The sequence below is a fragment of the Streptomyces sp. NPDC001868 genome, from assembly GCF_040297125.1.
GTDB lineage: Bacteria > Actinomycetota > Actinomycetes > Streptomycetales > Streptomycetaceae > Streptomyces.
This window is the reverse complement of record NZ_JBEOYO010000046.1, coordinates 16,177-69,874: the sequence shown is the minus strand read 5'-3', so window position 1 is coordinate 69,874 and position 53,698 is coordinate 16,177. Positions and strand designations below refer to the sequence as shown.

The following is a 53,698-nucleotide window of genomic DNA, read 5'->3' as shown; positions in this document are numbered from 1 at the left end:
GGTGCCCCACACCCACGAGCCACCCCCCCCCGCGGCCAGGGCGGCGGGGGGGCGGGCGCCCCTCCGGCCCCCGCCCCCCCGGGCCGGTGAACGCAATGTGTCCGCGCTGACACCCCGACGACGCCGTGGCCCACGGGGAGTGCGTGTTGCAGCGCCATCCGCACGGGTACAGGCGGGCGGGGGCGTCGTGGTGCGTGCCGGTGGGCACGTCGCAGTCCTGCGGTTCGCGCGTCAACTGGGCGTCCCACGGTCCATGAGGCCGCAGGTCGGAGAGCACCGAGCGGCTCGCCGCGTACCTGCGGACGGGTGCCTCTCGAACTCGTCAACACTGGCTCCGCCCCGAACAAGGTGCCTCTCGTGCTCATCGACATTCGACATCGCCACTCGGTTCTGGCACAGATCTTGGGGAGCGGTCGCGGAGTGTCACCGAGGCAACAGCATGAGGTGGGTCGGCCCGCAGGGCGGTTTGCCGGGACGGTCCAAATTTCCAGGCGCTCTCGCGAGCCGTGCTGGCATCGTATGAACCATGGCAGCGATAGACGACACATCCGAACTTGATAGCCCTGTCCGCAGCGCCTATCCGCCCTTGGTGGAGGCAGCGTGGCTGTATCAGGCGGATCAGGTGTGTCCGGAAGACCTGCCTATGACCGCTGCCCAGGCACTCGCAATGGGAATGGACACGCCGGCCCTGTGCGAGCTCGCCGGCCTGCCGCGTGATGCGGACCCCCGGGACATCCGCGACACATTCGAGCAGGCTCTCGAAGAATTGGGGATCATTCTGCCCGATCACCACCTGGCCCGGCGATACACGCTGCGCAGGCTGGCCACGCGATTCACCGCCGGGGAGGTGGATCTCCCTGAGTTGGCATCGGACGAGTGGTCGGAGATGGAGGTCGAGACCGCTGAGGAGCAAGCATTCGTGGCGCTACTCCCGCCATGCGCGTGCTGCATCGAGTACACGCTGGGGCTCGACGATGCGGCATGGGGAGCGCAACTGCGGATCGCGGCTTGTGCCTTGGCCTCGCTTCCCACTGTCGGCCCGCGCTTCTGACGAGTGGGGTCAGAAGGCGTTTCTGGCGCAACATCTGGGTCGCGATCGCGGAGGGTCACTGAAGCAGGATCATCTTGCGGAGGAGTTCGAATCCGGCTCGGCCGTAGAGCTGCCGTTTGATCTTCTTGATGCGGTTGACGGCGCCCTCGATGCTGCTGGAGCTCCAGTCGAGAGTGAGGCCGGCTGTCACGGCGTCGAGGTCACGGAGTAAGTGGAGTGCGAAGCCGGTGAGGCCGGGGAGCTGGCTGGCGTCGACTGCGTCGATCCAGGTGGGGAGTGTGGAGCCGAGGCGGTCGGTGAGCATTTCGCCAAAATCGCGGACGTGTCCGGCTGCCGTGTCCAGTTCGGGGCAGCGGGCCAGGACCTCCTTCAGGCTGGCCCGGTCTTCCTCGGTCAGGGTCGCGGGGTGACGGGTGAGCCAGCCGGTCACCTGCCGCACCGACGGCGCCGGCGGCGACGCAGCAGGCGGAGCCCCGCGCAAGGTGGCGATGTGCGCGCGGACCATGGCGTAGGTGACGGGAGCGTGCTCGGCGACCAGCTCGCCGTGCAGTCGGGTGACGCTGGTGCATCCCTCGGCGAATCGCCGCTCCAGGTAGGGCTTGTAGGGGTCCAGCCTGCTGGGCCGGGGCCGGTTCTCGCGGATGGTGTCCTGCCAGCGTGCGGCGTTCGCGTACCGGAGCACGGTGTTGAGACCCCAGCCCAGGTGCCGGGCGATCGCCCGGCGCGAGTGGCCCTGGGCAAGCAGCTCGTGGACCAGAGTATGTGCTGCCTTCTTGCGCTCGGCCCGCCGACCGACGGGCTTCGAGTCGTCCTGCGGTCGACCCGAAGCCCCTCCGGTGGCCTCCGGCAACACGCCGCTGGGCGAAGGGTTGCGCAGGCAGTCGCGATGGGCGGCGACGCAGGACTCCACGGCTCGGCCGAGGCCCTGCCACAGATGGAACCGGTCAGCGACCTGCAGAGCTCCCGGAGCACCGCGCCGGGCACCCTCGGCATAGGCGCCCGCCCGGTCCCGGCAGATGATCTCCACTCCGGGGTGACGGACCAGCCAGGCGGCCAGCGGCCCGGCTTCACGTGTGGGGAGCACATCGACCACGCGATGGTCTTCGACGCACGTCAGGACGGTGGAGTAGGTCTGGCCGCGACGGATCGCGAAGTCGTCCACGCCCAGCACACGCGGCGTGCTGAACTGCGGATCGGGCAGTGTCATGACCCTTCGTAGCAAGGTCATCCGCCCCGCGCCGAAGCCCAGCTGGGCGGCCAGCCGAGCGCCAGCCCGCCCGGCCAGCGCGAGCCCCACTCGCTCCAGGGCGTGGTTGAGCCGCCTGGTGAACCGTGCGTGTGGGGCGGCGAGCCGCGAGAACGGCTCGGCGAACGTCCGGCGCGGGCAGTCCGCCGCTCCGCAGATAAAGCGCCGGACCGTCAGCCGGATCGCAAATCTCTGCTCAGCGAGTGGAAGGTCCTTCAGCCTGCGCTGGTATCGATCGTGGACTCGGTCCGAGAAGCGGCCGCAGTCCGGACATGCAGAGCCGACCGCGCGGCCTCTCGCCACCACCTCTACAGTGCCGAATGCGGCCGTAACCGCCTCGACATCCACATCGTCGATCCCCTCGAACACCAGCGAGTCCCAGAACGGTGCATCGGTGTGCATGACCAGCACCATCACCGCGCACATCGGTCGGGAGCACGCCACCAGTGGCGTAGGGTGGTCCTACCGACGCGGGGTGGAGCAGCTCGGTAGCTCGCTGGGCTCATAACCCAGAGGTCGCAGGTTCAAATCCTGTCCCCGCTACCAACACGACAGCCCTCTCAACTACCAGGTCGAGGGGGCTGTTTGCTGTATGCGACTCGGGCACTGCACGCGAGAGTGACACCGTGCCCACTCGCAGCGGAGTACGCGACACCAGGCAGCCTTCGGGCGCGCAGGCGGTCACCAGCGCCACTTCGGTGTCGGCAACGACCCGCAGGGCCTGCTCGCTCCACACCCGCCCGGATCGGTGCACGTCGCGCCGTACGACCGTCTGCCCTGCCTCGAATCTGCGCACCGGCTTCTCCTCCGTCCCGGCCGGGATGCCCGGCAACGGACAGCAGCTCAGCGCCGACCCGGGCGCAAGGGTAAGCCGCCGCGCGGGAGAGCTTGCCCGGGCCGCCTTCGCTCACCAGCCGAAGCGGCGACGGCGAGCTGTTGGTGCAGGCATGGTCATGGCGTCCGCCTTGTGCACGATGAGGTTGATCGCGCCGTGCGAGCGCTCAACATGCCCGTCGAGCAGCACGGCGAGGGCCTCGATCAGGGTGCGTCCGTAGTGGTCCCAGGCGGGGGGCGAAGACCAGGTAGATCAGACCGGGTTCGTCTTCGAGTGCGCCGAAGGCGACGCCGCGTACAGTGGGCGGGCACTGCAGGTACTTGGCGAGTCCGCCGACTCGGATCCAGGCGATCGGATGGGTGGTGGCGCTGGCCCCCGTGATGGCAAGGTCCGCCGCAGTCTGCTCGGCCGGGGTCATGGCGGGCAGGTCGGCGATCTTGTAGAGGAGCCCGAGCGCGGCCAACTCCCGTGCCCACCTCGCTCCGCCGATGGGAGACGGGTTCCCCTCACCCGCTGCTGCGCCGCCGCCGCGGCGAAGAAGCGGTGACCTACCCGCACTCGCTCGCCAAGCGCGCCCTGGAAGCGACGCTACCGGGTGCCCTTCGCTGCGTACTTCTCGATTGCGGTGATGTTGGACCGTCTTCAACCTCGGCCACGAGGTGCTGCCGACCACTGTCCTGGAGGCCCTGCCCCACTTCGTGGAGCACGTGCACGAGCGCACGGCGCGCTGAGCCGCCCTTCTCCCGGTACTAGCGTTTCTACGCCCGCTCTGGCGTTGACCCGTGCCACCCTCGCGCAGCAAGCTCCCCACACAGCCAGGAGCCGCTCGCGGGGGAGAGCCATGGGTGCGATCGGAACGACAAACGGGGCCGTGGGCGGCAACAACCTCGGCCGTCACAAGATCGACTGGGAACAGGAGGTCTGGGAGCATCTGGACCGCAGCGTGCGCGCCGAGACCGAGCGCTCCCGGCTGTGCACCCGCTTCCTGCCCGTGGTCAGCCACGCGCTGTCGCCGCAGGCCCGCACCGTGCCCGCCGACGCCGTCGAGACGGACGGCGAGGGCGGCACGATGTCGGTGCCCGAGGGCGTGGAGCTGCCGCTGGAGGAAAAGTCGGTCACCTTCGCGCTGACCAAGCAGCAATACGAGTCCGAGGCGCGGATCGGCACCGCCCGCACCCTCGCCGTACGGGCCACCAACCGGCTGGCGCGGCTGATGGACAGCTCGGTCTTCCAGGACGGCCCCAATACGAGCCTGCTGGCGGCCGCGGAGAAGGTGAAGCAGATCATCGACGTGCCGCTGCGCAACGACGACGTGCCCGGCGAGTACGGCGAGCGCTACTTCCGCGGGGTCTCCGAGGCGTACGCGCTGCTGGAGGGCAAGATGCACTACGGCCCGTACGCGCTGGTGTCGCACTTCGAGCCGTACGCGGACGCGCATGCTCCGCTCGACAACACCCTGATCATGCCCGCCGACCGGATCCGGGCCCTGATGGACGGCGGCTTCTACGGCACCGGCACGCTGCCGCCCAAGACCGCGCTGATGGTCTCCACCGGCGGCAACACCCTCGACGTCGCCATCGGCGTCGACGCGGTGACCGCGTTCACGCACGAATCCGAGAGCGGGATGTATCTCTTCCGCGTCTACGAACGGTTCACGGTGCGGGTCAAGGACCCCACCGCCGTCGTCAAGCTGCGCTTCGCCTGAGGCCGGGGCAGCCATGGCGGCCGAGGAGCTGAACGGCTATCCCGAGACGAAGGTCGACCCCGCGCTCTTCACCGAGAAGGCCACCTGCAACACCGAGCTGCCTGGCGGCGAGGTCGTGGAGTGGTTCGACTTCGGCCAGTTCGTGGAGCTGATGGCGGTCGATCCCGCGGGCGTCTCGCACCCGGTGGTGCTGACGAACGACGAGGCGCTGGCCCGCGCCGCCGGCGAGATACGCCCCGGCGATGCCTTGCCGCTGCGGGTCGTCGACGTGGTGGGCGGCATTCCGATCGGCGACCTCGCCGACGAGGACCGGGGCGGCGGCGCGCAGGCTTTGGAGGCGGTCGGCTCGGCGCGGGTGCTGCTGGTCACCAATGTCGACAAGCTGATCCGGGAAGGGCGCCTGGAGCAGGACGGCGGCACGTACCTGATGACGCTCGGCCAGGCCGAGGCGCAGGCGCTGGCGGACGGTGAGCGGGTGGTGCGGACCGCGAAGTTCACCGACTCCCGCGGCACCCGGGACGTCACCGTGCGGCTGACTCCGGAGGTCTTCGACGTGCCGCTGATGGACGTGGACGATCTGCTGGCCGACCGCACCGTGACCCTCGACGACATCGATTACACCCTGGCCCTGGAGCCCGCCGAGGTCACCGCACTGCTCGCCGGGCGGACCGTGGTGGTGCGGGTGACGAACACGGACGGGCAGACCCGGCTCGTACGGCTGAAGCAGCCCGGCGGGGCGGTGGAGGGGGCACCGCGGCACCCGGCGCTGACGGAGGTGACGATCAAGGATCTGGCGGCGTTCCTGGCGGATCCGGAGGTCCTCGGGGACAACGGAAGGCCGTTCCGGGTGCCGCTGACCAAGGCGACGGTGTGGGAGCTGCGGACGACCGGCAAGACCACGATCACCCTGCCCGACAACTTCTCCTTCACCCTCAGCCTGGTCAAGATCGCGGCGTCGATGAAGGACGATCGGAGCGCGGAAACCGGCCCCGACCTCAACAAGCCGCAGCCGGACGAGCCGAAGGGGAAGCCCAAGGCGCAGCCCGAGACCCCGGCCGATACCACCGCCACGCTCCTCGACCTGGCGCTGTCGTCCGTCTCCGCGTCCTCGTACTTCAGCAGGCTCACGAAGACCGCGCCGGGGCTGAAAAAAGCCGGCGCCTTCCTCAACGCCGAAGTGCCGCTGCCGGCCGAGGAGAAGCCGCCGCGCCGGCCGCCGTTCCGGCTACGGGTGGCGCTGTTCCTGCCCTGGCGGCAGACCTGGACGATGAAGGGCTTCAGCCGCGGCCGGCTGCTGCAGTCGCTCGCGCTGGCGCCGCAGGAGGAGACCACGATCGAGCTGCACAGCTGGGAGCGGCGCCGTAAGACCCTGGACCAGTCGAGCACGACCGACACCGAGCAGACGATCGAGGGCACGGACACCACCAAGGACACCAGCGAGTGCTACCGGGAGCTGCAGGCGCAGAGCGACTTCCAGTACCAGGTGGGCGGGTCGTTCAAGGCGACTTACCGGCCGGCGGCCGGGGAGATCGAGGTGGGCGCGAATGCGTCGGTGTCCGGCAAGAACGCAGTCAACCAGGTCGGCAAGAACACTCAGACGCGGCTGCACGAGGCGGTCATCAAGGCCTCGACGAAGGTGCGGGCGCAGCGCACGACGAAGATCACCGAGTCGGTGGAGTGGGGCTCGGAGCAGCGGGTGACCCGCAAGATCCGCAACCTCAACATGTGCCACACCCTGAACCTCGACTACTACGAGGTCCTCGCCCACTACGACATCTCCACCGCCTTCCTCCCTCAGGACACCCGGCTCTGCGCCATGGTCGAGAACCCGATCAGCGTCATCCGCTTCGAGGAGCCGGCGGTGCTGGTCAACGAGACCGCGCTGCGCGACGGCCTGCTCGACCCGGCGCTAGCGGACGGCTTCGAGGCGATCCGGCTGCTCGGCGCGTACCGGGAGGCGAAGGCGGAGCTGGCCGAGCGGAAGGCGGCGGCCGCGCTCGCCGCGCAGGTCGGCAAGGCGGACGGCCAGCAGGACGGGAAGAAGGACGACGCGCCCGCGCCGAAGCCGACCCGGCAGCAGCAGGATGTGATCGACGCCCTTGAGGCGCTGCGGAAGGCTGCGGCGCTGTTCAAGAACCCGGGCGACCCGGCGACGCTGCTGCGCCGCATCGGCGACGGCAAGTCCATCGACGACACCATGCGGCGGGCCGCCCGGCGCTGGATGTACAGCAGGCTCGTCCAGGTCAAATTCCCCAACTTCGCGGCCGCACTGCGCGATCTCGGCGCTCCCGGCTCCCCGGCGGCGGCCGCGGCCACGACCACGGACGTCCGCCTCGCCATCGCCCGCGAGGTGCTCGGCGCGACCCCGCCGAGCTCCGCCAGCCCCACGCTCGGCGGCCTGAACGACCTGACGGACCGGGAGAAGGAGGAGGCCGGCCTCGCCGCCCAGATCCACCGCCACATGAACCTGCCCGGCGACTGGGCCTGGTGGTCCGGCCGCTGCCGCGAGGAGCAGGTCTACATCCCCGACGACATGGGCATCGCGGCGGCGGCCCAGCGGCTGGCGGACAAGGTGCAGGCGCTGGACGCCGCGCCCATCATCGACAAGGCCCTGGACAAGGGCGACGAGCAGGCCGACAAGGCGAATTCGCGGCAGGACCAGCAGGCGGCCGAGGACGTGCTGGAGATGAAGTTCGGCCTGGAGGAGGTCGGCCGGGCCCGCGAGCGCAGCAAGACCCTGCGCGACCACCTCAACGAGCATCTGCACTACTACCGCTACGTCCTCTTCCAGGCCCTCCCGCCGTCCGAGCAGCTGGAGCGGCTGATGGCGGGCTCCGGCGGGGCGCTGCGGGTGGGCATGTTCGAGCCGCGGGTGGTGAGCATGCACGGCCCGTATCTGGCGGTGCCGCTGCACGCGGACGGCGAGGACCTGGTCAGCACCTTCCGTAAGACGATCGTGGCGAGCCTGCTGTCCATGAAGGTCAAGACCTCACGAGTCATGCTGCCGACTCCCGGCATGACCATCGAGAGCCGGCTGGGTCGGTGCAGCGCGGCGGAGGACTACATCGAGAAGAGCCGCGGTTACGAGCTGCGCCGGCTGGCCGCGACCGCGCGGCAGGCGGAGGCGGAGGCGGCGCGGCTGGAGGCGCGGGTGGCGGCGAAGCAGTACGACGACCCGAGGCCGTGCGGCTGTCCTGAATCGGCGCCGGCGCAGCCGGAGAGTCAGGTCACCGGCTGATGGCCCGGCCGGACGAGAGCGCGCTGCCGGAGGTGGGGGCGGCGGAGCTGCCGAGGGAGCTGGGGCCGCGGGCGTGGGCGCGGGAGACGGCGTTCCCGGTGTCGCGGGCGGCGGCGCCGGATCCGCAAGCCGCGGGGCAGCAGCACCTGTTCACACCGGGACCGCCCGCTCCGCCGCCGCCTTCCGACATCGCGGCCGAGTCGCCACAGTACCCGGGCTCCCGGTCGTTCGTGGACCTGCGGATGCCGGGCGCCCCCGTGCCGTTACGGGTCCCGCTGCACCCGGCCACGGTCGCCGAGTACGTCGAGCTCCGCTACCGCACCGGCGGCTGGCAGCTCGTGGACGAGCTCATGGCCGCCGCCCGGCGGGAAGCGGCGCGCTGGGATGTGCGCGGCCGGCGCACCGGCGGCGCCCGCGGCGAACGGCTCGCGGAGGCCGAGGCGCTGATGAAGATGATCCGCGAGGCGCGCACCGCCCTCGGCCGCAGCCTCGCCCGGCCGCTCGTCGAGGCCGAACTGCTCGGCCGCACGGAGGTGTTCCGCCGCCTAGACGCGTCGGTACGCGGCCTGGCGGCCGACCTCGCGCGGCTGGCCCCGAAGGGCCCGTACGCCCGCTACGGAAAGCAGGAGGCCCTCGACGACCTCACCCCGGCCCGGCTGGCAGAGCAGCTCGCCGACCACCCCTGGCGGCCCGAGCCGGACGCGCCGGAGTTCGTGCAGCTGGCCGACATGGTGGCGGACCTGGGCAAGGCCCGGGGCTGGGCGATCCAGTCCCGCCCTGCGGACTTCAGGGGCCCGGCGGCCAAGGTCGCGGACCGGGCCCTGTCGGTGCTCGAAGAACGTCTCCGGCAGTCCGGAGCCCCGCCGGAGACCGTGCGGCTGGTACGGGCGGTCAAGCAGGCGACGGACATCGTCTTCGGCACCCTGCCGACGCCCGCGGCCCTCCCGGAAGCGGTCCTGAAGACGCTGGCGCTGTCGCGGACCACGGAAATACGTGACTACCAGCTCGTGCTGGCCGTGGAAGCCGCGCTGTGCGCCGTCTTCCCGATCGCCCGCGGCCTCGACCTCCCCGGCCTGTCCGACACCGGCGCCGACGCCGAGCGGCTGGCCGACGCCTGCGCCGCGACCGCGCTGGAGGTGGCGACGGCCGCCGCCGACGTGGAGCGCGAACTGGGCGACCGCCCCACCTCACTGGGCCAACTGACCGCCGCACGCCCCGACATCGCGACCGGCGAGCAGTCCGCCCTGGACTGCTTCTGCTATCCGGTCGCCGTCTTCGCCGCCCTCCGCCAGGCGGAGCACGAGCCCGGCTCCCTCGCCTGGACGGCGGCGAGCGAGGTGATGCGCGCCCGCGGCCTCCCGGCGCTCTATGAGACGCTGTGGAGCGCCATGAACACCTCGGCCGGCCTCGGCTCCACGGTGTTCAAGCGCCTGGGCCTCCCCGCTTCCCTCTCCAGCCTGGTGCTGTCGGGCTGGGACGCGGTGCAGCGGACCCGCTGGTTCAGCTCGCAGACCACGGCGTGGGAGGCCGTACTGGACCCGTCGCTGCGCCTCATCGATGCCCGGCCGGACTTCACCGAGGTGGCCATGAGCTACGGGATGGTGTTCGTGGATCTCGTCTTCGTACTGATGGACGTGGCCGCCATGCTCGCGGCTGCAGCCGCCGCGGCAGCCCTGGCCGCCGCAGCGGCGGCTCCCGTCTGATGGACCACCTCACCCTTCTCACGCTGTTCGCGCAGGTGCGCCGGAACAACGCGGCGTTCCGGGGAATCCGCGCGGCAGGATCGTGGGAGCGGGCGCGGGGCGGCCCCGCCACCCTGCGGCTGCTGCGGATGGCGGTGCAGCACTCGCAGGTGGAGGCGCACCTGCTGGGCAGCCTCGAAGTGATCGCGCACCAGGCCCCGTACCAGCGCGGCGTGCTGCTCTCCCTCGCGGAGGACGCGAAGGCGATGCGCGCCGACCGGCAGCTGGCGGCGGACGACGCCGATGCGATCCTCGCCGACATCAAGGAGACCGAGGCCGAGCTCGCGGCGCTGGAGCGGCGCGCGGCTGCCGGCGCGGAGGGCGACGTGGTACCGGCCGCGGTGCGCCAACAGGCCCTGGAGGTGCTGCAGCCGGAGGTCTCCGCCCTGTTCCGGACCGTGAGCATGCGGCGGTTCGTGAACTGCGTGAAGACGGCCGGCCGGGAGGGCAATCCCACCATGCACGAGGCCCTCGACCGGGTCTTCGCGGGCGGGCCGTTCGGCAACGGGGCGTGGGTGCAGCGGCTGGCGTACTACCTCGCCACTGCCCGTCCCGGGCTCAGCAGGGTGCACCTGGTGCAGCAGCACCTCCAGGAGATGCTCATGGTGTCGAACGGCGCGTACCGGAACCTCATCCACAAGCAGAGCCTGCTGGTGCGCGCGCACGGCATGGAGCCAGTGGAACTGCTCAGCGGTGGCTGGCTGTTCAACGCGACCGGGCCCGCGGGCCGCGTGGAGTTCCGCGACGGCGGAATGCTGGGGGTGCTACGGCGCGGCTCCGGGCTGGAGGTTGCCGGGGAGGCGGCGTGGCCGGTGGCGGCGGAGGGCAAGCAGGCGTACGCGCTGGCCGAGGCCACATCCGAGAAAACGCGGACGGCGGCGCGCGCCTCCCAGCACTACGACCGGCCGGGTTCCGCGGTCGAGCAGCAGGTGGGGGCGCGGGCGCGGCTGGCGAAGGCCGTCGAGGAGGGCCAGTTCTTTGTCACCCCGGGTGGCGAGGTCTTCCGGCTGCGCCCGATGCCGACCGGCATGAGCACGCAGGTGCTCGGGCGGCCGCATCTGCTGCCCGAGGAGTACCAGGAGTACAAGCAGTACCTGGAGTACTTGGCGGACGTCCGCAAGGGCAGCGACGAACTGATCGAGGTGGTAACGCCGTTCGACAGCAGGCAACTGGCAGGCTACGCGAACCCGTTGATCCGCCGCCTGGAGAAGATGTTCTAGCACTCCAGCCGGACTTCTGTATTTCTACTGGTCAACGGTCTGGCGGTGGGGAGTGTAGCGGGGGTGTGGCATGCGTGGGGCGGTCTTGGGCCGGCCGTCCCACTAACGTGTGCCCGCGCCGCATGTAATGACAGCGTCGGGCACGTGCCTGGTGGCGACGCCGCCATCGGGACCAGTTCATCGCGTGGTCGCGGCGTGCAGGACGGCGGCGGGGATGAGCTGCTAGCAGACGACGGATCTCGGCTGATGTGAGGGCCACGAGGTCGGGTGTGTCGGCCCGGGCACCCCTTTTTCACGCTCCGGAACGGCCATCACCACGAGGAACGCGTGGGCGAGCATGGCGAGCGTGATGTGCCGGTACCAGCCCATATAGCGGCTGTAGGGTCCGCGTTTCCGTGTCACTCGCCAATGCAGTGAGCTGGTCACTCTTCGTGTTCTGCGAGCGATGTCACCATGATCGTTCCGGAAGGGCATGTCCTTTCCTGCGGTGTTACAGAATTTCTGTCGCAGCACTGCTCAGCAGCAGTCCCGTCGAGACCGCTGAACTGTTACGGAACAGCGAGCTGAGCCCCGGACTCCGGCCCGGGGCTTTCTTGCACCACCGAGAGCCGGATAATCTGGCCTGTTTAACTGTGTTTCCGCTGGTGAAACCCCTCGCACACATCGGGAGTCAGCGGATGGCGCGAGCCAGTGGTCAGGTCGCCATGAGCCTTGATGAAGTCGAGTGCGAGGTCGCGGGCGCGCGGGCGCGACGGCCTGGTGCGCGGCGAGCGCCTGGCGGTAGCCCTCAGACGACATCTCCCGGGTCTTCACCGGCGCTTCGGGCTCACCCACGGTCGCCGGGGCGGGCTCCGGCGTACGGGGCGCGGGCGCGGCACCGACCGGCAGGACCCGGACGGTGTGTACGGCGTCAGTGCCGACCGCGCTGTTCGCCGCGGCGACGATCCGCGAGCTGATCAGCCGCAGTTGGGTGGCGTAGGCGGGCGAGTAGGGGCGAAGGTCCAGCTATCCGGTCTCCGGGTGGAACGCGACGGAGGCGACGTGGTTCGGCAGCTGCGGGGCGGTTCCTCCGGTGGCCGGGATCTTCCAGGCCCGGTCGGCCATCAGTCCCGTCAGGCGGCGGCGAACCCGGCTGGCTCGCGACCGTCTCACCACACGACAACGGAACGGCGGCGTGGCGCTGGGGCCTCACCACCGCCGTTCTTCCGGGCGGCCTCCCTGGCCTGGTACAGCGCGACCCGGGCGAGGTCGATGCCGGACAGTTCGGCAGGGGGTCCGTCAGTTGGCTCGATGGGGGCGGTCGTCTCGGTCACGTCGGCCTCCTACCTATTGCGATCATCGGCACGCCCCGGAGGGCGACCGCCACCCGCCGCGCGCTCAGTCAGCCCCCTGCTCGTACTCCGTGTTGCGATCCTCGGCCGCCCAGCAGGGCGACCGCCACGCCACAGCAGCGCGGCATCCGGCTGGTAGGCCACGAAGTTGCGATCCTCGGCCGCCCCGGAAGGCGACCGCCACAACATGTACATGGCGCGCCTGGAGTTCACCACGTCGTTGCGATCCTCGGCCGCCCCGGAGGAGGACCGCCACCTCGCACAGGGTGTGGTCGTAGGGGCCGAACCCGCCGTTGCGATCCTCGGCCGCCCCGGAGGGCGACCGCCACGAAGTCGCTGGTTTCCTGCGTTCCGTCCGGGCGGTTGTTGCGATCCTCGGCCGCCCTGGAGGGCGACCGCCACGGTCGCCGAGGTGGCGCACCTGCTCGACGCGCACAAATTGCGATCCTCGGTCGCCCTGAAAGGCGACCGCCACGGGGATGGCCCGGTTGAAGAAGGCGCCGATGAGCGAGTTGCGATCCTCGGGCGCTCCGAAGGACGACCGCTACGACGCCTTTGTCTCAGAATACTGTATCGATTGGTGGGACCTTCAGTCGCTGCCCATTTCACTACACGGCGGGTTCGATTCCTCGTTGGGGGTGGTAGGGACCTGTCCACTCGTATAGGTCACCGGCGATTTCGGCGGCGTGTCCGGTGTTGATCGCTGTCTCCAGTTCTCGTTGTGGGATGGATGCCATGTGGTCCTGGAGTGTGCGGTAGGCGTCGGGGGTCGGTACCCCGCTGCGGAGCTGCTCGATGGCGTCTTGGGCGGCCTGCCGGTCGTTCTGGGTGAGCTGGGCGCGGATGGCGACGACGGCCACGGAGTGCTCGTTGTCGATCATGCGCATTCTGCGGGCGGTTTCCGGGTAGTCCAGCTTTTCTCGCAGCGCCTCGATGGTTTCCCCGGTGGCTCCGTTGGGGTCGGTGGAGGAGCGTCCGGCCTGGAGTCGGTAGCGGTGCTGGTAGTAGGAGCGCAGTGTGTCGAGATCGTCTGGGTCGGCGAGCCCTTTGCCGAAGCGGCGGGATGCGGCGGCGATGCCGCATCGGTTGTAGATCACTTGTGGCTGGAGACCGTCCGTCGGTTCGAAGACGGTCATGATGCTGTCCTCGGTCGGGCGGTGTCCTTCGCGGTTGATGCGTCCGGCGGCCTGCTGTTCGGACTCTGGCAGCGATCTGGCGCGGTATCCGCGCGGGAAGTCGAGGTCGACGCCGGCCTCGATCAGGGATGTCGACACCAGCAGTGTGTTCAGGCCGGCGTCAAGGCGTTGCTTTGCCGCTTGGATGGTCTCTCTGCGGTGGCAGCCGGTCATGCGGGTCGACAGGTGCAGGGTGCTGGGGTCCTCGGCGTGGTCGCCGAGCCAGATCTTGTGTACGTGGCTGGCGTCTCTTGTTCCGTTGACCACCATCAGGGCTTGGTCGTGCGCTGCGGCCTCTGTGGCGATGCTTCTGAGGGTCACGTCTGAGCCGGTGCGCCAGTCGTACCGGACTCGGCGGAGTTGCTGGAAGAGCGGGGCGGGATTGGCGACGATGTCGCGTTGTGGCAGGCCGGTCTGCCAGGGGTTCAGCGTAGCGAGTTCTGGTTGTGTGGCCGAGGACAGGACCAGGGTCACGCCGTAGTGCTCCACGAGTTCCCGCAGTCCTGACAGGATCGGTGTCAGCAGGGTGTCGGGGAGGGCCTGGATCTCGTCCAGGACGATGACGGAGTTGGCAAGCCGGTGCAGTCGGCGGGTGGCTGACGGGCTATTGCCGAACAGGCTCTCGATCAGGCGGACCGTGGTGGTGACGATGAACGGGGCGTCCCAGTTCTCCGCGGCCAGCTTCGCCCATCGGTTGGGGCGGGCACGTTTTTGATCTCTGTGAGCGTCGACTGAAGCGTCCGAGGGCCGTGATGCGCGCCGGTCGGGCGTCTCGAAGTTTACGGCGGAGTGGTGTTCCAGCACCGTCCGCGGCCCGTGTTCTGGATTCAGCAGTCTTCGGTAGACAGCCGCGTTCTGCTCTGTGATCGAGATGAACGGGACCGCGACGATGACGCGTCGCAGCCCGTGCAGTGCGGCGTGGCGGAGTGCGAAGCCTCCGCCGGTGAATGTCTTTCCCGCGCCGGTCGGCAGGTGCAGTCGGTACACCCCCGGCTCATCGGCTGCGGTTTCGAGCGCTTCTTGGTAGACGTCCTCGCGGAGCTTGTCCAGCCACGAGGGCTCCTTTCGGCGTCGGCGTTCGGCGAGGGCCTCCTGGCGGCGGGTCTCGTACCGCTCCCACAATTCGGGCATGCGCACGTCCGGCCGAGGAAGCGGGCCGGGCTGGAAGTGCGCGGCGGTGTCGAGCCGGTCGGCGTCGACCACGGCCGAGTAGGTCATGCGGACCAGCATTTCCACGCTGGTTTTGTTGCGCGGGTCGAGCCAGTCCGGGACGGCTGGGCAGGTTTTGTCCAGGATCTCCGGCATGACTTCGGCGACCCGGCTGATCGCCTCGTCCACCTCTGTGGGGTCCCGCATCAGGCTCTTGAGCCGGACGCTGAGTTCTGACCAGGCGGACAGGCCGGTGTGGTGTCCTTCAATGACGCCGGCGAACGGTGTCAGCACCGGATGCTGCCGGGCTGCTTGAGCGAACAGGAAGGCCCCGGCGGCGTGGTGTGCGGGGCGGCGGACCTTCCGGCCGGTGGTGGCTTCTTCGATCAGGCCGTCCTGCCAGGCGCATGCGCCCTTGCCGGTGTCGTGGTCGCGTCCCAGCCGGTGGGCGAGTTCTCCGCCTCCCCATGGCTCGGCGAAACTCCGGGCCAGCTCGCCGGTGCCCCGGGCGTGGTCTTCGTACCAGTGCCAGATGCCCCGACGGCCCGGTGAGTGGGCTACGAGCCTGCCTTCCGGAACGGGCATCCATCCCGATATCGCATCAACTGCCTTTTTTGCAACCATACTTGACTTACCATCACTTATGTATTGAGATCCGGCTAGATCGCTGCAATTCACTACCGGCCTGCGGACCGCGGGTCGTGGAGCGGGGCAGTGCGACGACGCTAGCCGCCGGCACTGACAACGGGCCGAGCCGGCCAGGGCATGAAGGGGGAGGATGCATGATTTCCGAACAAGGGCGGCAGCGTGGGGAACGAGCCGACCGGCCACTTCCCGTGCAGGTGGAAGCCTGGGGTCCGCTGGCCTGCTTCACCCGCCCGGAACTCAAGGTCGAACGGGTCTCCTACCCGGTAATGACCCCCTCGGCAGCGAAAGGGCTGCTGGAGGCGATCTTGTGGAAGCCGGAGATGACCTACCGGATCAAGCAGATCGAACTGCTCAAGCCGGTGCAGTGGACCAGCTTTCGGCGCAACGAGGTCAACAACTCGATCATCACCAAGAAGACCTTCGAGGACCTGCGCGCCAATAACGGCTACCGCTACGACGTCGCCGAGGACCGCGGGCAGCGCGTCACCGTCGCACTGCGCGACGTCGCCTACCGCATCCACGCCACCATCAATGCCACCGACCGCTGCACCGCGCCGCTGCCGAAGTACCGTGACCAGTTCGACCGCCGCGTCAAGCGCGGGGCGTGCTTCGAACAGCCCCACTTCGGCTGCCGCGAGTTCGCGGCCTTCTTCGGCCCCCGCGGATCAGCACAGGAGGCGGGCGTCGTCACCACCGCCGACCAGGCAGGCATCCCCCCGATCGACGAGATCGGACTGATGCTCCACCACATCGAGTACCTGCCGAAAGACAAGGAGCGCTACCACTGGTTCCGCGCCCGCCTCGAGCGCGGTGTCCTCCACGTGCCGGACCGCCCGCTCGACCCCACACACATCAGCGGGATGCCTGGGGCAGAGGGCCGCGTGTCTGCCGAGGGGACGGCCTGACGTGCTCCTGCACAGCCTCGTCCAGCACGCCGACAGCCGCGAGGATGCCGTCCCCGACTACTACCAGCAGCGTCCGATCATGTGGCAGGTCGACCTCTCCAGCACCGGCGAAGCCGAACTGCTGATCATCGACCTGCGCCCCCCGAAGGGGGAAGAGCCCCGGAGGGTCACCGCCCCCTACACCGGCCGCTCAGGGAAGAACCCGCCGCCGTTCCTGCTCGCCGACAGCGCGCTGTACGTCCTCGGCCACCCCGGCCTGGTGAAGGGACCGGAGGATAAGAAGGTTCTGTCGACGGACCCGAAAGACGTCACCAAGGCCCGGGAGCGGCATGCCGCCTACCGCGCCATGGTGTCCTCCTGGTGCAACGAGCACCCCGGTCTTCCCCAGGCCCGCACCCTGGCCCAGTGGCTGGGCAGCCCCTCTACGCCGGACGACTGGCCCGAGGAGATGGATCAGGGGCACCTCGTGGCCATCAGTGTGGACGGCGAGTGGGTCCACGACCTCCCCCAGGCCCAGCGCTGGTGGGCGGAGAAGGTCAAGAGCACGAAGAGCGGCAAGCCGGGCAAGAGCCAGGACGGCCTGTGCCTGGTCTGCGGGCAGATGGGAGCGCTGCTGTCCACTCTCCCGGTCCCCGTCAAGGGTCTGCCCAACTCCGGGATGAACACTCAGCTGATCTGCCTCAACCAGCCCGCCCACTACCGGGCCGGCATCAAGCAGCTCGGCGCCACCCCCGTCTGCGTCGACTGCGGAACCAAGGCCGCCACCGCCCTGAACGCACTGCTGGCCGATCCCGAGCACCGCATCCGTGCCGGCGATTCCGCCATCGTGTGGTGGACCCGCAACCCCACCACCGAAACCGACATGTGGACCCTGGACAACCCCGAACCCACCGAGGTTGCCCAACTCGTCGACGCCCTTCACCACCCCTACAAGGGAAGCGACGCGCTGGCCGCCCTCGACGACGACGCCTTCTACGCCGTCACCCTGCGGGTGAACACCAACCGGGTCATCGTCGCCGACTGGATCACCCTCCCCGTCCCCGAGCTCAAGCAGCGGCTCGGGACTTGGTTCACCGACCAGCAGACCTGGGACGGCTGGAACAACACCTCCCTCTACTGGCCGGTCTGGCGCCTGGCCCTGGCCGCCGCCCGCTGGGACAAACGCAAGAACACCTACATCGACACCACCATCCCCAAGCACCTGCAGGCCGACCTCGCCAAGGCCGCACTCCACGGCACACCGCCGCCAGCCCACGTCCTGCCGGTCCTCATGCAGCGCATCCGCGCCGACCACCACATCGACCGGCCCCGCATCGCGCTGCTGCGCCTCACCCTGACCCGTACGACCACCCGCCACAAGGAGCTGTGCGTGCCCCAGCTGAACACCACCTCGACCGAACCCGGATACGTGTGCGGGCGGATCATGGCCATGCTCGAAGCGATCCAGCGCAAGGCCATGCCCAAGGTCAACACCACCATCACCGACAAGTACCTGACCACCGCCGTCGTCTCGCCCCGAGCCGTCCTCACCCGGCTCCGCATCGGCGCACGCCCCCACCTGCGCACCATCGCCCGCAAGAGCGAACCCGCGGCCAAGGCCATGGAAAACCGACTGCGGGACGCCTTCGACCTCCTCGACGCCCTCCCCGCCCACCTCAACGCCGAGCAGCAGGCCCTGTTCATCCTCGGCTACGAACACCAACGCGCCCACTCCGCCCGGGCCGCGGCCGAAGCCATCAAGGCCCGCGAAGCCGGCAAGGAACTCGCCGCCGACCAGACTGCGGACGCCCTCCCCGAAGAAGCGGCCGACGACGCGAACGCAACCGACGAAACCCTCTGGTAAACGCCCGACAACCCGCCCCCGCACCAACCCGGAAAGGACACCGAAAACAGCCATGAGCGCCGCGCACTTGGACCCCACCCGCAAGCACGACTACGTCTTCCTCATCGACGTCAAGGACGGCAACCCCAACGGCGACCCCGACGCCGGCGGCATGCCCCGCATCGACCCCATCACCAGCCAGGGCATCATCACCGACGTCGCCCTCAAGCGAAAGATCCGCAACACCATCACCCTCGCCCACCAGGGACAGCCCGGCTTCGAGATGTACGTCGAGGAAGGAGTCGCCCTCAACCCCCAGATCCAGCGCGCCTACCACGAAGGCGGAACCACGGAAGGCGACACCGCCACCGCCCAGCAATGGATGATCCGCAACTTCTACGACGTACGCCTCTTCGGCGCCGTCATGTCCGTCGGCGACCAGAAAAAGCACGCCGGCAAGGCCCGCGGACCCATGCAGCTCACCTTCTCCCGCTCCATCGACCCCATCACCCCGCTCGAAGCCGGCATCACCCGCGTCGCCCCGAACAAACCCGAAGACCTCGCCAACGGCAAGGTCACCGAGATGGGCAACAAGCACTACGTCCCCTACGGGCTGTACCGGGGCCACGGCTTCTACTCCGGCGCCCTCGGCACGAAGGCCGGCGTCACCCCGGACGACCTGGCCGCCTATTGGCACGCCATGACCATGATGTTCGACCACGACCGCGCCGCCTCCCGCGGCGAAATGGCCATCCGCGGCCTGTACATCTTCACCCACGACGACTCCTACGGGCGAGCCCCCGCCCACAAGCTGTTCGACCTCATCCGCATCAAGCCACTGGGCCACAGCGAAGGACGATCCTGGGACGACTACGCCGACCGCATCGACATCGACGAAAACCGCATGCCCGAGGGAGTCACCTTCACCCGCCTCATCGACTGACGCAGCGCAGGAACGCGAAACGCGGCTCCGGGCTACGTACCGCACCCTCTCAAGCTAGAGCTGAGGAGCGCAGCTACCTGCCCTTCCCGGCCACGGTGGCTGGTGGCGGTCGCCCTCTGGGACGATCAAGGATCGCAACGACCAGGGCAACCTCGGCTCGTGTACTGGCAACGCGGCTGGCGGTCGCCCTGCGGGGCGGGCGAGGATCACAACGTCTCTCGGCCCTGTAGGAAGCCGTACCAGAGGTACCAGCGGTCGCCCTCCAAGCGACCGAGAATCGCAACCAGCCGGAGATCATGGGGGATGAGTTCCCGGACGCGCTGGCGGTCACCCTCCGGGGCGACCGAGGATCGCAACGTCGGCACGTGTGTACATGAGAGGTTGGCCCGTATGGTGGCGGTCGTCCTCCGGGGCGACCGAGGATCGCAATGGCACTCAAGCTGAAGACCTGGGAGCAGCGCTGTTCGCTTTTGTCCCGGAGCGGCCACCATGCCCCAGTCTGGTGCGGCTCAAGATCTGTCAGGGTGGTCATACCTAGGAGGCCTCGAGGTCGGCCTTGGGCTGCCGTTGGTCGCAGCGGCTTCGAGCGGATCCTCAACCCGTGTACGAACGAGAGTGAGGCGGTCACTTCCGGGGGCGAGAGCGCTGGCTCCGAGTCCGCGACAACGTGGGCTGGTGACGGTCGCCTTTGGGCAGCCGAGAATCGCAGCCGTGACCGGCAGACCGGGGTCCCGGCGCGGCCAAAGCGGCAGGCGTCCTATGGGACGACCGAGGATCGCAACAACATGCTGAACTTCCTGTGCAACCCGTCTACAGCGTGGCGCGGTTGTCCTTCGGGACAACCGAGGGTCGCAACCCCAACCTCGCCACCATGACCCTCTTCGTGGGCACCGGCAAGCGGTCGTCGTTCTGCGGGCGGCTCAGGATCGCAACATGGTCCACCACACCGGCTGTGACTCGAAGGACCAGCGGTGGTGGTCTCCCTTCAGGGCGACCGAGGATCGCAACTTTGCTCAGAGGACCCGTGGCAGGGGTGTGGCCGTGTGGCGGTCGTCCTCCGGGGCGACCGAGGATCGCAACGGCGGGTTCGGCCCGTACGACCACACCCCGTGCGAGGTGGCGGTCGTCCTCCGGGGCGACCGAGGATCGCAACAGCTCCTCCGTCCGACCCCGGCGGATCGCCGCCTAGCTTGGCGGTCGCCCCTAGGGGTGACCAAGGATCGCAACAGCACCGACTGCGCGTACACCGTGGCGCACGCGCAGTTGGCGGTCGCCCTCCAGGGCAACGGAGGATCTCAATATCTACAACACATATCAGCTGGGTCACTTCGGCCTGGAACGGCCGCTCTCTGGGGCGGCCGAGAATGGAAAACAACTAGGGCTCCCAGACGTGGAGCGGTTTCGGTGGTGTGGCGGTTGGCCTCCGGGGTGGCTGAGGATCGCAACGTTGAGGTGACCCGCTCCAACCACGGCACCATCATCCTGGCGGCCGCCCTCCGGGGCGGCCGAGAATCGCAACAGGTTCTCCGGGGTCCGGAGAGCCATCCTCCGATCCGGTGGCGGCCGCCCTCCAGGAGGGCCGAGAATCGCAACTCCCACTCGGAGTTGAAGCGCATTACCTCGCTGGTGGCGGCCACCCTCCGGGGCGGCGAGGATCGCAACAACCGCGCCGACTCCACCGACCTGGGGGTCGGATGGGGTGGCGGTCGTCTTCCGGGGCGGCCGAGGATCGAAACGTCTGCGCGGACAACGCGGACCACAACGGCCTCCGGGTGGCGGTCGTCCTCCGGGGCGACCGAGGATCGCAACAACAACCGTGAGGCAAGTACAGCTCGCGCAACCCCAGTGGCGGTCGCCCTCCGGGACGGCCGAGGATCGCAACAACACCGGCAACAGCATGCCGGCGGGGCTCCTGCAGTGTGGCGGTCGTCCTCCGGGGCGACCGAGGATCGCAACTACTTCCCGGTCTTGGATGAGGACGCCGACGGCTCCTGTGGCGGTCGTCCTCCGGGGCGACCGAGGATCGCAATAACCAGCGGATGGCAACCTTCGGAGGCCTCCTCCGAGTGGCGGTCGCCCCTTTGGGGCGATCGAGGATCGCAACTTCAACACCACCGATGACTTGGGCGGTCACGCCCCTGCCGACGGTCGTCCTCCGGGACGACCAAGGAGGGCAACACGAGTGAGCGCGACGCTGCCGGCCAGCTGGTGGTATGGCGGTCGCCCTCCGGGGCGGCCGAGGATCGCAACCACTTCGGGCAGATGGCCCTGCAGACCGGCGCGTTGTGGCGGCCGCCCTTCGGGGTGGCCGAGGATCGCAACATCGCGGAGATGACGGACGAGGCGTGGATGCAGCAGCCCGGTGGCGGCCGCCTCCGGGGCCGGCCGAGGATCGCAACATCGCGCGGACCCGCCAGTCGCGGACCCGCTCGCGGGTGGCGGCCGCTCTCCGGGGCGGCCGAGGATCGCAACATCCGCGACCCGCACGGGGTGCGTGACGACACGGGGGGGTGGCGGTCGTCCTCCGGGACGACCGAGGATCGCAACCGTATCGAGGTACGGGACAGGGGCAGGAACTGTAAGTGGCGGTCGTCCTCCGGGACGACCGAGGATCGCAACACCCAGGTCGACCCGGACACCAGCAAGGCCGCCGTCTGGGAGACTGCCTGCACAAGGATGTCCCGATCGCGGTCCAGGGTGCTGATGTCAGCCGGCTCGAGAGTGGCGGCCGCGGCCATGACCGCAGCGTGAGCGGCTGGGGAGATGACCACCACTTCGGCTTGCCGCAGCAGCTTTCCGATCTGCCGTATCTGCCATGCAGCAGCATCCCGCGGCGCCCACGGCGGTGGGCACCCGTCCTTGCCCAGGGTCATCGACAGCGCCGCATCCCACTCCAAGCCGTCGGGTTTCCCCGCCATGTCCGAGAGATCGCTGTGCCGCAGCACGGCGTGCAGCTCGTTGATGACGTTGTTGAGGTTCGAGGCGAGCGTCATCTGCACCCACGGATTGCCGGTCAGACCCCGCTGCGTCTGCTCCCGTAGCTGCTGCGCCACCCGCGCCGCACCAGCTGCAGTCCACTGCCCGGACTTGTCCCTGCTGCGCTCCCGCTTGCCCCGGCTCGCCTTCCCCACCCCGAAGTCTCCCTCGCACCACGGCCGATGCCGAAGCCGTACCCGACCGCCACGGAGGCGACACGACGGGATCCAGCCGACAAAGACCAGGGACACGTGGGGAATGCGGATTGGGACGCCGGACCTGGCTGACGTCCCGAACCGACCCGCGGCCCGCAGACTTGGATCAGTGATCGTCTAGAACGCGGCCTGGCGCCTGACGGTCACTCAGCGGACAATCTTTGCCACGTTGCGTTGTCCGAGGGGGGTCGGAATGGGTGTTCTGTGGCCGTTGGAACCGGCGACGGCAGCCAAGCACCGGTTGTACAAAAGCTACTTCGACGCTTGGTGGCCGATCCTGCTCCAGCCCAGCCCCCAGTCGGGCCGCAGCTGGTCGAAGGTGACGTTTCTCGACGCGTTCGCCGGGCCGGGCCGCTACGAGGCCGGTGAAGAGGGCTCCCCGGTGTTCAACCTGCGTGGGCTACTGAACCACAAATTTGTGCACCGGATGGGCCTGTCCCGAGAGCGGGTACAGCTGATCTTCATCGAGAAGGACCGCGCCACATACGAGCACCTGGTGAACCAGCTGTACGAGAACTTCGGGCCTCTGGACCAGTTGCCCGTGCGTGTGGAGGTGCGGCGCGGCGAGGCGGGCCAGGACAGCGAGCGGCTCCTGACCGAGCTGAAGGCATGGGGCCAGCCGATCCTCGGGGTCTTCGACAGCTGGGGCAACGTCAACACACCTCTGTCCGTGATGGGCCGCATCGCCGCGAACCGCGCCAGCGAAGTCATCGTCACCTTCGGGCCGAACTGGTTCAGCCGGCGCAAGGAACTCAACGAGGACATCGTCGACGGCGTCTTCGGCGGCCGCCAGCACTGGACGCACGTTGCCGCAGCACGCGACAGCGAGGAGATGTGGCGGGCCTGGCTGGACAGCTACCGCAAAGCCCTGCACCGTGTCGGCTTCGACTACCGCCTGCAGTTCGAGGTAGTGCCGAGGACGGGCCAGCCGCTGTACCTGGTCTTCGGCACCAAGCACCCCCGCGGCGTGGAGGTGATGAAGGACGCCATGTGGCGGGTCGACAAGAGCGACGGCATGCGCTTCAGGGATCCCCGCGTCCGTAACGCCGTAGCCGTCGGGCAGGTCTCGCTGTTCGACGAAGGGGAGGTGACCGACCCCGAGCTGCTGGCCCTGGTCCAGCAGCGGCTGCGTCAGGGACCCGTCAGCCTCGAACAGCTCGAGCAGTGGCTCCTGCTGGAAACGTCGCAGTGGCGTGCCCGGGACGCGAAGAAGGCTCTCCAGGCCCTGGACGGAGACGGCCGTGTGGTCATGCCCGCCGGCCGTCTCACCAAGGCCAGTGTGGTCAGCCTGCGGTAACAGTCTCCCGAGCCGGCATCTGATCCCAGGTGCGCCCCTCGAGCTCGCGCCCAAGGGACTTCGGCGTGCGGCCGCCCCACTGCTTGAAGAAGAACGCCACACCGGCGTCCGTGCATACGTCGCGGATGCCGGTCACCCATTCCTGCTGCATCGGCCGGAAACGCGGCCCGGACTCGCCACCAGCGATGACCCAGTCGATGTCCGTGACGTCCAGGCCGTCCAGAGGCCCGAGCAAGGGCTCGCACGACAAGAACCGTACGGCGGCCGGGACGCGGCGCAGGTCGTCCACCCGGGCGAGCTCCTTGCTGCTCTCCACCGACACCCCCATCCACACGTTCGCAGGCCACTCCAGCCTGTCGGCGACCTGACGCAGACGGCGGGCCCGCTTGGTCAGCACCTGATAGGTGTGCTGCGGGGTGTCGGCCATCACCTGGAAGACCTGCCGCACGAAGTCCAACGGCACCCGGGCATGGAACAGGTCGGACATCGAGTTGACGAAGACCGTCCGGGGGCTGCGCCACCGGTACGGGATCTGCAGGGCATCCGGGTGCACCGTCAGACCGAAGCCGGGACCGGACGTCCGCGGATCCCCGTCATTCTGGTACTTGGCCTGCCCCATGGCCTTGAGACGCTTGGCCAGCGTCATGGCATAGCAGTTGTCGCATCCCGGCGAGACCCGGTCACATCCGGTCGTTGGGTTCCAGGTGGCCTCGGTCCACTCAATCGCGCTGCGGTCACTCACCGGACACCCCTCCGTATGCCGCGGCCGCTCATCTTCAAAGCCGCGGTCTGCTGCGTATCCAACGAGGTGTAATCCCGCCGGACACCGACATCCAAGCATCGGCCACGAGCTATGGAGGCCGAACACCCTAAATAGAACACGTGTACGCCTTTCTTGTTGTGGTGGCAACAGGGCCGGGCTAGTTCGAGGGTGGACAGCTGCTCGCTCACGCCGTCTTGGCGACCGGCTGAGGCGCAGCCTCCCGCGGCGGCGTGCCCGCGCGCTCGGCTCGGGCACGCCGCACGGCGGCCGCGTGTGTGGCAGCGGCTTCACGGCGACGCTCAACGCGGGCGATTTCAATCGGGGCTGGCTGACCATCCAAGGACGCCTCTGGCTCCGGGAACGCGCGGCGGCTCAGCTCCCGCATCGCACGGCCCTGCCGCTCGGCTGCCTCCGCGATCGCCGGGTCGACGGTGCTCGCCGGGCGCGCCTCCTGATGCGCGGCGAGCGCGCGCCGGTAGCCCTCGCATGCGGTCTCCCTGGTCTTCACCGGCCCCAGCGACACGGCCGCGGACTGCGGGGCGACGTCCTCCAAGTCGGCCACGGACACCGAGCCGGGCGCGAGAATCCGCAGGGCGCGTACCACGGTGCGGCCGGCCGACTCGTTGGCGGCCGCGACGATCCGGGCCTGCTCCAGGCGCAGCTTCGTCGCCCAGGCCGATGACTCCGGGCAGACGGTGAGCCGGCCGGAGTCGGCGTCGTACCCGACCGCGACGACGTGTCCGGCGAACTCGGGTGCGATGGCTTCCCACCGCGCACGCAGCGTCGCGCCGGCGGCCGGGAGCTCCCAGGCCCGCTCGGTCACCAGCGCGCCGATCGCGGCACCGAGCCCCATCGGCTCGCGCCCGCCGCGCCGGGTCACCCGGGTCGTGCGCGGCTTCGGCTGCGTCGTACGGTCGCCGCCGTTCTTCTGCGCCGCCACCTTGGCAGCGCGCAGTGCGACGCGGGCCAGGTCTACGCCACTGAGCTGCGGGGTCTCGGTCATCAGGCGACCTCCCCGGCCAGCTCCTGGACGCGGTGGATACCGCAGACGCTGCGCGACGGCAGCGGCTCCCGCCCGCACGGCACATCTCCGTCCCGGCCCGAGCAGGTCTCCTGCCCGGCCGGGCCGGTCGGCGCGGGCACGACGGCGGCGCCCAGCACGGCGGCCTCCTCCCGGCAGAGCTTGCACAGGCCGTCCTCGAGGGCGCGTCCGATCACAACGATCCGGGCGCCGCAGTCCCCGCAGGAACCGCGCGGCGAACCCTCCACCTCGCGCTGCGCCGAGACCAGGGCCGGGTTGCGGACCGCGTCGTCCAGCACGCAGTCGACGCAGCGGCCGCCCGGGCCGGGACGGGTGCCGTGCTCGGGACACAGGCCCTGCTCGATGCGCTGGGCACGGCGCCGGGCTGCGGCCTTGTCCTGGACGATCTCGGCACACACCTCGCAGTCCTTGCCGGTCGACCACAGCACGCCGGCCTCGCAGTCCTGGTAGCCGCAACCCCAGCGCGGCAGGGCCACCCCGAGCAGCCACCGGCCCGGGTCGCGGATCTCCGAGAGCATCACCTTGGCGAACCGGGTGGTCAGCCGGTGGTGCAGGCGTTCGGCGTTGGTGCCCTCGCGCAGCTGGCGGCCCACCTCACGGGCGATCTGCCGGAGGACGAAGTCGCTGGTCACCCGCTCCAGCAGCAGGTGCACCGGCTCCAGCACGGCGTAGATGTGCGGGCTCATGGCCAACTGCGGTCCGTTGTACGACGACCGCGCCGACCCCCCGCACCTGCTGCTGCGCTTTTCCGTTTCCGGCTTCGAGGGGGAGGGCTGGCTGTTTCCACCCGCGCGAAGCGTGAGACCACGGCCAGCTTCCGTACGCGCAGCAGCATCAGCCGGGTTTTCCACAGGCCCGTCGCCTTCAACTACCGGTACCTCGCCTACGGCGGATGAGAAGAACGCGCGCTCGTCATCCGGTGAGTCAGTCCTAGGTGATTCCTCATTCACGAGGGATCCCTCACCAACCGGCAAACCCGATCCCTCACCAACCAGGGAACTGACCGACTCCTCAGAACCACTAGTCACAGCCGCATCAGCAGCCCCGGCGGCCGCCGCGCAGCCACCGTCCGCACGGGCCTCGGGAGCGATGGCGTGCGCGATGTACCGGTGACGCCCCTGCGCCCCCGCGCGCCGCTGCACCGTCACCCAGCGCGCCGCCTCCACCGCGTCCACGACTGCCGAAGCCGCCGTCACCGAGATCGGCTGACCCGCCTTCTTGCCCGAGTGGTGGAGCAGGCCGGCTGCCAGCTCCGCCTCCGTCAGCGCGATCCCCCGAGCCTGCGCGTAGGCGATCAACGCGAACGCGCGCAGCTGCCGGGGCGTGAGGTCCTCCGCGGCCGCCACCGGCACCCACACGAACGCCTCCGTACGCGTCATCGCCCGCACCGTCCGCACCGCCGACGTGCCCGTGCCACCCGGCAGCGTCCGACGATCCGAGACCAGCTCCACCACACCGTCCGGGCCCGGACGGCACAGCTGTGTCATCCCACGCTCCACCGACGCCGGCGACATCCCCAGATAAGAGGCAATCGTCGACGACTTCGCCTGACACCCCTCCGGCCGCAGCCCGAGCGCTTTCACCTTCACGTACACGGACAGCGCGACGTCCTGGTAGTGCGGTGACGCGACCAAGCGCATCGGCACCCGCACCCGCTGCCGCCGAACCGGCACGCTCTCGTCCACGGCAGCGGCCCACGCCGCCATGCCGCTCACCGGGCACCCCGCAGGGAGGCCAGAACATGATCCATCCGACGACCCTGACCCAGGTCACCTGTGGACAGAGTCCGCTCGGCCCCGGCAGCCCCCGGCGCTCCCGCCAGGCGACAAAAAATCTTGAAACCGCTCCCGTCAGACGGGATGGCATACCTGCGAGCGTCACGCACGCAGCTGTGGATGAGCCATCCCCAGCGCGCGCTGCCTGAGCAGCAATCACCTTCAGGAATAATGCCGTGAAATGCGCAAATGCCTCCCGCGATTTGCGTCACGCGAGAAGCTCGAGGCGCCCGAACCTGGCCAAAAAGGGCACAGCCAGGCTGGCGCAAGGCAATCTGGTCGTGCAGAATGACGACGTCCTCCTTCTACGGAAGCAGGTATGACGAAGCCCCCTTCGGGGTGCTTCGGGTTCTGGGTGAGAACCAAGATCGAACCGCTCGCAGCCGGCTGGCACCGGGGCGAGCAGCTCCTCCGGGAAGGCCCTGGCAGGCCGAACCCGGAGAGCAGATGGGGCACCGCGCCAAGGTGACTGGCATCACCGTGCGGCCGGGCCCCGGGCGGCTAGGAACCCTGCACAGCAGGCGCCGCCCCTAGACTCACGTCATCTCGACCCCCTCGCGGGGAGAGGTGTGCCCGCACCCTGATCGGTGCGGAAGCATGAGAAAGGCACCCGCCCGCCGGAGCGACGCACGAGTCATCGCTGCTACGGCGGCAGGTGCCTTGTTGTGTGCCTGCCCGAGGGTACGGGTACCCTGAACCATGTCGAGACCAGCCTTGGATTGGTCTGCGGCCGTGCCCCGGAGTGCAGCCTCGCGGGGCTTAACCATGGCTGTTTTGATCTTATCCGCAGACACAGTACTCCCGTCGCGGCGCGTAACAACACCCCGCCCCACGCCGTGTCGGCCTTGCGAAGCTCCCTTTTGACGCACCGCCAGCTCGGTAGCCGTTTGCCCCTGTGCGCCCGCCCCGGAGATCGCACGGGCATGATGAGCAGCATGCATGCACCGTCGACCGACTCCCAGGACTTGGACGTGGAGTCCTTCGCCACGCCGCTGCAGCAGCGCCGCTTTGCAGCGGCCATGCAGCGCCTCGCCGACAGCCGCGCCCCCGGAACTCCGGTGCGCGTGTACGTGAGCGCTGCCCCGAGAACAGTGGAAACGCCCAAGTGGAATGACTGGCTGGCGCAGATCACACAGGAGCTGCCCGAGGGCGTTGAAGTCCTGCACTACCGCAGCGTTTTCACCGACGACCGGCCGTACGACTGGGCCACATTCGCCGAGGAAGTCGACGGCCTCGTAGTAGTGGGCAAGCAAAAACGAGCGGGCAGCAGGGTCTACCGGTTCGGCCCGGTGGCCCGACTCGAACTCCGCTCGCTCATCGCCCGAAAGCCCGTCCTGCTCTACGCCCACAGTCAGGGGCTCATCCCGGTCATCGACTGCCAGAGCCAGGTCCTCACACCGGAGGGAACGCCGCGACTGAAGCTCATCGCGCCGAAAAGATGGAACCGGGACTCCGTCACCCTCCAGGCCGCGCTGAACGCGCTCAGTCCGGCTACTACGGAGGCCGAGCGGCGCATCGAAGCGCCTGATCACTTCGCCCATCCGTTCGCCGCACCTCCTCGGTGAGATCTTCGAGCCGCTGTTGAGACGAACGCGCAGGTCACGCGCGCAGTTTCAATGATCCGAACAGATTCTTCTGACGCTGCCAATAGGAAATCGACAACATCTCCGGGCCTCCCGTCCGGCGGGCAACTGGCCAAGCTGGCCGCCCGCCTGACGGGAAGCAGAGGACCGGAACAGCATTCACGATCAGCGCCGGATACACCAGGAAGAGGCTCTTCCGGTAGGAACATATAAACGCCGCGGTCGGCCATCGCCGCTTCGGTCAGCGCGCGGCGTCCGTGGCACGGGAGCCGATCTCCTCAGGCGGCCGTCACGCGTCGAAGGTCAGCAGGGGTACGTCGTAGAGATCGGGGTTCTTCGGCCGGGTCATCACCGGGGCGGTGACTTCGACTACGAGCATCTCGACAAGGAACTGGACGCGGGCGCTGAGCAGATGGCTTGTGTGGCCGGTGGCCGATCGCGCCTTCTCTCCCAGCGAGGTGTGGATGTGCGGCAGGACCGTGTCCGTCTCAGCGTCATACGCGAGCGTTCCGCACCCCATGGCCTCCACTCCGGTCAGGTGGACCTTGCTCCACACGGGAGCCTCGGGGTTCTTCAACTTCTCGCAGGCGCCGACGATCTCGGCTTCGGCGAAGCCGGCGATGAACATGGGGATGTAGCCGTGCCGTACGTTGTTGTTGCGGCAGAAGTCGGCGAGGGTGGGAAAGAAGTCGTCGCCGTGATCGAAGGTCACGCCGAAGGTCCGGCCGGTGGTGAGTTCGTAGCTGCGCAAGTTGGGGTCCCGGGGCTGTTGGGTCGGTTACGAGAGGGTGCTGAAGGCCTGGATGATCTGGTCCCGGTCGGCGCTGGCCATCAGTAGTAGCTGAAGCAGAATGCGCGCCTTGACCGGGTCCAGCGTGCTGCCGGAGATCAGCCCGCGGGCGAGCAGGTCCGACTCGGAGCCGGGGAAGCCGTAGGTCTGCCGCAGTACGGGGCCGGATCCGGTGCGGGTGGCCAGGATGACCGGCATGCGCTTGGCGAGGTCGGTGAGGGCGTCCACGCAGGCCCTCGGGACGTGGCCGGCTCCGAACGCAGCGACGACCAGGCCGTCGACGTGGTCACCGAGGGCCTGGAGGAGCGTCCCGTCGTCTCCGATCCCGACCGTGAAGACGGTGGTGCGTGCGGCGGGAGCGATGGCGCTCGGGGGAGCAATCGTCGGGGCCGCGTCGGGGCGGGCCAGAATGCGTACGCGGTCTTCCGCGACGTAGCCGATCGGACCGGGGTACGAGGTGAAGGCGGTGGGGCTCGTGGCGTGGGTCTTGCGGACCCAGCGGGCAGCGTGGATCTCTTCCCCGAACACCACCACACAGCCGGTGCCCCGTGCTTCGGCGCTGGCCGCGGTGCGGATCGCGGCGAGCACGTTCGCGGGACCGTCCGCTCCCGCCATGCTCGCGTTGCGCATGGCGCCGGTGACCACGATCGGCATGTCGCCCGTGGTGACGAGGTCCAGCAGGTACGCGGTCTCCTCGATCGTGTCCGTCCCCTGGGTGACGACCACGCCGTCGACCGCGAGTGTCTCCATCGTCGCGGCGAGCTCGAACAGGTCGGAGAAGGACAGCGACGCGCCGGGCAGACGGCGGAAGTCACGTACCTCCACATTGATGCCGGTGTCAGCGAGTCCTGGTACCGCGGCGATCAGGTCGTCGGCCGACAGCGTTGGCGTGGCGCCGCCGTCGGTCTGCGCGGTCATCGCGATCGTGCCGCCGAGCGAGATCACTGCGACGCGCCGGACGTTGTCGGCCATGGCCTCTTTCCCCTTCGTGAACAGGCAGATGATGGTGCGGGATCAGTGATCGGCCGGAAGAGAGGCCACGTACGCGCAAGCGGCGTCGATGCCAGCCGCGGAGACCAGTCGGCTGCGGGACTGGGTCAGCCCGGACGATCCGTACCGGGCGAGCTGGCCGCACCGCTGGATCAACCAGGACCACGGCAGATCGAGGTACTGCGCCAGAGCACGCAGCCGTCCGGCAGCCGTCGGCGCCGCGGTGAGCGAGTCCGCGTCGACGTCGCGCGCCGCGATCGTGAACTCGCGGACGACCGAGGACCGGGCGGTCACGTCGACGTGCCACATGCCGTCGCCCCTCACCCAGTTCGCGATCACCGCTTCCTTGTCGGGCGAGACCACGAAACCCTCAACGCTCTCGTATGCGGGATCGGACGTGAACTGTGCGTGGATCCCGAGCGACTCCATCAACGCCACGGCCAGGAACAGCAGGACCCGCTCGTACCTCGGAGACGAGCGGACCACCTCCTCCGGGATGCAGAACGCCCGGGTGCTCGTGCTGCCGAGCGCCTTCGTGGTTTCCCGCAGGTACGGGTATTTGTGATCGAAGATCAGCCAGGCGCTGGCCTCCTCACCGCGCTGTTCCCTCGTCCAGAACGCGGGCAGCGCTGGTAGATCCGGCAGCGCCCGGAGGATGTGGCGAGCGCAGAAGTCCGAGCCCAGCCACATGTGGGCGACCATGTTCAACCCGGGTGCGGCTTCCCGGCTGACCGCAGAGGAAGACAGCCGCTCGTAGGCCTTGAGATCGCTGCGGGTCTCGGCAAGAGGCTGGTCATCGGCCTGTAGCGCGTCGTCGTAGTTGCTGACGGCCCACAGAATGCCGTAGGTGAGGTCATCCAGTTCGTAGGCCGTGGGCGCGGCGACTTCGTACACGCCGCCGTTCTTCGCGAGCTTGCTGCGGGCCGATCGGCCGTCCAGAGCGTAGAACCGTGAGACTCCCTCGGCGTTGACGGCCCCGACCAGCAGGCTGCGATTGGGCCGCGTCAGGAATTCCTCAGCCCGCCGCTGGTCGGGGATAGACACGATCACTCGGGTTCCCTCGATGCGCGCGGGGTGGACCTGGAGTGAGAGTTGGGAGCCGAGCATGGAACGGCCTCCTGGGATGAGGGCGTGCCAGTCAACTCCGAAGTCAGGGGTCGGGCGGGACAGCTGAAGGCCCGACCAGTTTTCCGTGGCGGTCTTCGCAAACCCGAAGGGATCCTCGGCGGCGCTGATTGCTGAAGCTGCTGGCATCCCCATGCCGGCAACCGCAGCTGCACCGACCCCCACCCCGGCACGCAACAGCGCGCGTCGATCGAGTGCCACGAGCACCACCGTTCCATCGTCGAGACGTGCAGGGACGAAGATCCCCTCACTGTCTGACGGTGCCGTGTGCGAAAGGGCCGTGGCCAGGCTGACCGGTGTATCGGATACATGGGGCGGCGAACCGGATACATGGGCGGGCTCGGATACACCTCGGTCGATCTCCTGCCACAGCTCGATCAGGAACCCACCAGCACCAAGCGTTCGGTCGATGAGCTCCGCCTCACCCCGGTCCTGAGGTGGGCGGGCCCCGTTCTCCCAACGCTGCACCTTGGAGTGCGAAACGAACGTCCTCGCGGCGAATTCCCGCATGGACAGTCCACGCGCCTCACGCAGCTGTCGGATCATGTAACCAAGGCGGTGCTGGGGAGACTGGTCCGGCGTCAGCACCTTCGGCCTCTGCCCCACGTTGAGCCCCCTCGATGTATCCAAGTCCCTGTATCCGCGGGACGGATACAGGGCAACCGTAGAAGTCACCCAAGATCACGCCTACACCTGGAGTACCGGCTTCTCCAGCCGGGATCCCCAACTTCGGCTCTAGGAGGGCGAGATGAACGAGCTTCGGCATGCCCACGACACGGGGCACCGTGTTGCCGACGCGCATGGCCGCAACATCGATCTCACGCCCACCGGCGCGAGGTTGACACATGACTGCACCTGCTCGAGAGCCATGGCAGGAACCCGGCCGCGCGGACACCCCCGCGGCACGGTGGTCATACGCGTCACGGTCATTCTGACCGGCGGATTGGTCGTAACGGTTCTGCTGGTGGTAATCCGCGACATCGTCACCACCGTGGCCAGCACCAGCGTGACAGGCTTGATTCTTAAGGCATTGCTGACGCCGTCTCACCGGCGGGACCGGTGAGTTCCGTGGCCTCTTGCGATCGGCTTCGTGCACGCCGGGCACTGTGGGTTGGCTCCCTGTGCGGGAGTAGCAACCCACAGCGCCCGGGTCACGAAGCGGGTACATCAGGCGTCGAACTCGTAGTCGAGCACGTACGCCGCCGAGTCCATGGTCATCTCGTTGATCTCCACCGCTCGCCCCTCGGAGTCGAATGCCGTACGGGCCAGCTTGATGACGGACCTGTCAGCAGGGATGGCCAGCCGGGCGGCTTCTTCTGCGGAGGGCATGCGTACGCGGATCTCTTCGCGGAAGCGGGCCGGGGCATGACCAAGGTCGGCCAGACGGGCGTAGATACCGCCAGGGCCGGTGTCGGCTTGAGTGATCGGCGAGCCTGCCACAAGCGATTGGGGAAGGTAGGACTCCGCCACCATGACCGGGCGTCCTTCCATTACATAGCGCCGACTGCGGATGCAGACCGTCTCGCCGGGCGCCAGCTCGAAAACGTCGCTGATGTGGTTCGGCGGGGCCGTGTCTTCCTGAACCGTGATTTGGTCGACGTCCGGAGCGCGGCGGTCGTCTGCCGACCAAATCGTCTTCCCGCTGCCCCACTGCCCGCGGGCCAGCCGGGGAATGCCCCGGCGCCTGATCGGGCGGAACGACTCAACGAACCAACCGGATCCCTTGCGGGACCCGACAAGGCCCTCGCTGCGCAGCACTCCGAGCGCCTGGCGCATCGTCAGGGGTGCTACGCCGAAGTTGGCAGCCAGGGTGTTCTCGCCTGGGAGACGGTCGCCGGGCTGGTAGTCGCCGCGTTCGAGCGCACCCCTCAGTTCTGCGGCGATCCGCAGGTACTTGGGCTGGCTGGTCTGGCCCTCGCGGCTCATCTGTCTCCCAGTGGGTCGGCTCTCTATAGAGCTGATCGTACGGGCGGACGGCAGAGGCAGGCCAAGGCCGGCCCTGACAATTTAGCGCATCTCTCTAATGAATCGTTGACCTCTATAAAGAGATTTGCTCTACTGGAGGCAAGCGAGGTCACGACAAGCGATCTGCCGATCACCCCGTGCTGCCCTACTCGACTCACCGCTCTGAACCAACCAGGTCAGACCCCTTGCGAGAGGACCACCCCATGAACATCACCCGCCGTCCCGCCGCCAGCCTCGCCAGCGAGTCCTTCGACGCCGAAACACTGGCGCTCCTGGCCGAACTTGAGGTGGAGCTCCCCGAGTTCGGCGACGTCGACCTGGACATGGCGTTCGGTATGCCGCTGGAGATGTACGCGGCTGGTCATCTCCCCCATGAGCAGCTGGACGGACTGGACATCAAGGCAGCCATCGAGGCGATCGAAGCCCGCGAGAACCGCATGCTCGCCGCCCGCGACATCGCCGCCGACCCGGTCGCCACCGAGCCGGTGCGCGAGCGCCTGGTCGACGTGCTCATTCCCTACGCCGCGCAGCTGCGCATCATGCCGCCGGCCGCCGCCACGGCCCTGCCGGTCGCGGCCTGACCTCTCCGCTCCCGCCGGGTCTTCGGACCCGGCTCCCCCACCCGGAACCGCCCGCGGGCGGCGCCGGATGAGGGAGCCGGACCCACGGTCCCAATCCCGATCAACTTCATATGTCTGGTTGTCCGTGCTTACACGCCGGCCTTGGTGACGAGTTCGACGCGGTCCCTTGGAGCCTCAGCCAGGTGAGCCACCCGCAGCTATTGCGCTGCCCGCCGGTCAGGAAAAACGGGCCCCGCCCGCTCCTGGCTGAAGGAGAACGCAATCGCGCTACCCAGGGAGTCAACTCGATGCGTCACAACGGCCGCGCCCCCATCAAGGCCAGCAGCCTTCGCCCCGAGCACCTTAACCTTCGGGAGGGCGAGACCCGCATGGTCGTCTGCCTCGAATGCAAGACCTGGCACCGCCTGACCCGGTCGATGATCCACCCCCACCGTGACGGTGTGGAGCAGCCGAAGCCCGAGGGCCGCCGCTACCGCGACGCCTCTGCCAAGGCCAAGCCGTCCAACGGCCGCCGCTGCCCCGGCAGCGCGCAGCGCATCGAGATCGACATCACCCCCGAGCAGTGGACCGAGCGGCTGCTCGCCGCTGAGAGCACGGCGTCCAGCCGGCGCACCACCAACCCGGTCCGCAAGCCCCGCCCCCAGGCCCCGCCTGCGACCACCCAGATGAACTCCGCTGCTCGAGGCCCGCGCGAGCAGCTTGCCGAGCACCTCCAGGACGACTGCTCGCAGTGCCGCCTCGGGCACTGCGCCACGGTGATCGAGCTGCGCAAGCTGATCAGCCGCCTCGCGCAGACCAAGGTCCCCGCTCTGTACGGGCAGCTGCGCACGGCCCTGCAGCAGCACCGCGCCACCTGCTCGCCGTGCAAGGCGGGCACGCCCTGCGAGGCGGGCAGCCGACTCACCGCACGGATCTCCGGGATCGCACAGGACCAGATGCGTAGCACCCGTCCCGACCTGTACCGCACCACCCGCCAGGTCCCGACAGTCCACCTCACCCGCAATGGCTTCGTCGTTCGGACCGCGACCGCCGCCTCGGACGGCCGCGACGCCGAACAGGGTTGAGGCCCGCACGAACGACCACGGCCCTGGCCATCCCGCACGCGGGGAGGCCGGGGCCGTGGCTGCTCGTACTGGCAGTCAAAACGAGCGGCCCCGGGATAGCGCCCCAGGGCCGTTCAGCAGGTCAATCCGTGAGAGGAAAAACCTTTGAGTCCCATCATGACATCTCCCGCGCCTCCCGGTGCACGAGGAGACAGCAGCCCGGACATGGACGACATGCTGCGCCGGGCCCGCATGCACGACCAGCGCCGTCCGCAGCGGCCGGCGCTTCCGGCCTGCGTTCCCGGCCTGTACGTCCAGCACCGCGACCGTGGCTTCGTCGCCCACATCACGGCCTCCGAGGCAGCCTTCAGCACGGTGCGCGGTCTGACCGCCTCGGTGCCGGTGGCGTACGGAGCCAGCCAGGCGACCGCCGACACCGCTGAGTGGCTCGTCTCCGAGCTGCTCGGCAACGCCGTACGGGCCTGCGGTGATCACGTGCCGCTGGTCGTAGAGGTGTACGTCACCGGGCGCAGCGTCCAGGTGAACGTGCACGACCCCGCCGCCGATCTGCTGCCTCACCGCAGCGCGGTGGCGATGGGCAGCGACAGCGCGGAGTCCGGGCGCGGCCTGGGCCTGCTGGACATGCTCGCGCCCGGCTGGGACATCGCGCCCTCGCCGGTCGGCAAGCAGATCCGCTGCCACATCACCAAGTAGCTCAGCCCGACGCCAACACACGAGCCAGCCCCGGGGATTCCGCCCGGGGCTGGCTCGCACACAGACCTGCTGGGAGGCACAAATGAAGATGCGAGTGTCAGTCGCCCTCGTACGCAGCCACGCCTACGCGCCCGTCTCCACCGACGCACCGATCCGGCCCCGCCCGGCCTGCGTCGAAGAGGACCCCGAGCTGTTCTTCCCCATCGGCGACACCGGCCCGGCGCTGCTCCAGATCGAGGAAGCCAAGGCCGTCTGCCGCCGCTGCCCCCTCATCGAGAGCTGCCTCCAGGGCGCGCTGGAGCGGGGCGAGGCCGCGGGCGTGTGGGGCGGGCTGTCCGAGAAGGAGCTCCGCTCCCTCAGGCGCCGCGAGGCCCGCAAGCGCGCCGCGGCCGCCTGACTCCCGCCCGACGGGAGTGGCAGCCAACTCCCTGCCCGCACCGCGCTGTTCAACCAGGCTGGCCGCCCGCCGTATGGGCGGCCAGCCTTTCGCACGCCTCCAGCCCGGGAGAGTCTCGGGCCCGCATCCCCGCAGGAGAGCCCATGCGTAGCAACACCCAGCTCGACACCGCGACGACCACGACCGGGATCACCCGGCTGCCGGACTCGCTGTGCACGCACACCCCGAAGTGCCCGTCAGCCGACAGCACTGACCGCGAGGCCGCGTACGTCGTGGCCGCTCACCCGGAGCAGGGCTGGAGCCTGTTGTGCAACAGCGTCCTGGTCTTCGAGGACACCGGCGAGCTGCTCCCCGACGGCCGGGTCATCGCCCCGCACCGGCCGCTCGTGGTCGTGGCCTGACAGCTGCCTGATCCGCCCGCACCGACCGCCCACCACCGTGGCGACCGGGTCGGGCGGTGACTGGGAGCCGGACAGTCCGGACCACGTGACCCGCCAAGGAGTTGCCGTGCGCGACAGCGCCCAGAGCACCACCCCCGCGATCAAGTTCCAGCGGGGCCAGTTCGTCCTGTACCGCGACCCGGAGATGTTCTGGACCGGGCAGGCCAGCCACACGTTCGTCTGCCGCGTGGACCGGGTCTGCCTGGGCGACACCTACGACCTGACGCCGCTGCCGAAGGGCAGCCCGATCTACTTCGCGAACCCGGAGTACATGCGGCTGCTGCCGTCCGTCGACGCGATGCGCGACATCGACACCGCGCCGCTGAACACCGACGCCGCAGCCGACGACATGACCGCGGCCGCCATCGCCTGGCTCACCCAGCAGCACGCGACCGCCAACCAGCGTGCGGAGCTGCCCGCCCGCCCCTGACCGCCTGCCTCGCGCAGACGGCCCTCCGAGTCCTCGGCATTAGAGCTGCCGGGGCCTCGGAGGGCCTGGTCACGACCCTACCGACCGACGCCGACCCGCGGTGACCTCTTGCACGAGGCGCCGGAAAGAGAGGACACCCCCGTGGCCAACACCACCACCCGGCGCAGGCGGAATGCCGCCCCGGCCGCGAAGCCCCGTGGCGCCGGGCGCGCCAAGGCGACCAAGCCGCCAGCCGCCATCCCCGCCGAGGCCGCCGCCCCCGAAGAGACCACCGTGCCGCTGGTGCACCCGGAGGCCGACCCGGTTCTGGCCGCCGCTGCCGACCGCGGCGCCGACCTCCGGGACCTGGCCTCCGACGACGCCGCGCGCATCCTCGCCGACGGCGAGACCCGCGCCGCCGAACTCCTGGACGGCGCCCGCTCGGAGGCGGCCTCGATCACGGAGGCGGCCACCACCGAGCAGGCCCGCGTCCTGGCCGACGCGGCCGCCGACGCCGACCGGATCCGCACGGAGGCCGCGACCACCGCGGCCGCCGACGCCGACCAGGTCCTGGCCGAAGCCGACGCGAAGGCCAAGCAACTGCTCGCCGACGCCCGCGCGGAGGCCGACACCGTCACGGCGACGGCGTCCAGCAACGCCGACCAGGTTCTCGCCGACGCCAAGGCGGCTGCCGAGCAGCTGCTCGCCGACGCGCGCGACCAGGCACAGGAGGTCAGCACCACGGCGGCCTCGAAGGCCGACACCGTGCAGGCGGAGGCCGCCAAGGTCCTCGCCGACGCGGAGACGAAGCACACCGAGCTGCTCGCGGCGGCGGAGCGCGCCGCGGCGGAGACCCGCACCCGGGCCACCACCGACGCCGAAGCTCTCCTGGAGCGGGCGCGCGGCGAGGCCGACCGGATGCGCGAGAGCGCGGACGACCAGGCCGCGCAGGTGCGGGCCGGGGCGGAGAAGCTGGCCGCCGGCCTTCGCGCCGACGCCGACCGCGCCCTGGACGACGCCCGCACTTCCGCTGAGGAGATGCGGACCGCCACCGACAAGGACGTCGCCCGGCTGCGGGAGCAGGCGGAGAAGGACGCGACGTCAGCCCGGGAGGCGGCGGCCAAGGCCACGGCCGACCAGGCCGCCGCCGAACGCGCCCTAGCCGAGGCGGACCGGGTCCTTCAGGCGGCGACGGAGCGCACCGTGCAGCGGGCGAGGCGCCGGGAGATCCGGACCGACTCCCGCGCCAAGCGGCGCAGGGCCCGCAACGACGCCCGGCCCGCCGGCGGAGTCCCGCCGCTGTCCGGACAGGAGCTGGTCCTGGTCGCCGGGATCGTCCTGGCGGCCGCGGTCGTCTCCACCCTCGGTCTGCTCTCCTCCTACACCGCGCTGGAGACCAAGGCATCGGGGTGGGGCTGGGAGTGGCCGTGGCTGCTGCCGGTCGGCATCGACGTCGCCATCCCGGCGTTCACCGGCGCCAACCTGGTGCTGATCCGCATGGGCATGGAGCTCCGGTGGATCCGCTGGGTGCCGCGCGCGCTGACGGCGGTGACCGTGTACCTGAACTGGAACGCCTCGGACTCCGTGGCGGGGCGCCTCGGGCACGCGGCCCTCACGCTGCTGTGGGTGGTCTTCTCGGAGATCGCCTCCCACGTCTACGCGACGCAGATCGGCGCGGTCACCGGCAAGAAGCGGATGGAGACGGTGCGACGTTCGCGTTGGATCCTCGCCCCGATCCCCACCGCTCGGCTTCGCCGCCGGATGATCCTGTGGGAGATCACCTCCTACGAGGAGGCGCTCACCCGCCTCCAGGAGCAGACGTACCTGCGAGCGCAGCTCAAGGAAACGTACGGCTGGCTGTGGCGCTGGAAGGCTCCGCTGGACCAGCGGATGGCGCTCAAGCTCGACACGGCGCCCGCCGCGCTCGCCGACACGCTCACCCCCGAGGACGCTCACACCATCGAGCGAGCGGAGGAAACCGAGCACGCTCACCCCGACATGAGCGCGCTCACCTCGGGCGAGACTCGCGGCGAGCGTGAGCGCCCGGCGCTCACCTCCGGCGCTCACGAGGGTGAGCGCGCCACGGAGGAGGCGGACGCTCAGCGAGCGGAGAACGCTCGTACGCGCAGCGAGACGGAGGCGCTTACCGAGCGCCGCCACGCACGCATCCGTCTCCTCTACACCGAGCTCGGGCGCCGTCCCGAGTGGACCGAGATCCGCGACGCGCTCACCGACGCGGGCCTGTCCGACACTCCGGTCTCCCGCCCGACCGCGCAGCGGCTGCGCGCTCAGGTCGAAGAGGCCGCCCCGGGCGCGTAGGCGAGCGCCCGGTGAGCGCCGACGCGCTCACCCCCTGGCAGAACCCCTGCCGCTCATGGTCGCCACCGGTCCGCGCTCGCCCACCGAGCGCGGACCGGTGACGGCCACGGCCGGCAGGCCGCTCGCCCGCGCCCGCCCCGAGCGGGGCGCGGGCCAGGCACGACCGAGTACCGCCCCAACCCCCGCACAACAGCCTCGGGGATCGCGGATTTTCCCCTTCCCCAACCCCGAGACCTGGAGGTCTTCTCGCATGAACAGCAACGACGACCAGAAGCACGTGCCTCTGCGCGACGTGGCGCAGAGCCCGGAGGCGACCGCCCGGTACCTGGCCGAGGTTCAGCGGGTTCTGCTGGACATCGGCAAGAACCTGGAGATCCTGGCGATCGAGACCCGCGTGCACCTGCGCAAGACGCACGTGGAGGGTGACCGCTGGTACCACGCGAGGCTGCGGGCGATGCCCGTCGAAAAGGCCCTCGGGAACGTCCTCAAGAACCTGAACAACCTCACCGAGGGCCTGGAAAAGAGCGCCTATAAGCGCCGCTCCCACGACGAGGCCGTTGTGAATACGGCCAAGGACAGGAAGGAAAAAGAGCTGGAAAGGCAGCGGAAGAAGAACCCGCAGCAGCTCCAGGCCGCACCCACCCCGCCGCAGCAGGGTGCACGGCGCCAGAATCCCGGCTATAGTGCTCCTACGTCGATTTATGACCTGGGTAACAGGGAGTCGGCGTGAACCGCCCCCTCAGCAGCGCTGAACGCTCTATCGAACGGCGCAGGAACTGGCTGAAGGAAGAGGCGGACAAAGCCCGCGAATCTCGCGGCGAGGCGGGGCAGATGGAATTCTGGCTCCGCCTGGCACGATCCCGAATCGCCAAGGACGTCAAAGTCGGTCGCGGCGACGTCTACGTCGGATTCGCGCAGATCTGCCGCCTGTTCATCACCGCGATGGACAAGCGAGCGGAGGGCGACGGACGGATCTGGAACGACCTCCTGCAGTACGCGGAGCAGGTCCTCGCGAAGCACCCCCCGCGTCACTGAACGTCACCAGCGAAGGCCCCGCCGGGCTCCGGCGGGGCCTCGCGCGTGTAAAGCGTGCACACGTGCACGTGCACACGCGTGCACACAAGACCCCACGCTCTGTCAAGTCCAGGAGGGAGGTGCATCGTGTCCGACGTGGACGACCCGAACGGGATCCTGGTCCGCGGCCCCTGGCGCGGTGATTCCTCGTACGTGCCACCGCCGATGCCGGATTACGCCGACACCATTCCGTCGCCGGAGGACATTCCCTCCGCGCCGCCTGAGTCACCGGAAGAAACGACGATGGAACTGCCGACGATTCCGGCAGCTCCGGACCCGGCGGCGGCGCTGCGCTCGGACGGAATTACCCCGCCGGAATCCGGGGAAGAGGAAGACGAATACGAGGAAGGCGAATATGTCCAGCCTCGTTCGTTGGCTGACCGTCTCGGTGACTGGCTGGAATTCCGGCTGGAAATGGCGCGGGTCAATCATGAAAGCGAAGCGCCTTTCCGTGAGGCTGAAATAGCGCGGAAAGCTGCGCTGCTGGAGGGCCGCACCGCGCAGGAAGTCGCGATGATGGAGCAGAACGGAAAGCTCCACGCCGCGATGATGAAAGCGAAGGGCGACAAGGCGGCGGCGCGCGGAAAGTCGGACGCCGACCGCATGAAGTCGTCCGGCTCCGGCCTGGGGGCGGACAAGGGCCGCTCGAAGGCCGGCGGTGGCGGCGGGCCCTCGCGCGGCGGGGGCGGCGGCAGCAGCGGTCCGTCCCGCAACAACTCGGGTTCCGGCTCGAAGGGGCCCGCCTCGCGTGGGTCCAACTCCGGCGGCAGCGCGGGGCGTTCGGGGTCCGGGTCGACCGGGGGCGGCAAGGGCGGCACGAAGGGCTCTCAGACGGGCTCTGGCGGCCGCGCAGCCGGTTCCGGGCGCAACGGGGCGTCCGGGGGCTCGAAAGGCTCCCAGGCAGGCTCTGGCAGCTCGAAGGGCGACGGTGGCCGGGGCCAGAACGGCCCGGCCTTCGGCGCCCGCGCTGAGCGCGCCCGCGGCCGCCAGGAGCGCGCCGGGGTCCGGCAGGCCGGACGGCAGGAGCGGCGCAGCGCCGGGCACACCGCCGGCGTCGCCGACCGGACCAAGGACCGCGACCAGGCGCGCGCTCAGCGGCAGCAGGCGTGGGAGGACCGCCGGGCCAAGAAGGCGGAGCGGGCGGAGGCACGGAAGGCGAAGCGGGAAGCCGCGGCGTCGGCCGACCCGGGCCGCACCACGCTGGGCAAGGCCGTCGGCGAGGAAGCCCAGCGCCGCTTCGACAAGCGCCGCGCCGACGCGAAGGCCGCCGCCGACGCGAAGGATGCCAAGGCGGCCGGCACCGAGAAGGTGAACCTGACCAAGGACAAGGACTCCAAGGGCAAGGGCACCGACGGCGGCACCGACGGCAAGGACGGGAAGGCCGCCAAGGACGGCCCTGACGGGGCTTCCAGCGCCGCGAAGGACGGCAAGGTGGGCGCTGCGCCGGGCACCGACTCAACGGCCGGTGACGGGGCGTCTGACGGTGCGAGGAAGCGGCGCCGGTTCTGGCGCCGGCGCACCGGCGGCACGGGCCGGTCCGGACGGCGCGGACGTACCAGCCGCACCGGCCGGACCGGGCGGGCAGGGCGTGGTCGTACGGGTCGCGCCGGTCGGCGTGGCCGTCCGGCGGACAGCCCGTTCGGCGCGGAGGACTCCACGCCGAAGTGTGAGTGGCCCGGCCGTCCGGCTCGCTCGCCGCGCACGGACAGCAAGGGCGAGGACGACATCGTCGACGCGGACATCGTCCCTGACGGGCCCGCGGCCATGATGACCGGTGTGAAGGGCCTGCCGCCCGCGCCGGAGCCGCACACCGCACGGCCCGGCACCAGTCGGCCGACCAGCACGGAAGGGAGCAGCGTGAGCAGTTCGGAGGTCAGCAGGCCGTCCGGCGCGGGCGGCCTTGGAGCCCAGCACCGTACGGACATCACGTTCGACGAGTACCTGGTGGAGATGGCGAACATCGCCATCCAGGCCGCGTCCGACCAGGAGCGGGCCGAAGCCCTCGGGGAGGCCCTCGACAAGGTCGCCGACGCCCTGCGGGACATGTCCGCCGACCTGATCGGCGACCACAACGTCACCACCGAGGTCACCGAGCTGATCTCGGATCTGGCCGACGCTGCGGCCCGCATGAAGCAGCAGGCCGAACGGTGCGCGTCCGAGTGCGGTCTGGCCCTGGAGGCCGCCAAGCTCGCGGCCGCGATGGTCGCCCGCATCTACGGCGAGGACATGGCCGCGAAGGAAGACGCGGGCCTGAAGTACGTGTCGGCCGCCGCCCACCACGACTAAGACGAGGGAGGAAACCCGCTGATGAGCAGCGATCTCGCACCCCGCCCCAGCGGCGCGGCGCCCGCCGTGGCCGACGGTGACAACCGCTACAAGGCCGTCCAGGCCAAGCTCGACACCCTCGGGCGCGCGCTCGAGGACGCCGGGCTCGGCCTGGAGGAACTTGTGCGCAGCGTCAAGAGGAACGCCAAGCGTGCCGAGGACGCGGCCCGCGACGTCGACAACGCCGAACTCGACCCGAAGTTCGTGGAGCTGACCAGCAACGTCGGTGTCGCCCTCGGGGGCGCCGGGGTGCAGGTCAAGAAGCTGCACGACACCGCGCAGGAGACCGCCGACCTCACCTACGAGACCAAGCGCACCCACTCCAAGCTCTACGGCGCCCTGGACGACATCCGCTCCAACCGGCGCGAGAAGACGCCCAAGCCGGGCTTCTTCAACCGCTGACCCCCACTCCCCCACCCCCGCCACGGGCGGCCCCGCAGATCTCGCGGGGCCGCCCGTCCCGTTTCCCGAAGGAGAAGCCGGTGACGACCACGCCGCGCAGTGTCGCGCTCGAACGCCTCGCCTACACCCTCGCCGCGCCCGTGCTGGCCGTGGCCCCGAACCTCTATCCCGACAGCCCCGTCAACCAGGTCGTGCAGCTGGCCGGCGCGGCCGGGATCGGCGGCTGGTTCCTCGCCGCCAAGAGCGATGAGCCCGGCGCCGGACGCAAGATCCTGCGCTGGTCCCCGCTGGTCCTGGCCGCCGCCGTCGACGTCGCCGCCAAGACCACCACCGGCTGGGGCCCGTACTGGCTGGACGGGCTGCTCGCCGCCGGATGGGCGGCGGCCGGCTACCTGGTGATGCCGTTCTCCCGGCACGCCCGCCGCCACCACCGTCCCGCCGCCGCACCGGCCCCGCAGCCGGCGCCCACCGAAGTCCTCGAGGAGTCGGTGGCGCAGCCGGACGACGGAGCCGACCTGCTCACCCGCGACGCCAGGGTGCTGTGGGAGCAGGCCGGGATGCCCGGCCGCACGCACATCGTCAAGGCCACCCGGCACGACGGTCAGCGGCACGACATGACGATCCTGCTGCGCGCCTCGGAGACCGGACGTCCGATCACCGGTCTCACGGAGGCCGTGGTCGCCGCGCCGTTCGGCGTGCACTCCAGCGACGTCGTCCTGGCGGAGGTCGCCATCCAGCCCGGCCGCCAGGGCGGGCCCGGCTGGATGGAGGCCCGCATCACCCCCGACGCCAACCAGCGCCGCCGCACCAAGCCGACCGCGCAGGAGCGCTGGACGGACCGGGTCGGCGGGCCCAAGGGCGGCGCCCCCGGCTCCGAGCTGGTCCACAGGACCCGCGACGACGAACGCGGGGTCACGTTCTACAGGGCGAAGATGGCCGATGCCACCGAGACCCCGCGCATCGACCTGGCCAAGGTCTGCCGCGCGCTGAACCTGCCCGAGGACGACTCCTGCGTGTTCGTCCTCATCGACGGCAGTGAGTTCCTGATCAGCGCGTTCGACACCCCGCCGCTCAGCGCGATCTTCCCCGCCACCCGCGAGCTGCTCACCCCGGACGCCAAGGGCATGTATGTGTGCGGGTTCACCATCACCGGCCAGCCGGTGAAGAGCATGGTGTACCAGCACGACAAGAACGCCGCAGCCCACGGCCTCATCCTGGGCGTGTCCCGCTCCGGCAAGACGCAGTATTTCGCGATCAACATGGCCGCCCAGTCCCTGGACAGCCAGGTGGTGTGGCTGTCCACCGTCCGCAAGGACGAGAAGACCACCGTGCTCGGTCGGTACATCGACCGGCAGGGCTCGAACGCGCTGTGGATGGCGCGGCAGCTGCGGGCGGCGAAGGCGCTGTGTGAGATCAGGGCGGAGATGCCCTGGCCGCACGACGGCGAGCCGCACGACTACAAGCCCGGCGATACGCGCTGCCCCTACCGGCAGTTGAACGTGTACGCGGATGAGTTCATGACCGCGGCGCAGGACGGGGACTTCGGCGAGTTCATCCAGAAGGACGGCGACGATCTCACGGTCACCGGGCTCAAGTACGGGATCGGCTTCAACCCCGCCGGCCAGTCGCCGTTCGCGCACAACGGGTTCTCCACGGAGATGAAGGACAACCTGCGGCAGAACTCCCGCCCGGTCATCTTCAACATGGGTTCGCCCGGCGCCACCCGTAAGGCGGCGGAGGGCACCATGGAGAACGCCTACGACGTGCCGACCATCCCGGCCCGCTACTCCCGCAGCGAAGGCTCCGCGATCGAGCGGGCCATGAAGGGCGAGGCCGACCCGGAGAACGGGGTCAGCACGGGCGGCGTCGCGGTCATCGTCCTCGACAACGGCCGCGCCGTGCTCATGCGGTCGCTGTACGCGGACTTCGACACCGACCTGTCCAACCTGTTCCCCGACGAGGTCAACCGGCTCACCGACTACGAGATCAGCGAGTTGGAGAAGCGCGGCCTGTGGTTCGACTGGAACGAGCCCGTGCGGCCCGGCGAGTTCTGGCCCGAGCCCGACGAGGACGACGAGGGCGAGGGACGGTCCCGCCGGCGCGGCGGCGGCAAGGGCGGAGGCGGGCGCGGCTCCAAGGGCGGCAACCGCCGCTCCGAGCAGGTCGCCTCTCCCCGCCAGGCGCTGGAGGCCATCAAGAACCTCACCGACGCCTGATCACACCCCATCCATCCCCGGGGCCGGGCCCGCCCGAGCGCGGCCGGCCCCACCCGACCCCCTGTGAAGGAGCACCAACCGCCGTGGCCCTCTCCATCTCCGCCGCCGCGCTGCTGGGCATCATCGTCGTCGTCCTGGTCAAGGGCGGCTACGTCCGCGTCGGCTCGGCACTGGCCTGCACGCTGTTCGGCTTCACCCTCGCCGCCACCGGCCTCGCCCCGACCATCAACAGCGGCCTCGCCTCGCTCGCCGGACTGATCTCCAGCTTCTGAACTACGCCTCGGTCCACGGCGGGTCGGGCGTGTAGTTGAGCCCGTCGCAGAAGCGGCAGTCCCACTCCGAGGGCACCTCCCACTTGTCGACCCAGAAGCCGACCTGCTTGCCCACGAAGAAGTTGTCCCCGCCGCACCACCCGCACTCGAAGACGAACTCCACCCGATCCCCTTCCCCGGCGCCTGTCGGTTTCGAGGATGCCCGGGGCGCAGGTGCGGTGACTACCCACCCGCCAGCCCCAACTCACCTGCTGCACAACGCCGAAGGGCGCCGCCGGACACGATGCCGACGACGCCCTTCGCCGTTGCGCGCGGCCACTCCCCCACGCGCCCTCCCGGCCACCACGGCCAGGAGGGCGCGCACCTTCCCGCGTGATCGGAGAACCCCATGGACCCCCTGCACAACACCCAGTCCGGCATGCCCGAGACCGAGGCCGCGGCCGAAGCCCGCCGCCTGATCGACGACTGGGCGAGCAAGCCCGTACGCCACCACCCCACCTCGTTCCGCGACGACACCGAGCCACCGGCCTACGGCGATGCCCCGCCCGTGAAGCAGGAGGACAGGCGGATCGTCCCGGCCTGGGCGGCCGGGATCGCGGTGGCCTCTATCGGCGTGGGCGCCGGGGTCACCGGCATCGGCTGCGGTGCCTGGCTCGTGCTCCAGGGCCTGTCCTCCGTCACGTTGAACGGCGTCCTCATGGTCACCCTGCCGTTCGCGGGCATCGCGATGGTCGCCACCGCCATCGGCGGCGCGATCAGCAAGGCCCGCGCGGCCGTCACCAAGAACGTCTTCGAGGGTCCGGTCACCCACCACACCGAGATCCACAACAACAGCACCACGCGCGGGGCGTTCTTCGCCCGCACCCGCAACGAGATCCGCTGACCGGCTCCGGCCAGCCCGCCACCGCCCTCCGCCAACCCCTCCGCCGAAGGAGCAGCAACGCCATGCCCCACAACGACAAGCCGGTCAACGGCCAGGAAAACCCGTCCTTCTTCGACCTGATCGACCAGACACGCCCGCCGCCGGTCCTCGAGCTCGACGGCAAGCCCGGCACCCGGCGGCTCGCGCGGCTGCGCGCCGCGTGAAAGGAGTCCTGGGAGGAAGGCGGCTTCCTCTACCAGCGGTGGGAAGAGGTTTTCCAGGCCCGGCACGGCAGCTGGCACGAGGTCGCTGGGCCGGCTACCTAGCGGCCCTGAAGAGCGAAGCTACTGGCAGGTACGCGTAGCGAAGCTGATCTCGGAATTGCCCGGCGCCGTGGGCGCCCCCTCCCGAAGCTGTCCGGGCAACGTCGCTACCCACGCGGGCACATCATGCCCAATGTCGCTGGTGTGGCCCTCACTCGGCAGTGCGTCGGTCTAGCGTTTGACGCGGCTGCGGAGGGCAAGGACGGCCAGGCCGAGGAGGACGGGTTCAGTGAGGCGCGAGGCCATTTCGGTGTAGTTGCCGGCGGTGGTCAGGTCCTGGCCGGAGGAGCGGAACACCACCGAGTTGATCACCACCCGCAGCGCCTTCTCGAACCGCTCGGTGGTGACGCGCTCGCCCCACGGTCCGGTGGGGTTGACGGGATCGGGAGTGTCGGTGGTGAGCGTGATATTCCGGCCGACCGCCACCTGACGGCCGGTGGTCTGCGGTTTCGGATCCTCCGCTGGAAGCCCCCATACCATCAGCGCCACAAGGGTGACGGTCATGGCGCCTAAGAGCCAGACCAGGGCGCGGGTCGCACGCAGCCCATAGCCCGACAGCGCCCAGTACGTCGTCAGCAGTGCCCGCTCGGCCAAGGATGAGCCGTCGGTGTCATGGCGGCGCATCTCGCACTCGCCGTAGTAGAAGTCGGCGGCTCCGGGTTCGTTCTTGTCGTCCTCCAGCGACTTGCGGAGCTGTCGGTAGAGGACGGCCAGCGCCGTCGGCTTCAAGACCGTGGTGCCCTCGGACGGGAGTAGCCAGCCGCGGGCTAGGGCGGGGCGGACGTTCTGAGCGCGCCAGTAGTGCTCCTCGACCAGGGTGCGTCGAGTGCTCCATCGCCAAGCGAAGTGCCGGTACCACTGGGTACCGATGGGTGTGCTGCCGAAAGTGCACCAACCATCCACACGGAGCTGGTCGAGGTGGATGGCGCCGGCGAACCGGCAGGTGCTCAGGTCGATATCGTGCAGTGCCAGGTGCGCAGCGTCCACTCCGTTCACGGACGTCAGACACACACGCGGATCGTTACCGGAGAACTCTGGTTCCGGTAGTGAGCGGCCTCGGGAGTCAGTAAAAGGTGCGGTTCGGGCGATGACCGTCAGCGGGTACTCGACGGCGGCATCAGTAAGGTCCAGGTCGGCGTAGCGCAACCGCAACGTCGCCGTGGACGACCACCAAGCCCGGGTACATTCGACTCTGGCTGCAGCCGCCTCGATGATCATCGGGCTGGTGAAGGCCGTACCGGTCATACCCAGCGTTTGGGCGCATACCAGAGGCCCGAAGGAGAAGGGCACCTCGAAGCGGGCGGTATCGAATCGTGCGGCGCTGGAGAACCGGGCCTCATCGAACCGCGCAGCAGCACAGAACCGCGCTCCAATGAACCTGCCAGGACCGATGAACCGCGCCCCGATAAATCGCGCCGTGCCGGAGAACCGTGCGCCGTCGAACCAAGCGGTACCGGAGAACTGCGCCCCGATGAACCAAGCGGTACCGGAGAACTGCGCCCCGATGAACCAGGCGTCGCCGGAGAAGTACGCCTCATGGAATGGGGCAGTTTGTGCGAACTCCGCCTCATCCAGCCGGGCGATACCCAGACGCGGGCGATTAGTTGCCGGATCCTGCAGAGCGGCAAGCAATTCGGTCAGTAAGCCTGCGGTGAACGGGGTGCCGCGGTGGTCGATGTCGGCGCCGGGGGACAGGGCCGCCAGGTAGGCGGAGCGGCCACCCTCGTCTAGATGGGCCAGACAGGCGGTGTGCCCGGAGACGTGGATGCCTCGGCAACCCACTGGGTCCTCTTGCGTGGATTCGCGGCCGCAGTGCGGCCAGTTCGGTGGGGTGCTGGAGGGCACTTCGGGGGTTGCGGACGTCATGTCCGAAGGACGATCGGGCACGGCCAGGCGGTTGCCCCATTTCATGGGGAGAGTACGACCGCCAGCGCGGTGCTTCGCCACCGGTCAGGTCACCAGGGAACCTGGCGACGTCAGCACAGGATCGAGCACATCAAAATGACTGGCAAAACCGGAGTTCAGCGTATTTCGTCGGTAGCCCCTTCACAGCAGCCGCATGCACAGGGGCACCTGAGGCAGTGCCCGTCTCACTGAACCTTGGCCGATCTCACTGAACTTTGACCGGGTTCGCAGTTGAGCAGGGGTCCGGGCCCCGAGGCCCCGCATCGGCGGGCAGCGGCAAAACGAAGCCGGGCTGATCATGGGTGCCATCGTGGAAGCGGAGGTCTGGCCCTGTTACGGCACCGCCGCGTACGTCGAACACTGGGGAACACTCGTCAGTGGCTGGCCACTCACGCGGAGCACGGTGGCGAAGACTCGTCGGCAAAGGGGGTGACCGGGCCCGGCCAGGTGAAGGCGAAACGGTGGGAAGGCCGGTCGTACGTCACTGCGGCACCGCAGGGGGCGAGCCCGAAGCGGCGGTGGATCCAGCCGTCGAGAGCAAGAGCAGCGACCTCCGAACGGTAGTCGGCGCCGGGGTACGTGAACGCGCCGACGTCGAGGACCAGGGCCCGGCCGTCGGCCAACTGCTCGGCGTGCAGGGAAGCGCCGAAAGCAAGCCAGGCCGCGTCCAGCCAGTACGGGGCACGGTCCGCGGGGAGCCGCAGGTACAGCGAGCGGTTGATGAGGAGGCCGGTCAGGGGTGGGGCGTCGTCCGTCTCGTACGCGTCGGCGCGTAGATCTGCGGCCAGGCCCATGCCGGCGTGGAGATAGCGGTATCGGAAGGTGTCGTACATGGCGCACATCCTTCGCGACGGACCGCTTCCGATCCTAGTCTGACCCTGGCGATGCCCTGGTCCTCGCGAACATCCTGCGCACCGACATGCACGCCCACCGGCCGCTGCCCAACGACAGCGACCTCGGCCGAGCCATCGCCGTTGTCCTCGCCCGTGCTCAGCAGGACTCGCTCTGGAACCGCCAGCAGCTGTCCAACCAGCTCCGTTCGCTGCTGCGGGAGTACTACCCGGCCGCCTTGGCGGCCTTCGAGCCCTGGCGAAACGGCCTGTGTCGGCCGGAGGCCAGGGAGCTCCTCAAGGCGGCACCGACTCCGACCCGGGCCGCGCGGCTGACCCGCACGCAGCTGGAGGCCGCGCTCAAGCAGGCCGGCCGCAAGCGCGGCATCACGGCCGAGGCCGAGCGGCTCCGCGACGTCTTCCGCGACGACTACGCCCACCAGCCGCAGCTCGTCGAGGACGCACTGGGCAAGCAAATGCTGGCCCTCCTGCTCCAGTTGGAGGCAGCCTGCACCGCCGCCGCCGCCGCCGACCTCACCGAGGCGGTCGAAGAAACTTTCCCTCAGCACCCGGACGCTGAGATCATCCTCAGCTTCCCCGGCCTCGGCGTCCAGCTTGGTGCCCGGGTGCTCGCCGAGATCGGAGACGACAAAGCCCGCTTCGCGGACGCCCGCGGCCTGAAGGCATACGCCGGCGCTTCGCCCATCACAAAGGCCTCCGGCAAGAAGTCGAGCATCACCCGCAGGTGGGTGAAGAACGACCGGCTCAACCATGCTGGCTACCTCTGGGCCTTCGCCTCCATCACCGCCTCGCCCGGCGCCAAGGCCCACTACCGGCGCCGCCGTGACGACCACGGAGACTGGCACGCCGCCGCCCAGCGCAACCTCTTCAACCGCATGCTCGGGCAGCTCTACTACTGCCTCCAGCACCACACGCTGTTCGAAGAACACACGGCCTTTCCAACCATTTTTGCCGCAGCTGCTTGACACGTTGAGCGCCTGAGGTGTCTGCGCTGTAAGTGGTGCTCCTACCGGCCGCAGTGGTCGTACAACCACCCCACCCGGGGCTTCCTGCTCCGTGTCGACCTGGCGAAGCCCAAGCGGACTCCGACGCTCGCTCAGGAATGGGCCCTGGACCGGGCTATGGCAGCCCGCCAGACCTGCGGCGACTGCGGGAGACGGTTCTTTTTCTGCCTCTCGAAGAAGCTCGGCTGTTGCATCGAGTGCTTCGACGGAACGCCCGTGGATCCCAGCAGCCTCATGACCCTCCCGGCCCCGGTCCCTCACCGGCTGGCCGCGTGAGCCGAACTCCGTCCCGACCGTCCGGGCCGGGACGGGGCCCGCACAACCCGGGTGGCCGCAGCACCGGCAAAGGCCGGCCGCCCGCTCCCTCACCCCTTCGAGATCGGGAGAAACCCAGCATGCATGCTCACCGTCCCGCCGTGTTCGCGGCCCTGCTCGGACTGACCCGCGCCGCCAGCGCCATCGGCGATTTTTGGATTCAGGACGGCTTCTGTGCCCGCGTGAAGGGCGCCTCCGACGACCACCCGGTCACCTACGAGGACCCGGACACGAAGGAGAAGACGACCCACGGCACGGCCGACGGCTGTAAGGCGTGCCTTCACCACTGCCTGACCTACACGGCCACGCAGGCGATCGTCGCCGGGGTCGGCGCCCGTGCGCTCGGCATCCGGGTCCACCCGGCGGCCGCCGCGGCCGCGCTCGCGGTGTCCTTTGGAACCCACTACGCAGCGGACCGACGCGTGCCGGGCGAGGGCTTTCTGGAGAAGCTCGCCACCAAGACCGGCAAGGGCAACTTCTACCGGCTGGCCTCGCACGGAATGAATGGCGCCTTCCACCTCGATGTTCTCTGCACCAACAAGGGCGCTGCCGAGCGGAGGAGGTTAGTCCTGTGCGAGCCGGAGCCGTCCGAGGGAGCGCTCGTCTGCAAGCCACTCGTCGGCCTCATGATCGGCAATGAGTGCTGCCAGTCCAGCCCGCAGTTCAGGTTCGAGGTGGCTGCAAGCGTCTGTGAACGTCCTCAGGTCATCAGTGCTACCCAGAAGGGTCAGGAGCTGGAGGACTTGGCCGCTGTGGTCACGTGGGATGTTCAAGAGGTCGGCGGCAGCCGTGATCGTGCCACTGACCAGGTGCTGGCTGGGGAATTGCTCCAGGGCACCGTAGATAGCTTCGTGGGCGCCGTATCCCTGCTCCACTTGGAGCGACGCGATCAAGGCGTGAACTGCTGCGGGGCCCTCGGTGCCGTCGACCATGTCCGCAAGGGCGACGTAGCGGTCGTAGAGGTAGCCGGCCTCTTCGTCGGTGACGGAGGTGTCACCGTCCTGGACGAGCACGCCTGTCCAGAGCAGCTCTCGCCGCCACGCATCGAAGTCACCGAATGGCATGAGTGCTCCCTCTCACGGCGGCCCGCTGGACTGATGACGGGTTCGACCTCGGACATTACCGAGCTCTCGGGTCGCGGCCTTCTGGTGGGTGCCCGATGACAAGCGTTGAGCAGGTCGCCACGGTGGCGACGTTCGGTTCGGTGTGGGCAGTGCTCGCGGTCGGTCACAACCTCGCGGACCACGTGATCGGGCAGACCGACCACCAGGCCGAGGGCAAGGCGGCGCCGTCGGCGGCCGAGGTCGCCGACGGCGTTAGCCCGAGGCAGGGCTGGGGCGCGTGTCTGGGACACGTAGCCCAGTACCACCTGGTGATGGCCGTGATGCTGGGCCTGGTCTGGGCTGTCCTCCCGCTTCAGATGTCCTTCACCGGACTGGCGGCGGGGCTGGCCGTCTCGATCGTGACGCATGCGTTCTTCGATCGCCGGTGGCCGGTGCGCTGGTTGTTGGAGCACGTCGGGTCGAAGGGCTTCGCGGAGCTGAAGGCCGCGGGGATGAACGGCATGTATTTGTCCGATCAGGCCCTGCATCAGACAGCGCTTCTCGCCTCCGCTCTCCTGATCACCCTCCTGTGAGCTGGGGATTCTGGTGAGGGACTGCGGGAAGTCCGAGCGGAACCGGCCCGGTTCGCTCGAAGTGCCGGGCCTGTTCTCGCTTGCTACGCAGGAAGGTGAGGGTGAGGTCGAGCCGTCGATCTCACCTCGCCAGTCCTCGGCGACGGCGCGTTCGCGGCGGGCCAGGAGGTCCTGGAGCACGCGATCGGCCACCTCACCGACGCGCTGACCCTCACCGATGACGACCAGCGAGATCGGCTGGCACGGGCGCGCACGCATCTGCGGTACGCCATCGAAGCCACCCGCTGAACTTCTGCGCGTTGAGCGCACTCTGTGCCGCCCCGGACCCGCCACTGCCGGGCCGGGGCGGTCGCAGTGGCCCCTCAACACGAAAGGAGATGGACGTGACCCTGCCCTACTACGAGGTCGACGTCCCGATCAGGAACACGGCCCAGCCCGGCATGAGCGGTCTGCACGTCTTCACCGGCCCGGCCACCAGCACGGGTGAGGCCGTACGGCTCGCCCACGAGGTCTACGCCGCCGCCGTCGCCGCACAGCAGGCCGGGCTTGAGATTCCCCGCAAACGGTCGGACGGCTGGGGCGCATATGGCGTGCGGCCCGGCTGGGAGCCGGACTGGTTGGCCGCGTCGGCCGGCCCCTGGGACGACCCGTACAGCTGGCGGCACCCGCACGCCAGCGACTTCCACCAGTAGCTCCGCCCCGGGACAGCCGCTCTGCTTGCCGGCTTGACGGCTGTCCCGGGCCCACCTATCCCGTGAGACGAGACGGAGAACCCAAGTATGTCGTCCCTCCTGCGCGTTCAGGGCCGGATCGGCCAGCGCACCCTCTTACTGACGACCGCCGCCGTGCCGTTTACCGGCTGGATCGTGCACGCCCTCGCGCTGCACCGGCGGCTCGCCGCCGCGAAGAAGGACCCGCTCACCGGGCTCCTCCGGCGCGACGCGTACACCGCCCGGGCCCGGCAGGTCCTGCGCCGACACGGCGACGACACCGTCGTGGGGGGGGGGGGGGGGGGGGGGCCGGGCGGGGGAGATGATCGACGGCAACCAGAAGGAGAGGGGGAGGAGCGAGGGGGGGCC

General features: G+C 69.4%; 45 protein-coding genes, 1 tRNA gene and 2 pseudogenes. 32 read left to right on the top strand and 16 right to left on the bottom strand.

The genetic code is table 11. From position 1 onward, the window contains the following. Positions 1–526 precede the first annotated feature (526 nt). Positions 527–1,051, top strand: a complete 525-nt coding sequence (locus ABT147_RS36330) for a hypothetical protein (protein ID WP_351414324.1) — start codon at positions 527–529, stop codon at positions 1,049–1,051. A 55-nt stretch (positions 1,052–1,106) separates the two neighbouring features. Here ABT147_RS36330 and ABT147_RS36325 read toward each other — a convergent pair whose 3' ends face one another. Beyond that, the gene (locus tag ABT147_RS36325) at positions 1,107–2,711 is read right to left on the bottom strand and encodes an ISL3 family transposase (RefSeq protein ID WP_351414322.1); all 1,605 of its coding nucleotides are present in this window, start codon (positions 2,709–2,711) and stop codon (positions 1,107–1,109) included. A gap of 55 nt (positions 2,712–2,766) precedes the next feature. Here ABT147_RS36325 and ABT147_RS36320 point away from each other — a divergent pair. The 5 genes from ABT147_RS36320 to ABT147_RS36300 all read left to right on the top strand — a co-directional run bounded on the left by ABT147_RS36320 (position 2,767) and on the right by ABT147_RS36300 (position 11,037). Continuing rightward, positions 2,767–2,843, top strand: a tRNA-Met gene (locus tag ABT147_RS36320). Between the two features lie 1,130 nt (positions 2,844–3,973). Beyond that, entirely contained in the window at positions 3,974–4,837 is an 864-nt protein-coding gene (locus ABT147_RS36315) for an encapsulin (protein WP_351414320.1), read from the top strand. A gap of 13 nt (positions 4,838–4,850) precedes the next feature. Then, positions 4,851–8,075, top strand: a complete 3,225-nt coding sequence (locus ABT147_RS36310) for a hypothetical protein (protein WP_351414318.1) — start codon at positions 4,851–4,853, stop codon at positions 8,073–8,075. After that, on the top strand, positions 8,075–9,778 hold the full coding sequence (locus ABT147_RS36305) for a hypothetical protein (RefSeq protein ID WP_351414316.1): 1,704 nt from the start codon (positions 8,075–8,077) through the stop codon (positions 9,776–9,778). The genes ABT147_RS36310 and ABT147_RS36305 overlap by 1 nt, the downstream gene beginning before the upstream one ends. Then, positions 9,778–11,037 carry a hypothetical protein gene (locus ABT147_RS36300; RefSeq protein WP_351414314.1) on the top strand — a complete coding sequence of 420 codons (1,260 nt, stop codon included), beginning with the start codon at positions 9,778–9,780 and terminating at the stop codon, positions 11,035–11,037. The genes ABT147_RS36305 and ABT147_RS36300 overlap by 1 nt, the downstream gene beginning before the upstream one ends. 222 nt (positions 11,038–11,259) lie before the next feature. Here ABT147_RS36300 and ABT147_RS36295 read toward each other — a convergent pair. The 3 genes and pseudogenes from ABT147_RS36295 to ABT147_RS36285 form a co-directional block, all read right to left on the bottom strand. Continuing rightward, positions 11,260–11,409: pseudogene (locus ABT147_RS36295) on the bottom strand (IS701 family transposase); the annotation flags it as partial. Positions 11,410–12,185: 776 nt separating this feature from the next. After that, positions 12,186–12,350 carry a DciA family protein gene (locus ABT147_RS36290; protein WP_351414312.1) on the bottom strand — a complete coding sequence of 55 codons (165 nt, stop codon included), beginning with the start codon at positions 12,348–12,350 and terminating at the stop codon, positions 12,186–12,188. Between the two features lie 626 nt (positions 12,351–12,976). Beyond that, positions 12,977–15,370, bottom strand: coding sequence for a CRISPR-associated endonuclease Cas3'' (locus ABT147_RS36285; RefSeq protein ID WP_351414309.1), 2,394 nt, complete (start codon positions 15,368–15,370; stop codon positions 12,977–12,979). A 104-nt stretch (positions 15,371–15,474) separates the two neighbouring features. Here ABT147_RS36285 and cas5c point away from each other — a divergent pair, with 104 nt between their 5' ends. The 3 genes from cas5c to cas7c are packed head-to-tail and all read left to right on the top strand — an operon-like array spanning position 15,475 to position 19,010. Then, positions 15,475–16,245 carry a type I-C CRISPR-associated protein Cas5c gene (cas5c, locus tag ABT147_RS36280; protein ID WP_351414307.1) on the top strand — a complete coding sequence of 257 codons (771 nt, stop codon included), beginning with the start codon at positions 15,475–15,477 and terminating at the stop codon, positions 16,243–16,245. A 1-nt stretch (position 16,246) separates the two neighbouring features. Further along, entirely contained in the window at positions 16,247–18,088 is a 1,842-nt protein-coding gene (gene cas8c / locus ABT147_RS36275) for a type I-C CRISPR-associated protein Cas8c/Csd1 (RefSeq protein ID WP_351414305.1), read from the top strand. Positions 18,089–18,140: 52 nt separating this feature from the next. After that, complete coding sequence (gene cas7c, locus ABT147_RS36270) at positions 18,141–19,010, top strand: type I-C CRISPR-associated protein Cas7/Csd2 (RefSeq protein ID WP_351414302.1); 870 nt, start codon at positions 18,141–18,143, stop codon at positions 19,008–19,010. A 2,105-nt stretch (positions 19,011–21,115) separates the two neighbouring features. Here cas7c and ABT147_RS36265 read toward each other — a convergent pair. Further along, complete coding sequence (locus tag ABT147_RS36265) at positions 21,116–22,063, bottom strand: hypothetical protein (protein ID WP_351414300.1); 948 nt, start codon at positions 22,061–22,063, stop codon at positions 21,116–21,118. A gap of 331 nt (positions 22,064–22,394) precedes the next feature. Between ABT147_RS36265 and ABT147_RS36260 the strand changes: the two genes are divergently transcribed. Further along, the gene (locus tag ABT147_RS36260; RefSeq protein ID WP_351414298.1) at positions 22,395–23,498 is read left to right on the top strand and encodes a three-Cys-motif partner protein TcmP; all 1,104 of its coding nucleotides are present in this window, start codon (positions 22,395–22,397) and stop codon (positions 23,496–23,498) included. Here ABT147_RS36260 and ABT147_RS36255 read toward each other — a convergent pair. The 3 genes from ABT147_RS36255 to ABT147_RS36245 all read right to left on the bottom strand — a co-directional run bounded on the left by ABT147_RS36255 (position 23,485) and on the right by ABT147_RS36245 (position 27,009). Continuing rightward, the gene (locus tag ABT147_RS36255; RefSeq protein ID WP_351414296.1) at positions 23,485–24,240 is read right to left on the bottom strand and encodes a DUF5131 family protein; all 756 of its coding nucleotides are present in this window, start codon (positions 24,238–24,240) and stop codon (positions 23,485–23,487) included. The two genes, ABT147_RS36260 and ABT147_RS36255, sit on opposite strands and share 14 nt — an antisense overlap. A 205-nt stretch (positions 24,241–24,445) precedes the next feature. Further along, positions 24,446–25,264 (bottom strand): DciA family protein, encoded by an 819-nt coding sequence (locus tag ABT147_RS36250; protein WP_351414294.1) that lies wholly within the window; start codon positions 25,262–25,264, stop codon positions 24,446–24,448. Then, positions 25,264–27,009 carry a hypothetical protein gene (locus ABT147_RS36245; RefSeq protein ID WP_351414334.1) on the bottom strand — a complete coding sequence of 582 codons (1,746 nt, stop codon included), beginning with the start codon at positions 27,007–27,009 and terminating at the stop codon, positions 25,264–25,266. Before ABT147_RS36245 ends, ABT147_RS36250 begins: the two co-directional genes overlap by 1 nt. A gap of 1,040 nt (positions 27,010–28,049) precedes the next feature. Here ABT147_RS36245 and ABT147_RS36240 point away from each other — a divergent pair. Further along, on the top strand, positions 28,050–28,643 hold the full coding sequence (locus ABT147_RS36240; protein WP_351414292.1) for a hypothetical protein: 594 nt from the start codon (positions 28,050–28,052) through the stop codon (positions 28,641–28,643). Between the two features lie 307 nt (positions 28,644–28,950). Here ABT147_RS36240 and ABT147_RS36235 read toward each other — a convergent pair whose 3' ends face one another. From ABT147_RS36235 to ABT147_RS36225, 3 genes are read right to left on the bottom strand one after another with little or no spacing between them, the layout of a single operon-like run. Next, entirely contained in the window at positions 28,951–29,412 is a 462-nt protein-coding gene (locus ABT147_RS36235) for a PPC domain-containing DNA-binding protein (RefSeq protein WP_351414289.1), read from the bottom strand. A gap of 27 nt (positions 29,413–29,439) precedes the next feature. Next, entirely contained in the window at positions 29,440–30,423 is a 984-nt protein-coding gene (locus ABT147_RS36230; RefSeq protein ID WP_351414287.1) for an asparaginase, read from the bottom strand. Between the two features lie 42 nt (positions 30,424–30,465). Next, entirely contained in the window at positions 30,466–32,112 is a 1,647-nt protein-coding gene (locus ABT147_RS36225) for a helix-turn-helix domain-containing protein (protein WP_351414284.1), read from the bottom strand. Positions 32,113–32,314: 202 nt separating this feature from the next. Here ABT147_RS36225 and ABT147_RS36220 point away from each other — a divergent pair, with 202 nt between their 5' ends. Continuing rightward, entirely contained in the window at positions 32,315–32,629 is a 315-nt protein-coding gene (locus ABT147_RS36220) for a hypothetical protein (RefSeq protein ID WP_351414282.1), read from the top strand. Between the two features lie 104 nt (positions 32,630–32,733). Here the strand turns inward: ABT147_RS36220 and ABT147_RS36215 are convergent, their stop codons facing one another. Continuing rightward, positions 32,734–33,492, bottom strand: coding sequence for a GntR family transcriptional regulator (locus tag ABT147_RS36215; protein ID WP_351414280.1), 759 nt, complete (start codon positions 33,490–33,492; stop codon positions 32,734–32,736). A 242-nt stretch (positions 33,493–33,734) separates the two neighbouring features. Between ABT147_RS36215 and ABT147_RS36210 the strand changes: the two genes are divergently transcribed. From ABT147_RS36210 to ABT147_RS36170, 9 genes are all read left to right on the top strand, one after another. Beyond that, positions 33,735–34,112 (top strand): hypothetical protein, encoded by a 378-nt coding sequence (locus ABT147_RS36210; RefSeq protein WP_351414278.1) that lies wholly within the window; start codon positions 33,735–33,737, stop codon positions 34,110–34,112. A 287-nt stretch (positions 34,113–34,399) separates the two neighbouring features. Continuing rightward, complete coding sequence (locus ABT147_RS36205) at positions 34,400–35,176, top strand: hypothetical protein (protein WP_351414276.1); 777 nt, start codon at positions 34,400–34,402, stop codon at positions 35,174–35,176. A gap of 204 nt (positions 35,177–35,380) precedes the next feature. After that, complete coding sequence (locus ABT147_RS36200; RefSeq protein WP_351414274.1) at positions 35,381–35,869, top strand: ATP-binding protein; 489 nt, start codon at positions 35,381–35,383, stop codon at positions 35,867–35,869. Positions 35,870–35,951: 82 nt separating this feature from the next. Then, the gene (locus tag ABT147_RS36195; protein WP_351414272.1) at positions 35,952–36,266 is read left to right on the top strand and encodes a WhiB family transcriptional regulator; all 315 of its coding nucleotides are present in this window, start codon (positions 35,952–35,954) and stop codon (positions 36,264–36,266) included. 209 nt (positions 36,267–36,475) lie between these two features. Then, positions 36,476–36,667 carry a DUF5999 family protein gene (locus tag ABT147_RS36190; protein ID WP_351414332.1) on the top strand — a complete coding sequence of 64 codons (192 nt, stop codon included), beginning with the start codon at positions 36,476–36,478 and terminating at the stop codon, positions 36,665–36,667. Between the two features lie 106 nt (positions 36,668–36,773). Beyond that, on the top strand, positions 36,774–37,136 hold the full coding sequence (locus ABT147_RS36185) for a hypothetical protein (RefSeq protein WP_351414269.1): 363 nt from the start codon (positions 36,774–36,776) through the stop codon (positions 37,134–37,136). Positions 37,137–37,277: 141 nt separating this feature from the next. Further along, positions 37,278–39,434 carry a DUF2637 domain-containing protein gene (locus tag ABT147_RS36180; protein WP_351414267.1) on the top strand — a complete coding sequence of 719 codons (2,157 nt, stop codon included), beginning with the start codon at positions 37,278–37,280 and terminating at the stop codon, positions 39,432–39,434. A gap of 250 nt (positions 39,435–39,684) precedes the next feature. Then, positions 39,685–40,164, top strand: a complete 480-nt coding sequence (locus tag ABT147_RS36175) for a hypothetical protein (RefSeq protein WP_351414265.1) — start codon at positions 39,685–39,687, stop codon at positions 40,162–40,164. Further along, entirely contained in the window at positions 40,161–40,469 is a 309-nt protein-coding gene (locus tag ABT147_RS36170) for a hypothetical protein (RefSeq protein WP_351414263.1), read from the top strand. Before ABT147_RS36175 ends, ABT147_RS36170 begins: the two co-directional genes overlap by 4 nt. Before the next feature lie 264 nt (positions 40,470–40,733). On the opposite strand, the gene ABT147_RS36165 is transcribed toward ABT147_RS36170, so the two are convergent. Next, on the bottom strand, positions 40,734–41,048 hold the full coding sequence (locus tag ABT147_RS36165) for a hypothetical protein (RefSeq protein WP_351414261.1): 315 nt from the start codon (positions 41,046–41,048) through the stop codon (positions 40,734–40,736). Here ABT147_RS36165 and ABT147_RS36160 point away from each other — a divergent pair. From ABT147_RS36160 to ABT147_RS36145, 4 genes are all read left to right on the top strand, one after another. Further along, positions 41,022–42,794 (top strand): ATP/GTP-binding protein, encoded by a 1,773-nt coding sequence (locus ABT147_RS36160; protein WP_351414259.1) that lies wholly within the window; start codon positions 41,022–41,024, stop codon positions 42,792–42,794. The genes ABT147_RS36165 and ABT147_RS36160 overlap by 27 nt on opposite strands. Positions 42,795–42,815: 21 nt before the next feature. Then, on the top strand, positions 42,816–43,235 hold the full coding sequence (locus ABT147_RS36155; RefSeq protein WP_351414257.1) for a conjugal transfer protein TraB: 420 nt from the start codon (positions 42,816–42,818) through the stop codon (positions 43,233–43,235). An 80-nt stretch (positions 43,236–43,315) separates the two neighbouring features. Then, entirely contained in the window at positions 43,316–45,451 is a 2,136-nt protein-coding gene (locus ABT147_RS36150) for a chromosome segregation protein ParM (RefSeq protein WP_351414254.1), read from the top strand. A gap of 83 nt (positions 45,452–45,534) precedes the next feature. Further along, the gene (locus tag ABT147_RS36145; protein ID WP_351414252.1) at positions 45,535–45,723 is read left to right on the top strand and encodes a hypothetical protein; all 189 of its coding nucleotides are present in this window, start codon (positions 45,535–45,537) and stop codon (positions 45,721–45,723) included. Position 45,724: 1 nt separating this feature from the next. Here the strand turns inward: ABT147_RS36145 and ABT147_RS36140 are convergent, their stop codons facing one another. Further along, positions 45,725–45,886, bottom strand: coding sequence for a hypothetical protein (locus ABT147_RS36140; RefSeq protein WP_167459353.1), 162 nt, complete (start codon positions 45,884–45,886; stop codon positions 45,725–45,727). A gap of 225 nt (positions 45,887–46,111) precedes the next feature. Between ABT147_RS36140 and ABT147_RS36135 the strand changes: the two genes are divergently transcribed. After that, on the top strand, positions 46,112–46,606 hold the full coding sequence (locus ABT147_RS36135) for a hypothetical protein (protein WP_351414250.1): 495 nt from the start codon (positions 46,112–46,114) through the stop codon (positions 46,604–46,606). Positions 46,607–46,668: 62 nt separating this feature from the next. Continuing rightward, on the top strand, positions 46,669–46,809 hold the full coding sequence (locus ABT147_RS36130; RefSeq protein WP_351414248.1) for a hypothetical protein: 141 nt from the start codon (positions 46,669–46,671) through the stop codon (positions 46,807–46,809). 270 nt (positions 46,810–47,079) lie between these two features. On the opposite strand, the gene ABT147_RS36125 is transcribed toward ABT147_RS36130, so the two are convergent. Further along, complete coding sequence (locus tag ABT147_RS36125; RefSeq protein WP_351414246.1) at positions 47,080–48,819, bottom strand: pentapeptide repeat-containing protein; 1,740 nt, start codon at positions 48,817–48,819, stop codon at positions 47,080–47,082. Positions 48,820–49,202: 383 nt separating this feature from the next. Then, on the bottom strand, positions 49,203–49,646 hold the full coding sequence (locus ABT147_RS36120) for a hypothetical protein (protein ID WP_351414244.1): 444 nt from the start codon (positions 49,644–49,646) through the stop codon (positions 49,203–49,205). Positions 49,647–49,684: 38 nt separating this feature from the next. Between ABT147_RS36120 and ABT147_RS36115 the strand changes: the two are divergent. From ABT147_RS36115 to ABT147_RS36095, 5 genes and pseudogenes are all read left to right on the top strand, one after another. Further along, positions 49,685–50,629: pseudogene (locus ABT147_RS36115) on the top strand (transposase); the annotation flags it as partial. A gap of 12 nt (positions 50,630–50,641) precedes the next feature. Next, positions 50,642–50,944 (top strand): RRQRL motif-containing zinc-binding protein, encoded by a 303-nt coding sequence (locus ABT147_RS36110; protein WP_351414329.1) that lies wholly within the window; start codon positions 50,642–50,644, stop codon positions 50,942–50,944. 140 nt (positions 50,945–51,084) lie between these two features. Beyond that, positions 51,085–52,146 (top strand): hypothetical protein, encoded by a 1,062-nt coding sequence (locus ABT147_RS36105; protein ID WP_351414241.1) that lies wholly within the window; start codon positions 51,085–51,087, stop codon positions 52,144–52,146. A 23-nt stretch (positions 52,147–52,169) separates the two neighbouring features. Beyond that, entirely contained in the window at positions 52,170–52,619 is a 450-nt protein-coding gene (locus tag ABT147_RS36100; protein ID WP_351414239.1) for a DUF3307 domain-containing protein, read from the top strand. 377 nt (positions 52,620–52,996) lie between these two features. Next, positions 52,997–53,311, top strand: coding sequence for a hypothetical protein (locus ABT147_RS36095; protein ID WP_502983217.1), 315 nt, complete (start codon positions 52,997–52,999; stop codon positions 53,309–53,311). The last annotated feature ends 387 nt before the right edge of the window (positions 53,312–53,698 follow it).

Excerpts from the sequence above, each read along its gene's own strand:
- cas5c (WP_351414307.1), top strand. The coding sequence starts at position 15,475 with ATGATTTCCGAACAAGGGCGGCAGCGTGGGGAACGAGCCGACCGGCCA.
- ABT147_RS36120 (WP_351414244.1), bottom strand. The coding sequence starts at position 49,646 with ATGTACGACACCTTCCGATACCGCTATCTCCACGCCGGCATGGGCCTG.
- ABT147_RS36260 (WP_351414298.1), top strand. The coding sequence starts at position 22,395 with ATGGGTGTTCTGTGGCCGTTGGAACCGGCGACGGCAGCCAAGCACCGG.
- ABT147_RS36300 (WP_351414314.1), top strand. The coding sequence starts at position 9,778 with ATGGACCACCTCACCCTTCTCACGCTGTTCGCGCAGGTGCGCCGGAAC.
- ABT147_RS36325 (WP_351414322.1), bottom strand. The coding sequence starts at position 2,711 with ATGGTGCTGGTCATGCACACCGATGCACCGTTCTGGGACTCGCTGGTG.
- ABT147_RS36125 (WP_351414246.1), bottom strand. The coding sequence starts at position 48,819 with ATGAAATGGGGCAACCGCCTGGCCGTGCCCGATCGTCCTTCGGACATG.
- ABT147_RS36195 (WP_351414272.1), top strand. The coding sequence starts at position 35,952 with ATGAAGATGCGAGTGTCAGTCGCCCTCGTACGCAGCCACGCCTACGCG.
- ABT147_RS36160 (WP_351414259.1), top strand. The coding sequence starts at position 41,022 with ATGATGGAGCAGAACGGAAAGCTCCACGCCGCGATGATGAAAGCGAAG.
- ABT147_RS36315 (WP_351414320.1), top strand. The coding sequence starts at position 3,974 with ATGGGTGCGATCGGAACGACAAACGGGGCCGTGGGCGGCAACAACCTC.
- ABT147_RS36205 (WP_351414276.1), top strand. The coding sequence starts at position 34,400 with ATGCGTCACAACGGCCGCGCCCCCATCAAGGCCAGCAGCCTTCGCCCC.
- ABT147_RS36330 (WP_351414324.1), top strand. The coding sequence starts at position 527 with ATGGCAGCGATAGACGACACATCCGAACTTGATAGCCCTGTCCGCAGC.
- ABT147_RS36305 (WP_351414316.1), top strand. The coding sequence starts at position 8,075 with ATGGCCCGGCCGGACGAGAGCGCGCTGCCGGAGGTGGGGGCGGCGGAG.
- ABT147_RS36310 (WP_351414318.1), top strand. The coding sequence starts at position 4,851 with ATGGCGGCCGAGGAGCTGAACGGCTATCCCGAGACGAAGGTCGACCCC.
- ABT147_RS36210 (WP_351414278.1), top strand. The coding sequence starts at position 33,735 with ATGAACATCACCCGCCGTCCCGCCGCCAGCCTCGCCAGCGAGTCCTTC.
- ABT147_RS36220 (WP_351414282.1), top strand. The coding sequence starts at position 32,315 with ATGAACGAGCTTCGGCATGCCCACGACACGGGGCACCGTGTTGCCGAC.
- cas7c (WP_351414302.1), top strand. The coding sequence starts at position 18,141 with ATGAGCGCCGCGCACTTGGACCCCACCCGCAAGCACGACTACGTCTTC.
- ABT147_RS36250 (WP_351414294.1), bottom strand. The coding sequence starts at position 25,264 with ATGACCGAGACCCCGCAGCTCAGTGGCGTAGACCTGGCCCGCGTCGCA.
- ABT147_RS36175 (WP_351414265.1), top strand. The coding sequence starts at position 39,685 with ATGAACAGCAACGACGACCAGAAGCACGTGCCTCTGCGCGACGTGGCG.
- ABT147_RS36245 (WP_351414334.1), bottom strand. The coding sequence starts at position 27,009 with ATGGCGGCGTGGGCCGCTGCCGTGGACGAGAGCGTGCCGGTTCGGCGG.
- ABT147_RS36230 (WP_351414287.1), bottom strand. The coding sequence starts at position 30,423 with ATGGCCGACAACGTCCGGCGCGTCGCAGTGATCTCGCTCGGCGGCACG.
- ABT147_RS36130 (WP_351414248.1), top strand. The coding sequence starts at position 46,669 with ATGCCCCACAACGACAAGCCGGTCAACGGCCAGGAAAACCCGTCCTTC.
- ABT147_RS36200 (WP_351414274.1), top strand. The coding sequence starts at position 35,381 with ATGGACGACATGCTGCGCCGGGCCCGCATGCACGACCAGCGCCGTCCG.
- ABT147_RS36155 (WP_351414257.1), top strand. The coding sequence starts at position 42,816 with ATGAGCAGCGATCTCGCACCCCGCCCCAGCGGCGCGGCGCCCGCCGTG.
- ABT147_RS36135 (WP_351414250.1), top strand. The coding sequence starts at position 46,112 with ATGGACCCCCTGCACAACACCCAGTCCGGCATGCCCGAGACCGAGGCC.
- ABT147_RS36225 (WP_351414284.1), bottom strand. The coding sequence starts at position 32,112 with ATGATCCGACAGCTGCGTGAGGCGCGTGGACTGTCCATGCGGGAATTC.
- ABT147_RS36095 (WP_502983217.1), top strand. The coding sequence starts at position 52,997 with ATGGACGTGACCCTGCCCTACTACGAGGTCGACGTCCCGATCAGGAAC.
- ABT147_RS36215 (WP_351414280.1), bottom strand. The coding sequence starts at position 33,492 with ATGAGCCGCGAGGGCCAGACCAGCCAGCCCAAGTACCTGCGGATCGCC.